Source organism: Arthrobacter sp. 35/47, from assembly GCF_000520475.1.
GTDB classification, from domain to species: Bacteria; Actinomycetota; Actinomycetes; order Actinomycetales; family Micrococcaceae; genus Arthrobacter_D; species Arthrobacter_D subterraneus.
Map to the genome: position 1 here is coordinate 39,341 of NZ_KI914586.1, position 41,335 is coordinate 80,675.

A 41,335-nucleotide genomic window follows, 5' to 3' on the forward strand; every position below is an offset into this window, starting at 1 on the left:
GGGGCCGGCCATACCGGCCGGCGAGGAAGCCGACCGGATTGTCCCGGTGATCGAAGCGGTCAGGGCGGCCTCCGACGTCATCATCTCCGCGGACACGTTCCTTCCGGAAGTGGCGGAGAAGGCCATCCGGGCCGGCGCCAATGTGGTCAACGACACCACCGGGCTGCGCAACCGGGACCTCGCCGCCGTCATTGCAGAGACCGGCGTCCACGTGGTCATCACCCACAGCCTCGCCGAACCGCGGACCGTTCTTGGCCGGCCCACCTACACCGATGTGGTCACCGAGGTGGCGGATTTCCTGGTGCGGCAGGTGGAACTGGCTGTGGCCCTCGGAATCAGGGAGGACCGGATCATCGTGGATCCCGGCCATGACCTGAACAAGAACACCCTGCACTCGCTGGAGATCACGCGCCGGTTTTCCGAGATCGCGCAGCTGGGCTACCCCGCGCTCGCGGCCGTGTCCAATAAGGATTTCATCGGGGAGACGCTGGATCTGCCGAAGAGCGCGCGGGTGGACGGGTCCATCGCGGCTGCCGTCATGTGCGCGCTGGGAGGCGCCCGGATCCTCCGCATGCACAATGTCACGGCGGCGCGCTCGGCGATCACCATGGTGGAAGCAGCGATGGGGTGGCGGGAGCCGGTGTACCTGAAGCACAACATGGGAGAGAGCAACCAGCCATGATCAACTCGGTACTGCCGTCCTCCGCGCCGGACCTCTCCGACGAGGACCTGCTCGCGCTGTACGCCTACCCGGCCGACCGCCCATGGGTGCGGTTCAACTTCGTGACCAGCCTCGACGGGTCGGCAACGTACCACGGCGTGTCCGCACCGCTCGGCAATGACGGCGACCGCAGGTTGTTCGGGCTCATCCGGCGGCTGTGCGACGTCATCCTGGTGGGCGCGGGCACGGTGCGCGCCGAAGGATACGCCGGTCCGCTGGTGAGCGGAGCGGACGCGGAATGGCGCACATCCCGCGGACTCGCCGGGCACCCGGCACTGGCCGTCATCTCAGGCACCCTCGACCTTGATCCGGAAAGCGACCTTTTCCGGCTCTCTCCGGTGCGTCCCCTTATTTTCACGACGACGGCGGCTGACCCACAGCGCGCGCGGAACCTCTCGGAGGTTGCCGACGTCGTCGTCATGGACGGGGAGGGCGTCGGGACGCGCGCGTGTGCGGCAGAACTCCAGGCCCGGGGTCTGGGAAGGATCCTCTGCGAAGGCGGTCCCAGCATCTTCGGCCGTTTCATCGCCGAGGACGCCGCTGACGAACTCTGCCTCTCCCTGAGCCCGCTGCTGACGGGGGGCGGGGGCGGGCACATTGCCGCCGGCGCTGACAGTCCGGCCCTGCGCCGCCTGGCGCTGGAGTCGCTGCTTGAATCCGATTCCGCCCTGTACGGCCGGTGGGTGCGGGCCGTACAGGGCTAGCGGGGAGGAACCACCGACACGTGGTTTCGGACATCGGACACGGCCGCGGTGAGCAGCTCATCAGTCGGGCAGGAAACGATGAACGCCAGGGCGGTCCGCGTGGTGTGGAAGAGCCGCAGCGAAACCACGCTCGCGGGAGTTTCCGCCGCCGCTTCCTGCCGGTAGGTCAGGAATTCGACGGACGCCGTCGAATCCCCCGGCGACTCTCCCCACAACCATGTGCTGCCCGTGAGGTATTCAGGCAGAATGCTCGGGTCCATGTACCGGAACAGGGCCTCGGTGGAGCCGCGGTCGTCGCCGCTGACGAGGAGGGCGCCCTGTCCGGGCGTGTAGCTCAGCGATGCGGTGCACCCGGCGTCGCTGACGTAGACGGACTCGCCCTGGACGAGCAGGCTGGCGGGGCTCCAGCCGGGCGCCCGGGAGAGAGTTTCGGAAAAGGCGACCTTGTCGGCCGGCTCGATGTACCCGCCGCGGTCGAACGTCATGTCGTTACCCACGATCTCCGAGCGCGGCAGCGGCGGCAGCCCAGGCACGGAAGGTGAGGGGCCGGCAGCCGGGGGGCCAGCAACCGGGGAGCTCGCAGTTGAGGAGCCTGGCACGGGCCCGGTCGGCGCCGTCACAGTCGGGTCCTGTCCCCCGGCTCCCGGCGGAACCGGCACTTCGATGCGGCACCCGGTCACCGGGACAGCGAGGGAACCAAGCAGGGCGCAGGTCAGGACCCACCGAACCCGCCATGCCGCCACCGTGTGCTCCCCCATTGTCGAACCGTCCGTCCTGCCCACCTACTGTAGCGAGCGCGCAACCCTGCGCCCGGTCTCACCAGATCACCGGATCACCGCGCCGTGGGCCTCGGCCACCGTCAGAGCCTGGGCAACGTCGACGACGGCGCCGTGGACATTGAATTCAGCGGCATCGATTCCCTCGAGGGTGCTCCCGCGGAGGTCCGCCCCGCGCAGGCGGGCACCGCTCCAGGAGATGCTGGTCAGGCGGCAGTCGCGCAGGGTGGCGTTCCGGAGGTCCGCGTTGCTGAAATCGGCTTCGGTAAAGTTCACCTGCGAAAAGGAACTGCGCTGCAGGTCGGCTCCCGCCAGTGAGACGAAGGACCAGTTGCCGCCCTCCACCCGGACCGGTTTGAGGGATGAGTCGCTGAAGACGCTGCCGGTGAACCTGCACGCCTCAAAGCCGGCATCGAAGAAGTTGCAGTGCTCAAAGCGGCAGTTGTCGAAAGCACTGTTGACATGGCTCGACACGTTGAACCGCACATTACGGAAGACGCAGCCGCTGAAGATACTGCCTTCACTGCGCAGTTCGGTGAAGTCGCAGTCGACGAAACGCAGCCCGCTGAAATCCTCGCGCCCGATATTGGCCGCATACCAGTCCAGCCCACTCCGCACCTCACCGACGCCTGCCATGCCCCGATGCTATCCGCCCATTTGCCGGTGGTGGACACACCGTTTACAGTCAAGCGCGGAACCTGCGAAGAACGTTCCGGACCCCCGCATCGGATGAAAGGCCCTCATGGCAGCCCCCGACCGCACGTACTACGCCGTGCTCGGGGTGGCCAGAAGTGCCACTGCGAAACAGATCAAGGACGCCTACCGCAAGGCTGCCCGGACCGCACACCCTGACCAGGGCGGCAGCGCCGAGCTGTTCCATGAGGTGGCTGTGGCCTATGAGATGCTCTCCGATCCCGAGCGCCGCCGGCGCTACGACCGGACCCTCGGTACCGAGGACCCCCTTCCCGGGGCAGGGCGCCCGGCCTCCGCGGCGCGGCGGCCGGCGCGGGAACCAGCTGCCGAGGCATATTCCCAGCCGCCGCGTTACGAGCCCGCTTACGACGACGACGGCGCCCGCACCGCGCCCATCCCGCCGACCCTGGCCGCCCGGCAGGTCCACGGTACGGCGCGCCGGCCCGGTGTGCTCGCACGGCTGCGGCCGGGGGCGGCCGCGCGTTACGACGGCGAACGCGCCACCGCCCGCCTCGTGGAGACCAGTCTGCTGCCCGGCTTCCCGGCCGCCCGGCTGATCAACGGGCTGGCCTTCGGCGGGGGGACCGACGTCGGGCACGCCGTACTGGCCGGATACCGCATCGCCGTCGTCGACTCCCTGATGGCTCCCCCCGGGAACTATTCGTGGGACGGACACCGGCTGAGGCACCAGGGGCGCCCCGCCGGGGACGTACGCATCGCCGAGACGGTGCGCCGGGTCCAGGACCTGTTTCCCGAGTGCAACGTGCGCGGCTGGCTGGTGCTGCACGGCAGGCAGAACAACCCCTTCGAACCGATCGTGGACTACCCGCCGTCCCTCGACCGTTCCGCTCTTGTTTCCGTTCACGTGGCCAATGCCGGAACCCTGCTCCGTGAGGTGCGGCGGTTCCTCTCTGAGGGGCCGCAGCCAAACACCGTGCAGGTCCCGGTGCTGGGCCGTTTGCTCGATGCAGCCGGACGCTAGGATTGCACAGTGTTCCGCATCCTCTTCTTCACACCCGAGATTCCCGGCAATACCGGCAACGCCATCCGGCTGGCCGCGGTCACCGGCGCGGAACTGCACCTGGTGGAGCCGCTCGGCTTCGACCTGGATGACGCCAAGCTGAGGCGGGCCGGCCTGGACTACCACGACCTCGCGGTCCTGACCGTCCACCCGGACCTCGAGACTGCGCTTCATGCCCTCCGGCCGGAAAGGCTTTTCGCCTATACCGCCGAAGGAACCACCACGTACTCCGACATCCGGTACCGTCCGGGAGACGTGCTGCTGTTCGGACCGGAGTCCGTCGGGCTTCCCGCCGACGTCAAGAACCACGCCGCCGTCACCTCGACGGTGCGCTTGCCGATGCTGCCCTCCCGGCGGTCACTTAATCTTGCCAACTCTGCGTCCATCGTGGTCTACGAGGCCTGGCGCCAGCAGGGGTTCGAAGGCGCCCGCCTTGGCCTGCCTACCGTGAAGGAGCACTCGTGACCGACATTGGCAGCCTGTTCGACGACGGCGCCGAGTATTTCGAGCGCCTGTCGCCCGTTCTCTGGAACACCATGGGCAACGCGGTGGTTGCGGCCGCCGACCTGCACACCGGCGACTCCGTACTCGATGCCTGCTGTGGAAGCGGTGCGAGCACCGTCCCCGCAGCCCAGGAGGTCGGCCCGGAGGGCCGGGTTGACGCCGTCGATCTGTCCGCCGCGCTGCTCACCCTCGCCGGCGCCAAAGCCGCCGCCCTCGGCATCGGCAACGTCCGGTTCGTTCAGGCGGACGCCGCGGTGTGGACGTCGGATCAGCCCTATGACGCGCTGCTGTGCGGCTACGGGCTCTACTTCCTTCCGGATATGACAGCCGGCCTTGCACATCTGGCATCGCAGTTGCGCAGCGGTGGCAAGCTGGCGATGAGCACCTGGCAGGAACACGCGCACCAGCCGTTCGGATCGCTCCTGCGCGAGGTCTGCTTCGAGGAGCAGCCGTCCCTGCGGGACGCGCCGGTTCCGGTTGCCTACCGGCAGATGGAGGACATCTCGACACCGGAAAAGCTGCGCACTTTCCTTGAGGAGGCCGGGTTCGAGGCTGTCGAGGTCCATGAAACCCCGCTGCAGGTGCCGTTGGACGGCGAGCTCGCCTGGACCCTGGTGCTCGGCACCGGGTACCGCTTCCTGCTGCCGGATGATGCCGAGGCCAGGGAACGCATCCGCAGCCGTTTCCTCGACAGGCTGGGCAGCGAGCCGGCCCTCAATGCGGACTCCCTCATTGCGGTGGCCGTGCGTCAATAACGCGGGCCTGCGGGACCCATCCTTCTCCGTCTCCGCCGCGAACAAGAGATGTCAGCGGTTGCGGTGCATCAGGCACCCGATCTTCGGAGAAATGGTGGTGGACCATGGGTGGAGCGTTGCTCGGGCGGACCGTGCAGACCCGCGCCGTGGCCCATCCTGTTCGGGATAGGCAGCCCGGCGCTTTATGCTTGAAACCTATGGATACGCCACGTGTAAGCCGGATAACCCCCACGAGATCAGCTGCTGATCAGGCTGCCGGTGAATCCTCGGATGCCGCAGCTGGACTTGCGGAACTCCTCGCGCGGATCGCACAGAAGGACCAGGGCGCCTTTGCTGAGTTCTACGCGCAGACCTCCCGCCGGGTGTACGGCCTCGCCCGTCGCGTCCTGATCGATCCGGAGCTGAGCGAAGACACCACCCAGGAGGTCTACCTTCAGGTGTGGAATATGGCGGAGCGGTTCAATCCGGACGCGGGCAGTCCCATGGCGTGGCTGATGACGCTGGCCCACCGCCGCGCGGTGGACAGGGTCAGGTCCGAGCAAAGCTCCACCGACCGCGAAGCCAGGTACGGGGCGGCCATGCAGGTCAAGGACCATGACGACGTCGTCGACACCGTCACCCAGCGCTTGGAGGCTGAAGCGGTGGTCCGGTGCCTGGAAACCCTGACGGAGACCCAGCAGGAATCGGTGCGGCTCGCTTACTACGGCGGGCTGACATACCGGGAAGTGGCAGAGAAACTCGATGTGGCGGTCCCGACCATCAAGTCGAGAATCAGGGACGGATTGATCCGATTGAAAACATGTCTGGGGGTGAACTGAGATGCAGGACAAGGATATGAACAAGCAGTTTGCAGATGATCTACGGCAGGACCTGGCCGGTGGCCTGGCCCCCGAGTGGGCTGAGATGTACGCCCTGGATGCTGTGAGCGAAGAGGAGCGCACCACACTCGAGGACTACATCTCAGGCGCCGCTCCCGAGGTTCGCGACGCCTTCAACGCGCGGGTTCGTGCTGCACGGGAAACCCTTGCCACGGCCTATGCCACCTCCGAGGAAGAACCGCCGGCCGGTCTCTTTGCGCGGATCGTTGAGAGCCTTCCGTCCGAAGTTTCGCCGGGAGCAGAGCCGGCTGCCGGTACCGTCGCTGCTCCGGTCGAGGATGAGCTCAGTGCCCGGCGCGGTGCGCGTCGGCCGCAGTCCGCTGCAGGCCGATGGCTTCTTGCCGCAGCGGCCGCGGTGGTCGTCGTCGTCGGCGGTGTGACGGTGGCGCAGAATCTGCAGCCGTCCTCCATCGAGCAGCAGGTCCTGCAGGCGGTGGATGTCCAGCGGGAAGAAGTTGCGATCGGGGACAGCGGCACCGCCGAACTGGCGTTTTCCGCATCCAGGGACGCAGCGGTGGTCACCCTTGACGGTGTCCCGGCTCCTCCCGAAGGGAAGGTGTACCAGATGTGGCGGCTTCCGGCGGACGGTGCAACTCCGGAGTCGCTGGGAACCATGACCGGCGAGGACGTCGCCCACACCGAGCTGGCGATTGAGGGAATCAACGCGTACCGGGGCCTGGCGATCACTGTCGAGCCCGAGGGCGGATCAGAGACCCCTACCCTGCCGATCGTGGTCGAAATTCCCTTTGACGCCTGACTAGAACCCTGCGATGGTGGCCTCGGTGTTCACCGGGACCACCTGGAAGACCTCGGCGCTCGAACCGGCCGGCAGTCCCCCGCGCGCAGCGTTCGCTGCGAGGAACCCACGGACGGCAGCATTCATGCGGTCGAGGTCAGGGTGCTGGCTCGCGTGGAAACGCAGAGCGCGCATCTTGTCTTCCACATGGTCGGAGACATCAACAAAGTGGTTCTCCAGCTGCGTTGGTCCACCGAAGAACCAGAGCCACGGCACCCGGTAGGCGCCGAGGCCGCGGGCCGCCAGCTCAGGAAAGGCGTAGGGATTCTCGACCGCCGGGTAAATGGCACGCGTGACAGCTTCACCGCACGCCAGATGGTCCGGGTGGCTCTTCTGGATTCGCTCCCAGTTACGCTCCGGATGCATGGCCAGGACAATCTGCGGCCGCACGCGCCTGATGAGTTCGACGACGCCGGCCACCACGTCGACCGTCGGTTCCAGGTAGCCGTCCCGGTATCCCAGGAAGTGCACTGAGTCCACACCCAGCAGCCGCGCCGCCGAGCGCTGCTCTTCGCGCCGACGCTCCACGATGTCCGGACGGTGCTCATCCGAGAAACCACCGGCGTCGCCGTCGGTCATGATGCAATATTCAACAGCGACGCCGGCTGCACGCCACTTCGCGACCGTACCGGCGGCTCCGAAATCGATGTCATCGGGGTGGGCCACGAAGCACAGGACACGGCTCACACCCGCCTGGAGATCCTCGGGGATGGAGGCCGTGCTCACGTTCTGCGCTTCCTGATCTCCTCAGTTGCCTGCGGAAGCACTGAGGTCAGGTCTCCCACAATTCCGAAGTCGGCGATCTCGAAGACCGGCGCGTCAGGGTCCTTGTTGATGGCCACGATGATCTTGGCCGTCTGCATTCCGGCCTTCTGCTGGATAGCCCCGGAGATGCCGGCGGAAACGTAGAGCTGCGGCGAGACCGTTTTGCCGGTCTGGCCGATCTGGGCCGAATGGTCGATCCAGCCGGCGTCCGTTGCTGCGCGCGATGCTCCGACAGCGCCGCCGAGCGCATCCGCCAGATCCTCAAGCGGGCCGAAGTCGCCGTCCACGCCCCTGCCGCCCGCCACGACGATGCGGGCCTCATCAAGTGACGGCCGGCCGCTGGGTGCCTTCTCCGACCGGCCGGTGATCCGTGCGGCGGCGGGTGCTGCCACGTCAACCGGGTGGACGGCAGGTGCGGTGCCGCCCTGCGGCGCGGCGGCCTCCACGCTGTTGGCCTTGACCGTAATGATGGGCCGTCCGGTGGTCACTGAGGCGTTCACAGTGTAGGAGCCTGCAAACACCGCCTTGGTGACCGCGAAGCTCTCATCCACCGCGACGGCGTCGGTAATCACTCCCGATGAGAGCCGGATACCGGCCCTGGCCGCGATTTCCTTCGCCTCGAACGTGTTCCCGAGAAGCACCGCCCCAGCGTCGGCAGCCTCAGCCGCCGCGGCGAGGAACGCCGCCTTGCCCGCGACCAGCAGCTCGTCCAGGCCTGCATTCGAGGGCTGGTAGACGGCGCCGACGCCGTAGGCGCCGAGTTCGGCCGCAACCTGGTCTCCCAGCTCCCCCACCAGCGCGACGGCGGGCTCTCCAAGGGTGGCCGCGAGGGTCAGCAGCTCACGGTCGGTCTTATGCAGGTTCTCACCGGGCGTATCGATGTACACGAGGACTTTTGCCATTCAACGGCTCCTTGTAGGTTGTGTCGCTGCGTCCGCGGCCGCTACAGCAGCTTCTGTTCTGCGAGGAAATCGACCAGACGCCGCCCGGCATCGCCTTCATCGGTGATGATGACGCCCTGGGACCGCGCAGGGCGGGGCTGCGCGTCCTCGACCCGGGTCCATGCTCCGGCGTGCCCCACCTCCGACGGGTCCACCCCCACGTCAGCGAGTGAGAGGACACTGATCTGCTTTTTCTTGGCTGCCATGATGCCCTTGAAATTGGGGTACCGGGGCTCATTGATCTGGTCGGTCACCGAGACGATTGCGGGCAGGGTGCTTTCCACTGTCTCCGCCACGTTGTCACTCTCGCGGCGTGCGGTAAGGTGCCACGCACCGCCGTCGTGCCGCAGTTCAAGACTCGACGCAAAGGTTACCTGCGGCAGCTCCAGCAGCTCCGCAAGCTGCGCCGGCACCAGCGAGGTCTCCCCGTCAGTGGAGGCCATGCCGGTGAGCACCAGGTCCACGTCACCCAGATGCCGGATAACGGCGGCGAGCGCGCGCGAGGTGCCGGAGGCGTCAGAGCCGGCCAGTGCGTCGTCGGTGAGGTGGACACCTTCATGGGCGCCGATCTGGAGGGACTTCTTGACTGCGTTCACCGCGCCCGCCCCGCCCATGGTCACTGCCGTCACGCGGTGGCCCGCGCCGTCCCCGCCATGCGCTTCAACGAGCTGCAGCGCCGCCTCAAGGGCGTACTCGTCGAGCTCCGACAGGATGCTCTCCGAACGGTCCGTGGTGCGGTCGTCTCCATTGAGGTGACGATCGAACTGCGTATCCGGTACGTGCTTCACCAACACCGCGATTCTCAGCGCGGGAGTGGTCTCGTCCATGTGCTGCCTTTCCTCCGGCTTCCAGCTGGCCCGCACACAAGCTAACCACACGGGTGTGCCGATTACCGCAGCTATATGACGAAGCAGCGGCCCGCCGGTGCACGGGCCGCTGCTTCGCTGATTCCGGGGTCTGCCTGGTTACGCCGGCGCCTGTCCCACCGTGACATCAAGGGTCAGGGTTTCGCCGCCGCGCACGAGTTCGACCTGGGCGGATTCGCCTTCGGCGAGCATCCGGACGGCCGCGGTCAGGGCCTGCGGGTCTTCGATGGGCAGGTCACCGACGCGGGTGATGATGTCGCCTTCCTGGAACCCGGCTGCCTCAGCCGGGCTGCCCGCCTCCACGGTCTGGACCTGCGCCCCGATGGAGAAGGAGCTGCTGCCCTCCGCGTTGCCGGATGCTGCTGCTCCCACGCTGACACCGAGGAAACCGTGCGAGGCTTCTCCAGTGGCGATGATCTCCTCGGCTACGCGCTGGGCATAGTTGATCGGAATCGAGAAACCCACCCCGATGTTGCCGGCGCTCTCCCCGGTACCTGCGGAAGCGATTGCGACGTTGACACCGATGATCCGCCCCTCTGAATCAACCAGCGCGCCCCCCGAGTTGCCCTGGTTGATGGCGGCGTCCGTCTGGATGACGTTGAGATAGATGGAGCCCTGCCCGCCCGGCTGGGGCGCCTGGGAACCGTCCGGCGGTAGGAAGTTGAAGCCGTCTCCCGGGTCCTGTTCCGGCGCGTCGGACTGTTCCTCGGGAACAGCCGAGGACTGCACGCTGATTGTCCGGTTGAGGGTGGAGATGATCCCGTCGGTGACAGTGCCGCTCAGGCCCAGCGGCGCTCCGATCGCGATGGCGACGTCGCCGACGTTGAGGGCGGAGGAATCTGCGAGGGTTGCCGGCTGAAGGTCCGGCGCATCGATCTTGATCACTGCCAGGTCCGAGAGCGGATCCGTGCCGACCACCTGCGCCTGGAACACCCGGCCGTCATTGGTGCGGACCTCCACAGCGGGATCCGCCACCTGACCGCCGAGGGTGACAACGTGGGTGTTGGTGAGGATGTGCCCCTCTGCATCGAGGATGATCCCGGAGCCCGAGCCGCCTGAGCCGCCTCCGTTCACGGAAATCGTGACGACGCTGGGGGACGCCTTGGCTGCGGCGCCCGTGATCTGGTTCACGCTCTCGGTGTCGTTGACCACCACCGATTGGGGCTGCGCCGCGCCGTTGTTCGACGCGGGGTTGCCCGATTCAAGCAGCGCATCCGTACCGGCCGCGACGCCGCCGCCGACGAGCCCCGCTATCAGCATGCCGGCCAGGAAGGTTCCGGTGCCGATCCGCTTCTTCCCCCCGGACTGCTTCTCACCGGACCCTTCCGTGTGAGAAGGAAGTCCGTAGCCGTAAGAGGTATTGGCCTCGTCGTAGGTGTAGCGATCCGCCTGGTGGTCATCGGCCGCGTAGCCGGAATGCTGGAGCGGGGAAGTAAAAGGCTGCCCCGGATGCTGATCGGTGACCGGCTGACCGGAGTCCGCGGGAGGCGTCGTGGTTCCAGGAGGCGCCGGCGGATTCTGCGGGCGCGGCGGAAGCGGTCCGTTGTATGAACCGGGGTTGTTCTCGGTCATCGGTTGTCCTTTCACTGGTGCTCCCTGAACTATGCCAAAGCAGTCTGTGCCCGCGGATGACGTTCCCTGTACGGCACCTGTGAACCAACCGAAAGCCGTCGCCCTCGTCCATTGTCCCGCATCACCAACGACGCCGGCGCGTGCGCGTGCGTTTCGCTGCTGGCATAGCCCGGTGGACGGCCCCCAAACGGCACCATAGAATCGCAGTCAGGCGGACCCCTGGGGATATATGCCCTTGCGCGACGGTGGTTCGCCGGTTCCCGGAGCGCCCGGCGGACACTGCTGAAGGGTCATGAATGAAGCCAAGCATCACACGCATCGGCTCCGCGGCGGGTGTTGGGGCCCTGGCTCTGATGGTTCCGCTTGCCCTTGCACCCGCCCACGCCGTCGATCCTGTCGACTTCAGCTCCGGGACGACGGTTATCGATCAGGCCGATGTCCTCTCGGAGACTGAGGAGCAGCAGGTCGAGCAGTCAATCGAGCAGCTGCAAAGCGAACACGGATACACGCTCCACGTTGCCTATGTCGACTCCTTCACCAATCCCTCAGATCCCCTCCAATGGGCTATCGCCTCCGCCGAGGCCAGCACGTTCCAGGCTGATGACGCAATCTTTGTGGTCAGCGTCGGTGAAAGCAGGGGCGGCATCCTGGCGGACAGCTCAAGCGAGGTGGACAGTCAGTCCGCCGCCATCTACCAGAGCTTCGCCAGACCGGAGCTGAGCGACGGCGACTGGACGGGCGCCGCGCTGGCAGCCGTCACGGGTGTCGACCAGGTGCTCGACGGCGGCTCTGTCGGTACCGCCGAAACTGCAGCGGATACCGGAGGCGGAGGCTCTTTCCTCTTTCTTGGCGGATTGCTGGTCCTTGCCGGGGTGGGCGGCTACTTCTATCTCCGGTCAAAGCGTGGAAAACCCGCCCCCCAGCAGACCCAGCACGCCTCCGAGATAGAGTTCGGTCCCGGCCGCGGCGCTGACGGGCAGGTACTCGACCCGCTGGCCTCACTCAGCGTGGAGGACCTGCGGCGGCGTGCGGGAACGCTTCTCATCGCCGCAGATGACGCCATCAAGTCAAGTGAACAGGAACTTGGCTTCGCCCAGGCACAGTACGGCGATGACGCCGTCAAGCCGTTCGCCGAGGACATTGCTGTAGCGAAGGCGCACATGAGCGAGTCGTTCAAACTGCAGCAGCAGCTCGATGACCACATTCCGGACACCGAGGAAGACCAGCGGAAGTGGCTCGGGGACATCATTCGCCGGTGTGAGTCAGTGAACGCCAGCCTCCAGGAACACAAGGCTGACTTCGACGCGCTCCGCAAACTCGAACGCAACGCCCCGCAAGCGCTGGCGGACGCCCAGGCGGCGGCCGCCGACGTCGGAACCCGGCTCACCGCGGCGGAGGAAACCCTGCGACAACTGCAGAACCGGTATGCGCCCTCAGCCACCTCGCAGGTCGAGGACAACGTACAGCAGGCACGTGAGCGTCTGCAGTTCGTCGACAATGCCGCCGCCACCTCCCAGAGGCACCTCTCGGACGGAAACACCAGCGCCGCCGTCGTTGCCGTCCGCGCCACCGAGGAGGGCGTGCACCAGACCAAGGTGCTCCTGGACGCCATCGACCGCCGAGCCGCTGAGCTCTCATCCGCTGAACAGGAGATGGAGCGGGCGGTGTCGGACACGGCCCAGGATCTCGCCCAGGCCCAGGCGATGGTCGCGGCAGGGTCCAACCCGGAACTTGCCGGGCCGGTGGCGGGGGCACGCGCGGCGCTGGAGTCGGTCAGGCAGGAAATCTCGTCGGGCCGGATCGACCCGGTGGCCCTTCTGCAACGCGTGGAGAACGCACACACGCAACTGGACGCCGCGATCGGCGGAGTCCGCGACCAGGCGGAACAGACCCGGCGTGCACGCGAAAGCCTGCAGCACACCGTCATGGCAGCCCAGTCACGGATTTCCGGCACCGCGGACTACATCCGCGCCCGCCGCGGCGGTGTGGGCAGCGAAGCGAGGACGCGCCTGGCGGAAGCCGAACGCAATCTCGACTACGCGCTGCGCATCCAGCAGGATGACCCGGTGACCGCCTTCTCCCATGCGCAGCAGGCATTGGCGCTTGCCGAGCAGGCCGGCCAGATCGCCCAGAGTGATGTGGAGGGCTTCGGTGGCAGGATGGGAGGCTTCGGCGGAGGCGGCATGTTCGGCGGCGGCGGCTTCGGGGGCTTCGACGCCGGCGGCGGCGGCTTCGGTGATTTCGGGGGCGGCTTCGGAGATTTCTAGGTGAGCGATCAACAGGCAATGAACTATTCAGGAAGATCGAAAGGTATCCCATGGTAAAGCAATCGATATTCGGACGTATGGCCACGCTGGCGAAGGCCAACATCAACGCGCTGCTCGATCAGGCGGAAGACCCGCAGAAGATGCTCGATCAGATGGTCCGCGATTACTCGAACAGCATCGCCGAAGCGGAAAGCGCCGTGGCGCAGACCATCGGCAATCTGCGCATGCTGCAGGAGGATTACAACGAGGACCGCGAGAACGCGCGCAACTGGGGCAACAAGGCGCTGGCGGCGTCCAGGAAGGCCGACGAGTACCGTGCATCCGGTGACACCGCAGACGCAGAGAAGTTCGACAATCTGGCGAAGGTAGCCATCCAGCGCCAGATCACTGCGGAAAACGAGGCCAAGGGAGCCGAGCCGACCATTGCGTCGCAGACAGAGATTGTCGACAAGCTCAAGGCCGGGCTGAACCAGATGAAGGGCAAGCTCAACGAGCTGACCAGCAAGCGCGATGAGTTGATCGCACGGTCCCGCACCGCTGCAGCGCAGGCCCAGGTGCATGACGCCATGAAGAGCATCGACTTCATGGACCCCACCAGTGAAGTGGGCCGCTTCGAAGAGAAAATCCGCCGCGAGGAAGCCCGGGTCCTCGGTCAGGCCGAACTGGCCAATTCAAGCCTCGATTCCCAGTTCGAGAGCCTTGAGGACCTCGGGGAACAGAGCGAGATCGAGGCACGCCTCGCTGCGCTCAAGTCAGGCAGCGCCGCCTCGAACGCACCCTCCGCCATCGAGCAGGGCGAGGAAAGCCCCAAATACTGATCCTGCCCTCAGACGGTACGACGGCGGTCTTCCACAGGCCGCCGTCGTCCGCTTTTAACGCCGTCGTCTATCAACGCCTCCGGTCGCTTCTCAAAGGGACCGTCCGCTTCAACGGGACCGTCCGCTCTCAAGAACCACGCCGCGCATCAACGCAGCCGGCCGTCGTCCGCGGTGGAACCGGCCGCCGGTAGATTGGCACCATGGCCCTGACTGTAGTGTGGCTCCGCGACGATCTGCGCCTTGCCGACAACCCTGCCCTCCACGCCGCCGCAGAACGCGGTGAGGTAGTGGTCTGTTACGTCCTTGACGAGGTCAGCGAGGGGATCCGGCCGCTCGGCGGTGCAAGCCGCTGGTGGCTCCATCACTCGCTCACCGCGCTTGGCGCGTCACTGAAGGAACGCGGCATGGAGCTGATACTGCGATCCGGTCCTGCGCAGGCTGTGGTGCCCCGTGTGGCTGCAGAGTGTGAAGCGGATGCCGTCTTCTGGAACCGGCGGTACGGACTGGCCGAGCGGACACAGGATGCTGCCCTCAAGGCCTCGCTGGGCGACGGCGGATACGCCGTGCGGAGCTTCCAGGCGAACCTTCTGTTTGAGCCGTGGGAAGTGACCACGGGAAGCGGCACTCCCTATAAGGTTTTCAGTCCGTTCTGGCGCGCGTGCCGGAACCGGCCGGCGCCGCGGGCGCCTCTCGGTGTTCCGGGGTCGCTGAATGGCCCGGTGACGGAGTCTGAGGACCTTGCGTCGTGGCGGCTGCTCCCGTACGCCCCCGACTGGGCAGCCGGCCTGCGGGAAACCTGGGATCCGGGCGAGCACGCTGCGCAATCCCGCCTGCAGCACTTCCTGGCTGAAACCATTGACGGGTACGCCCGTGCACGCGAACTGCCCGACACCGAGGGAACCAGCCGGCTGTCACCGCATCTGCGCTTCGGCGAGATCAGCCCGTTCCAGGTGTGGCAGCTGGCCGGGGCCGATTCCGGGACTGCAGCCGCAGGTGATCTGACGGTTTTCATGCAGGAGCTCGGCTGGCGGGAATTCTGTTGGCAGCTTCTCTATCATCAGCCGGATCTGGCCACCGCGAACTACCGTCCCGAATTCAATGCGTTCCCCTGGCAGCAGCCCGTCGAAGAGGAACTGGACGCCTGGCGTTACGGCCGCACAGGCTTTCCGCTCATCGACGCGGGCATGCGCCAGCTGTGGCATACCGGATGGATGCACAACCGGGTACGCATGGCAGCCGGATCCTTCCTGATCAAGAACATGATGGTGGACTGGAGGGTCGGCGAACAGTGGTTCTGGGACACCCTGGTGGATGCCGACCCTGCAAACAACCCGGCGAACTGGCAGTGGGTGGCCGGTTCAGGCGCCGATGCGGCACCCTACTTCCGGATCTTCAATCCGGTGACGCAGAGCAAAAAGTTCGACGCCGACGGCGGTTACCTTCGCCGGTGGATTCCGGAGCTGCGCTCCGCCGGCAATGTCCATGAGCCGTGGAAGGAAGGCGTCAGCGGCTACCCTGCGCCTCTCCTGGACCTGAAAGCCTCGAGGGATCAGGCCCTGAGCGCGTATCAGGATCTTCGGCAGGCCTAGCTGCCTTCATGGAGCGCCGCTTGAGCACTTCAGGTACTGCGATCCAGAGCACGAGGATGAGGACGGCGAGACTCACCGCGGTAATGGTTCCGGCCGTGCGGTTCAACACGATGTCGAATATCAGTCCGGTTGTTCCGACAAGGACGAGTGCCACCAGCACCATGGTCGCTCGAAGAATCCGGTCGGCATTGCGGACAAGTGATTCCTTGATCCGCAGGCGGAAAAATGTCCGGTGCATGATCACCGTACCCAGCAGCAGGGCCGTGATCAGCGAGGAGAGCACCACCAGCGACAGGTAGATGGTGATCTGGAACGAGTCGAGATCGGTGAAACGGGACTGGAAGGGCAGGGTGAGCAGGAAGCCGGTGAGGATCTGGATACCGGTCTGAAGCACACGCAGTTCCTGCAGCAATTCGAGCCAGTTGCGGTCTACACGCTGCAGCGCTGTTTCCCCGCGTTCCCGGTCTCCGCCCACCGTGCCCTGATCGATCATGGACATAGTGTAGGTGAGTCGGGGAGAAATGGGCCGGAGAACAACAATGGTCCTGGAAGCTGGGCTTCCAGGACCATTGTCCTTTGTTGCGGGGGCAAGATTTGAACTTGCGACCTCTGGGTTATGAGCCCAGCGAGCTACCGAACTGCTCCACCCCGCGGCGTGATTACTACTTTACCCGCCGCGGGGTCGGATCCCAAATCGGGGCCATCTCCCCCTATTGGCCTGCGTCGCCGGACGCTCCGGAGAGCCGCGATTCAGCATCCAGCGCCCGCTGCAGTGCCTGGTCGAGACGCTCCTGCGCTTCACCGTAGGCGGCAAAGTCACCTTCGGCGAGGGCATCCTGGCCCTCCTGGATCGCCGCATTTGCTTCCTCGAGCGCTGCACGAAGGTCAGCCGCGGGATCCCCGGTGCCGGGCTCTGCCGGCGTGGTGGGCTCCTCCGTAGGCTCCGCCGTCGGCTCCTCGCCCGCAGGCGGCGCAGCCGGATCATTCGGAGTCTCCCCGACGTTTTCGCTGTCCCCGGTTTCAGCACCGGAATCGCCCTGGAAGACCTGGTCGAGGGCTTCAGCGAGGGTCGGCGCAAACCCGACCTGTTCACCGAAGCTCACCAGGACACGCCGCAGGACGGGGAAGGAAGAATCACCGGAGGACTGGACGTAGACGGGCTGGACGTAGGCAATACCTCCACCGATGGGCAGCGTCAGCAGGTTGCCGCTGATGACCTCCGAGGCACCCTGGCGCAGCAGGTTAAGCTCCTGGGAAACCTCGGTATCGGAGTTGAACAGGTTGGCGGCCTGGCCCGGTCCCACGGCGGAATCCTGTCCGGAGGAATCGAGCAGGCGCAAGGCACCGTAGGTCTCAGCCTTCACGCCGTCTTCTCCGGTACCGGCATCACCATCCGCCGCGAGGAAGCCGTAAAGGATGTTCCGCGGTTCCTGGCCCTCGGGAACAAACGGGATGAAGGGAGTAGTGAGCGAGAAGCTTGCCGACTCCTGGTCGGGCATCTGCAGGGAGAGGTAAAACGGCGGCTGCTTGACCGCCCGCTCACCGTCCTCCAGAGTGGGATCCACCGGCACCGCCCAGGCCTGGTTGTTGCTGTAGAACGGCTGGGTCTGGGTCACGTGGTACCTCGCCAGCAGTTCACGCTGGACCTTGAACAGATCCTCCGGGTACCGCACGTGAGCCATGAGGTCCGCCGACATCTCACTGTACGGCTGCAGGGAGGAGGGGTAGATCTCCTGCCAGGCCTTCAGGATCGGATCCTCATCGTCCCACGCATACAGGTCTACGGAGCCGTCATAGGCGTCAACCGTGGCCTTGACGGCATTCCGGATGTAGTTGACCCGCTCAGCCGGAAGGGCCGTGGAAACCCCTGTCGCGGTGAGCGAGTCGACCGTGGCCGACTGGAGCTCCTGCTGCGTCGAGTATGGGTAGTCAGCGGTAGTCGTGTACCCGTCGATGATCCACTTGACCCGTCCGTCGACGATCGCCGGGTAGGTGTTGCTGTCCAGCGTGAGGTACGGCGCCACCTTCTCGACCCGGTCAACCGGGTCGCGGTCATACAGGATCTGGGACTGATCGTTCACCTGGTCCGAGAGCAGGAGATCCGTGGACTGGAACTTCAGCGCGTACACCAGCCGGTTGAAGAAGTTCCCGACAACGGGGCCTCCGTCTCCCTGGAAGGTGCTGCGGGCCTCCTGGTCCGACTCCTCCGTCTGGGGCCTGTCGATCTCGAGCGGCGTCGCGCCCTCGGGTGCGCCGACAATCGAATACTCCGGCGACTCTTCCCCGAAGTAGATACGGGGTTCGAACGTGCTCTCGTCGCCCAGCAGGCCCGTGGAGGGGATACCCGACTGGATGAACGCCGGTCGACCGTCCGGCTGGACTGTCGATCCTGCCGCAGCGACGACGCCATAGCCGTGGGTGTAGTACACATGCTCGTTGATCCAGCCGGCAGGCACACCGGCCGTGTTGAGTTCCCGGACTGCAATCACGGTGTCCTCGATCTCGCCGTCGATTTCATAGCGGTCGACGTTCAGGATTTCCGGGAACTGGTAGTACTGGCGGAACTGCTGGAGCTGGCTGAAGGCATCGCTGACGAGGTTCGGATCCAGCAGCCGGATGTTGGCGGTGGTCTCGCCGTCCTCATTCAGGGCCCCCTCCTGGGGAACCTCCTCGACGCCGTAATCGGTGACCTGCACCCCGTCGAGCCCGTAAGCGGCCCGCGTCATCTCCATGTTGCGCTCGATGAACGGCTCCTCGCGGCTGAATTCCGAGGGCACAACCTGGAAGCGCTGGATCACCCAGGGGTAGACGCCGCCGGCAAGGATGGCAGTGATGACGAGCATTGCCGTGCCGATGACGGGCAGGCGCCAGCGGCCGATCACCGCGGAGACGATGAAGAGGACCGCAACGATCACGGCAGCCGCAGCGAGGATTGCCTTGGTGGGAATGACGGCGTTCACATCGGTGTAAAGAGCACCCGCCCATTTGCCGCTGCTGCTGGTGACTGTGGCGTACCGGTCAAGCCAGTAGTTGACCCCCTGCAGGATCAGGAAGAGGGCCGCGAGGACCGCAATATGGGTGCGCGCCGCCCTGCTGGTGAACAGGCCCTTCTCCTCAAGGCGGATGCCGCCGTACAGGTAGTGGGTGAGCACCCCTGCGATACCGCTGATCACGGTGACGCTGACGAGGAAGCCGAGCAGGAAATTCAGGAACGGGAGGGTGAAGACGTAGAAACCAATGTCGAGGCCGAACTCCGGATCGGTCTGTCCGAACGATTCAGAGTTGAAGAACAGGAGCATCCGCTCCCACTGGGAGGAAGCCGCGGTACCCGCAAACGCTCCAAGCACAATGGGAATGCCGAGCATCAGCAGCCGGCGGATCGGTTCAAGCTGAGCCTGGTAGCGGTTCAGGTTGTCCTGCACATTGCTGTCCGGAGCATAGATGGGCCGTGACCTGTAGGCGATCCGCAGGCTGAAGTACACGCTGGCGGCCATGATCAGGAACGCGGCCACGAAGAGGCCGATCCGGGACAGGTTCTCGGTGACGAAGACCTCGAGGAAGCCGAGCTGGTTGTACCAGAGCACGTCTGCGTACACCTGCGAGAAGTATACGAAGCCGATGACGAGCAGCCCGAGAACGATCAGCGTCGGCACCAGCGGTCCGCGCCGCCGGCCTGGGGATGAATATGGTTGGCTCGGCCTGCTGCTGAAAGGCCGGTCTGGTCCGGATGTCACTATTACCTCATCCTTGGGGGTACGGGTGTGCTGGGTGCGCTCAGCGGCGCACGATCCACTGTTGTTTATTCTGCCCTGTGCACGTCCGGGCCACACAATTCAGTTCCGCGTGCGGGTAAGCACCCCTGAATCGTGTCCCAATCGTGTCCATCCTCACCCGGTTACGGCGGTCAGTCCGGTTACGGGCGGTCAGTCCTCACAGGACGGGAGCCGTGCGGCGTCGTCGTTCTCTTCTCCCAGCGTGCGGACTGCGGTGACCGCGTCCCCGAGGGTTTCGACGCGGATGACCCGGAGGCCGTCCGGAATGTGGCCGACCACCTCCTCGCAGTTTGCTGCCGGAGCGAGGAAGACCTCGGCGCCGGCCTCCTGCGCGCCCACGAGTTTCTGGCGGATCCCTCCGATCGGCCCGACGTTGCCGGCCGAGTCGATGGTCCCGGTCCCGGCGAAGTGCTCTCCCCCGGTCAGTGGGCCCTCCGTGAGTGTGTCCACGATACCGAGGGCGAACATCAGGCCGGCTGAGGGTCCGCCGACATTGTTGAGTGCGATGTCGACGTCGAATGGGAACTGGAATTCGGACATGAGGAACACCCCAAGCTGATAGTCGCCGGACTCGCCCTGCACCGGTTCGACAGTTTCCACGACCGTCTCTCCATCCCGGGTCACAGTGATGTCGACGCTGTCCCCCGCTGCCGCATTCAGCGCATCCTTCAGTGGCTGCAGCGCCTCGATTTCCATGCCGTTGATCCGGGCCAGCCGGTCGCCCTCCTCGAGGATGCCTTCCGCTGCTGAGTCGGGCGCGAAGCCGACAACGGAAAGCGTCTCTTCATACTCGATGCCGAGATGGCCGAGCGCCGCGGCAACGGCAGACTCCTGCGAGGAAGTCATGGCCTCCGCGTTCTGCTGTTCGATGTCCGCCTCGGAGATGTCGGGCGGGTAGACCAGTTCGCGGGGAGTGACAGCCTGGGCCGGATCCGCCCAGGCACGAAACGCGTCGAAAATGCTGATTTGTTGCCCTGGCCCGCCGGCAACGAAGACGGTCGTAAGGTCCAGTGCCCCGTCTGTGGGGTACGTCTGGCGCCCTTCGACGGTGATCAGGGGTTCGGCATTGAATTCCCCGATGGTGTTGAAAGTGGGACCGGGTGACTCAACGACGTAGGGCGAAGGCAGCAGCACAGCCGCGGCGCCGAGCCCCAGGGCAAGCAGCCCGGAAACTGACATCACCGTGAAGCGAGGGTCCCGTTTGGCGGCCTCGTGTTCTGGCCGGTTCATATCCTGGGAGAGCGGCTGGGTCAACGGTGTCACCTTCGGGATCGGGGAGCCCGGAACACCCGCCGCCTGGCGGGACGCAAGGGCGTCACACCCCAAGGGTACAAGCCGATCCGGCTGCCGCAGCGCGCCGGCGGCCGCTGCTTTGCCTAGAGCGAACTCCCGCCGGGGGTGCGGGACATCCCGGGGTGCTGCCGGTAACGTTTGAGATCCTGACCGCCACTTGCCAGTGGAGGATTCCAGCCGCCCGGAGAGCTTCCCCTTTCTGCGGGGCAGTCCCGCGGCTCCAGGATTTTCGAGCAGGATTCGACCAAAGGACCGGTGGTATCGATGAGTTCCAATCCGTCGAATAACGACGACGACACTCCCAAGGACCCCCTCTCCGAGATGCTCGAGCGCCTCATGGGCGGAAACATGCAGGGCATGGACCCCCAGGAGATCGCGAAGGCAGCAGGCCTCCCGAGCGATCCCCAGGCCATGGCGATGATGATGCAGCAGGTGCAAGCCATGTTCTCGGCGCAGTCCGAAGGTCCGGTTAACTGGACCCTCGCCCATGACCAGGCACGGCGGGCTGCGTCAGCCGGCGGTGATCCCTCGGTGAGCAGCACGCAGCAGCGCGAGGTGGACGAGGCGCTGCGCCTTGCGGAAATGTGGCTGGATCCCGTGACCGATTTTCCAGCCACGGCGCTGCTCGGCAAGGCGTGGTCCCACGCAGAGTGGGTCGAGGCAACCATGCCCACCTGGAAGCGGCTGACCGAGCCCGTCGCCACCAGCATCGCCCTGGCACTCTCCAACGCCATCACCGAGCAGATGCCCGAGGAAATGAAAACCATGATGGGCGGCGCCGCCTCCATGCTGCAGAACATGGGCGGCGCAATGTTCGGCATGCAGCTCGGGCAGGCGGTGGGTGCGCTGTCGCGCGACGTCGTGAGTTCAACCGACATCGGCATCCCGCTCGCAGAAAACAGCATGGCGCTCCTGCCTGCCAACGTGGCAGCGTTCGGGGAGGGGCTCGACATCTCCGACTATGACGTGCGGCTGTTCCTCGCCGTCCGTGAGGCCGCGCACGTGCGGCTCTTCACCCAGGTGCCGTGGTTGACGGGCCACCTGCTGGGGGCGATTGAAAGCTATGCGCGAGGCATCCACATCGACATGTCCAAAATCGAGGAGGTTGCACGGGATATAGATCCGTCCAACCCGGAGTCCCTGCAGAGTGCACTCTCGGAGGGCGTGTTCATGCCGGAACGCACCCCCGCGCAGGAGGCAGCCCTGGCCCGTCTGGAAACCACGCTGGCGCTGGTCGAGGGTTGGGTGGATGAGCTGACCGCAGCAGCCACGGCGAAACTCGAATCCTCGGGAGCGCTCCGCGAAATGGTCCGCCGCCGCCGCGCCACCGGGGGTCCTGCAGAGAATGCGTTCGCTTCCCTGGTCGGCCTGGAACTTCGGCCGCGCAGGCTGCGCGACGCTGCGGTCCTGTGGGAGCAGCTGCGCCAGGAGCGCGGGATCGCGGGGCGCGACGCCATCTGGCAGCACCCGGACCTGCTTCCCACGCCGGAGGATCTCGATGACCCGGCCGGTTTCAGCGCCAGGCGCCAGCTGGCCGAGTCGGATGACGCAGATGTGGATGCCGCCCTGGCGAAGCTCCTCGACGGCGGGTTCGAGGAACGCCCCTCCGGGGAGGAACCGGCCGGCGCTGACGAGCAGGATCCGGAGGAAGGTCCGGACGGTTCCGGCGAAGGCAGCGGCCCCCGGTGAGCGTGAGCGTCTAGCGCCCGCTGAGGCCGTGGTCTGCGGCGTACGCGGCACCGAGCAGGAACGCCTTGGCGGTTTCGGTCTGCGGGTAGCCCTTCAGCAGCGCCCAGAACGCCTCGTTGTGCGAGGGTTCTATCAGGTGCGCCATCTCGTGCAGTATCACGTAGTCGATCACCCAGTCGGGCATTCCCTGCAGTTTGTGGGACAACCGGATGGAGCGGGAGACGGGCGTCGCCGATCCCCAGCGGGAATTCTGGTTGGTCACCCAGCGGATGCTCGACGGAAGACCCCGCCCCTGCAGAAACTGCGCGGACAGCGCTTCAGCCCGTTCGCTCAATCCGGACTCGGAATGGGCGGGCCGCGCCGACTTCGCGTGCAGCCTGGCCACCATTCGTTCCACCCACTGCTTTTCCTGTCTGGCGGAGAAGGAAGCCGGGATGGACACCACCGCCACGCCGTCGCGCAGGTCAACGCTCACAGTCCGGCGGCGTCGCGCGGACCTGCGCACTTCCACCGGATAGGGTCCGGGCTGCGGGGCGCCCTCAGTATTCACCGGCGTGCTCCTTCCCCGCTCAAGCGCTTAGTGGCCCTGCGCGAGCACATTGAGCACCGACTCTCCATAGCGGTCCAGTTTGGCCGGCCCTACCCCCGCCAGCTGTGCCAGTTTCTCCAGTGAGTCTGGACGCGCTTCCGCGATGGCCACGAGCGTGGCGTCCGTGAAGACGACAAAAGCCGGAACCTCCGTCTCCCGGGCTGCCTGCAGACGCCAGTTCCGCAGCGCCTCAAAGGTCTCTTCACTGTAGTTGGCAGGGCAGTCCCCGCAGCGTCCGATTTTGCGTTCGGCACCCGTGCCCAGGACTTTTCCGCAGGTACGGCAGTGTGCGGGCGCCGAAACTTTCCGCTCCTTCCGCACGGTGGGCTGCCGGAAGGAGCGGGGGCCGCTGGATTCCGGGCGAAGACCGTCGAGGAACCGGGAGGGCTTGCGTGATGCGCGTCCCCCGGGAGTACGGGAGGTGGACCAGGAAAGGGCCAGATGCTTGCGGGCACGGGTAATGCCGACGTAGAGGAGCCGGCGCTCCTCATCCACGGCGTCAGGAGTGTCCGCGAACGAAATCGGCATGAGCCCCTCGCTCAGTCCCACCAGGAACACGGCGTCCCATTCGAGGCCCTTGGCGGAATGCAATGACGCCAGGGTGACGCCCTGGACCGTGGGCGCATGCTGGGCTGAAGCGCGTTCCTCCAGCTCCGCGACGAAGTCCTGCAGGGTGAAGCCCTGCCCTGAACGGGCCTGGTGCAGCTCATCAGCGAGCGAAACCAACGCAGCGAGCGACTCCCACTTTTCCCGGACGGCACCGGAGCTCTGCGGAGCCTCCCGCGTGTACCCGAGGGAGGCAAGGACGTCACGAACCAGTTGGGGAACGTCTTCGTTCGTGGCTGCGCGTGCGGCGGCACGGAGCTGAAGCAGGCTCTCGCGGACCTCGCGCCGGGCGAAGAACCGTTCGGCTCCGCGCAGCTGGTATCCGATCCCGGCGGCCGCCAGGGCCTGCTCATAGGCCTCCGACTGCCCGTTGGTCCGGTACAGGATGGCGATCTCGCTCGCGGGCACACCCTCGGCGATCAGGGTTCCGATGCGCCGGGCGACATCAGCCGCCTCGGCCTCGTCATCGCTGCATTCGGTGAAGCTTGGCGCCGGCCCGGGCTGTCTCTGCGCAATAAGCTGAAGCGGCGTGGCCCAGCTTCCGGTTCCCCCGCGGCGTTCTGCCTCGTCCGTGCGGGCAGCAAGCAGGGAGTTCGCAAGGTGGACGACCTGCGGTGTGGAGCGGTAGTCCCTCACCAGTTTGATGACCTGCGCGTTGGAATACCTCCCCGTAAATTTAAGGAGGTGGGCGCTGGTGGCTCCGGTGAACGAGTAGATGGTCTGGCTGGCATCCCCAACAACGCAGAGCTCTTCCCGCTCCCCCAGCCAGAGATCCAGGAGCCGCTGCTGGAGCGGTGACACATCCTGGTATTCGTCAACGACGAAGTGCCGGTACTGGGAGCGGACGGTCGCTGCAACCTTGGCGTCTTCCTGAAGTATCCCCACCGTAATGAGCAGAACGTCCTCGAAGTCGATGACGTTGCGGTCCACCTTGAGATCCTCATAGGCGCTGAAGAGGCGGGCCACCGTGGTGGCGTCCATGCCGGCCGGTTCCACCCGCCCGCGGGCAGCCTCGACATACGTGTCCGGCGTGAGCATTGAAACCTTTGCCCACTCGACCTCGGCAGCGAGGTCGCGGATGGTTGCCCGGTCAGTACTGAGCCTGAGCCGGCGTGCAGCCTCCGCGAGAAGCTGCGCCTTGTGGTCCACAAGCGCGGGAAGCGTTCCTCCCACAGCCTGTGGCCAGAAATACTGCAGTTGGCGGAGCGCCGCCGCATGGAAGGTGCGCGCCTGCACACCATGAGCCCCGAGATCCCGAAGCCTGGTCCGCATTTCCGCGGCGGCCCTCGCCGTGAAGGTCACGGCCAGGACCTGCTGCGGCTTGTAGACACCCGTATGCACTCCGTAGGCAATCCGGTGCGTGATTGCGCGCGTCTTTCCGGTCCCGGCTCCTGCCAGCACACACAGCGGGCCGGTGAGCTGGGACGCTACGGCCCGCTGCTCGTCATCCAGTCCGGCAAGGATCCGTTCTTCGACCGTCCCCTCCACTATGGCCTCCCGGCCGACGGCTCTTCATCCAGGGGACCGCCGTACCAGTGTTCGATGAGCGCGCGGGCGATGGAAGCGCCGGACGCGACAGAGATCCGATCTTCTTTCAGGCCGGTGAAGAGGTCCTCCCTGGTGAACCAGCGCACCTCCCGGATTTCGACGCCGTCGGGCACGGGAAGCGCATGGGAGGCTTTAGCTGTGAATCCGAGCATCAGCGACGCGGGGAACGGCCAGGGCTGTGAGCCGAGGTAGGTGGGAGAGTGAACCACAATTCCGGATTCCTCCTCCACTTCACGGACCACCGCCGCCTCCAGTGACTCGCCGGGTTCGACGAAGCCGGCAAGCGTTGAGAAGCGGTTCTCCGGCCACGCGGCAGAGGACCCCAGAAGCAGCCGGTCTTCCTCGTCCGTGACCGTCACGATGATTGCCGGGTCGGTGCGCGGAAAGTGCAGGCTCTCATCCGCCGGGCACCGCCGAACCCAGCCGCCGTCGATGGGACTGGTGGGTTCTCCGCAGCGGGGGCAGTGGGTGTGGGTGGCATGCCAGTTCGAGATGGCCATGGCTTCCACGAAAAGGCCTGCCTCCAGCGCCGATAATCCTGCGGCGGCTTCCCGGAGTCCGACCCACGACGCCTCTGCTGCCAACCCTTCCTGGATGTCCTCGTGCTCCACCAGCACGATGTGCGTACCGGTGGGCAGATGCTCCGTTGCTTCCGCCGTACTGCCGAGGTAGACGGGGTTTTCCGGCCGCGCAACATCTGCCACGGAGCTCAGCATCAGCCTGCCGTTCCGGAGGGGCGAGCGCTTCCGCGCGAGATGAAGAACGCGGGTGGCCGGCTGCTCCCACAGCCGGTCAAACAGCCCGGGCGAAGCGCGGAAGGTGGAGCCCCGATCAGCCGTGCCGCGTGCCAGCGGTAGGGAACCGAGTGGAGGGAGGCTGGCAATTCCGACTGCTTGCATGCCGACGGCTTGGGTCATATTTCTACGGTACGGTCCCGCACCCCCAAATGGATATTCGACGGGGGTTTCTGGAGGAATAGTGCGCGCGGGCGGCGACTCGCCGCCGAGGACAATGGGGCCGGTGACCTCCCGCCCTTACGGTGGATGGTGTGAAACGCTCACCAATGGAACTTGCGGCCCTTGCCAGTGCGGCCGTGCCGGGTCTCGCCCCGACCGGCGTATCCACCGCACCCGATGACCCGGCCGATTTCGAGTCCGCACTGCTCATCGACGATTCCGGCAAGCAGTGGCGGGTCCGTGCGCCGCGCCACACCGAGGCGAGCATGAGGCTGGAAACGGAACTGCAGGTGCTGCGAGCGTTCACGCCGGGTGTACGCGCAGAGCTTCCCTTCCTTGTCCCCCATGTTGCAGGCACGGTCCGCATCGGCGACCTGCGCACCTTTGTCTATTCGCACATCGAGGGATCCACCCGCTCGCTCGACGAACTGGCCGCCGGAGGGCGGGAGCTGGCAAGGGAAATCGGACGAGCGATAGGGGCTGTGCATGAACTGCCCAGGACGCTCGTCAGTGAAGCCGACCTGCCGGTGTATGAGGCCAATGAAGTCCGCCAGCGGCGGCTCAACGAACTCGACCAGGCCGCCACCACGGGCAGGATCCCGTCCGAGCTCCTGCGGCGGTGGGAGCATGCACTGGAGGACGTCTCGCTCTGGCGGTTCAACCCCACGGTGGTGCACGGGGATATCCACGAGGACAACCTGCTGCTTACCGCGGGACGGGTCTGCGCTGTGACCGGGTGGACCGATCTCTCGGTGGGAGATCCTGCAGATGACTTCGCCTGGCTTGCAGCTACGCAGGACGCAGACTTCGCCGACGAGGTGCACGAGGCTTATATCGCGGCGCGTTCCGATGCGGCCGACGACCATCTGCTGCGCAGGGCCGCCCTGGCGGCCGAGTTTGCCCTCGCCCAGTGGATGGTGCGCGGTCTCGCGTTGGGTGATGACGGGATGGTCGATGAGGCTGAGGAGATGATGCAGTCGCTCGCTGCTGACCTTGCAGCGGAAGAAGCGGCGCTGGCTGCCGAGGCGGAGACCGAAGACACCACCCCCGGCGAGGGGTATGGAAACCGTGCCTGGGATGATGAGGAGACCGGCAGGGACGGCGCGGCCTCCCCCTCCGGCAACGCCGACGGCGACGCTTCCGAGCGCGACGCTTCCGACGGAGATGCTTCCCACGGAGATGCTTCCCACGGAGCGGCGGGCGAACCGCCGGTGAGGACCCTCCAGGGGCGGGAAAACCTGGAGACCTCTGCGCTGCCCGTGGTGCCCCGCGGCTGACGCTGATTTCTGCTTCCGGCCGGCAGGTTCCACTGCTCCCGACCGTCAGGTTCCACTGCTCCTGGCCGGCGGGTTCGACTGCTCCGGCCGTCAGGTTCCACTGCTCCTGGCCAGCAGGTTCGACTGCTCCGGCCGTCAGGTTCCGCTGCTCCTAGCCGGCAGGCCCGACTCCCGTCGCCGCGCGGATTATCTCCTCAAGCGTCTTGCTGTCCGCGAGATCGTGCGGCCGCACCAGCAGATCTTCGCCCACGTAGTAGAAGGCGGCCCGCACAGCCTCCAGTGGAACATTCATGAGGCGCGACCATGCGAGCCGGTATACCGCCAGCTGCATGGCTTTCGCGTCCCGGTCCGCGGCTGCGGGCGGCCTCCCCGTCTTCCAGTCAATGAGATCCCATGCGCCGTCGTCGTCCCGGAAGACAGCATCGATCCGGCCGCGGACAACCACCGGTCCAACGCGGGTCTCCACCGGGACCTCAATGCCATGGGGCAAGCGCTGAGCCCATACCGACTGCCGGAACGTAGCGGTGAGCTGTTCAAGCTTCAGTCCATCGTCCACGAAAGCGTCAGCTGCCCCGGGGAACTCCCCCAGGTCCAGCATGCCTGTCGTGCCATAGAACTCCTCGATCCACGCGTGGAATGCCGTGCCCCGACGGGCTGCTGATCCGGGACGGCGCGGGACCGGCCGCCGCAGTCGCCGTGCCACGGCCGCGCTGTCCTCGGTGAGCTCCACCATCAGGGATGCGGAGATGTGGGTGGGGAGCTCAACAGGTGGAGCAGTAAACCGTGCCTGCTGGCGCGCGAGGGCTTTGCTGACCTCCTCGTCCCAGCGCCCGGCCGCGCCGGTGCCCGTGCGGCCCGCCGTACTCACGGCGCCCGCCCGCTGATCATCCGCCGCTGCGCGGACAGCCTCCGCCGCCTGCTCCATGGAACTGCGGCGCGCACCCAGCGGGTCAGTAGGCCACAGTGCCCGGTCGCTCTGGGCACGTGCCGGATTCTCCTCCCCCACTGCGTCATCGCCAACCCAGGCGAGTTCCCGGTATCCGGGTGCCCCGGACTCGGCCAGTTCCCGCAGCTGTTCGAGGTAGCGCGACGGAGCTGTAGGCCGTGAGCGCCCTCCACCCCACGCAGAGGATGAGCACACCAGTACGTGGCGTGCCCGGGTCAGCGCAACATACGCGAGGCGCCGCTCCTCCCGCTCGGTGTGGGTCAGTGCGTCCTCTGCGAACAGGCTCTCGCTGTCGAGCCAGGACTTCTGGTCCGGCTGGTCCCAGTCCCACTGAGGAAGTTCGGCTGCGTCCCCGCGCAATGGCCACGGCACGGAGGCATCACCGGAACTCCACCGGGAACCGGTTCCGCTGGGAAAGGAGCCCTCATTCATTCCCGGCACCAGCACAACGTCCCATTCCAGCCCCTTGGCCGCATGGACTGTCAGCAACTGGACCGCCTCCCTGCTGGTCTCAAGGGCCGTAACGGGCAGCCCGTCCTCCTCGGCATCGGCGGCCTCCAGCCAGGCCAGGAAAGCGGGCAGGTCGACGCGGTCGGAGGTCGAAACGAAGCCGCTCACGGCATCAGCGAAGGCGTCAAGGTTGCGCCTGGCCTCATGCACGCTCACACCCGGTTTTGCCGCAAGCTCAATATCCAGCAGCAGCGTCTGCTCGATTTCGCCGATCAGGGTGTGCAGGTCATCCCCGACCGACTGGCGCAGCACCCGCAGTTCGTCGCGTAACAGGACGAGCCGTTGCCTCGCAGTGTCTGAAAGGCTGCGCCCGCTGCCGGAGATCCATCCTGCGGGCGGCAGGTGATCGACGGCGTCGACCAGGCTCGCCGGTTCCGCGTCCTCGGTGGGCGCCGTCGCCTCGGCATGCCCACCTTCCCCGGGCTCGTTGCCGCCGCCGGCCCCGCCTTCCCCGGGCTCGTTGCCGCCGCCGGCCCCGGCTTCAGATTCCGGCTGGTCTCCGGTGCCGGTCCGAAGCGCATTCATCCTGACGTCACGATCGAAAGCCAGCTGTCGCGCCCAATCACCCAGCGCCATCAGGTCTGCAGTGCCGAGACGCCAGCGGGCACCGGCAAGCAGCCGGAGCATCGCGTCGGAGCGTTCCGGATCACCAAGAACCCGCAGCACCGACAGGATTTCGATGATCTCCGGGGTGCGCAGCAGCCCGCCCAGCCCGACGATCTGGACCGGTATTCCCGCCGACTGCAGCTCCCGGCGGAGCGGCTCGAACTGCTTCCGTCCGCGGCAGAGCACTGCAATGGTGGGGCGCAGGGGCTGGCCGTCGTCGTCCGTGTCGAAGTACCGGCGCCGCTGTGCCTCGATGATCCGGGTCAGTGCCCCTGCCTCGTGGGCAAGCGGATTGTCCGGCGCGGAGGGATCCCGTGGGTCAGCCGCGCTCTCGCTCAGGTACCGCGCAAGGTACACCTCGCCAACCGGTGCTTTAGGGCGTGGGAGCAGGGCGGGGACCTGCAGCTGGTCGCCGCGGGTGAGCCAGGGCGGCGGAACGTTGAGTGAGTCGGCCACCGCGTTGGCTGCCAGCAGAATGCTTGTGGAGTTCCGCCAGGCGACGGAAAGGTTCACCATGGGGGCAGGCTGAAGACCCGTGCCGTTGCGGACGGGGAAACGCGATCTGAAGGTGCTGAGCTGTCCCGCCGATGCCCCGCGGAAACCGTAGATTGACTGGTGGGGGTCGCCCACCGCGGTAACAGACCTGCTGTCGCCGAACAGCTGTGAGAACAGCGTCATCTGGGCGTGGGAGGTGTCCTGGAACTCGTCAAGGAGTACTACTGTGTACTTCTGCCGTTCAACATCGACGGCCTGCGGAACCTCGCCGGCTATCTGCGCGGCAAGGGACACGAGGTCACCGTAGTCGAGGTGACCCGACTGGAACTTGGCGGATGCGTAACGCTCCACCAGTTCGGTCACGGTGACGCGGGTTCGGAGTTTGTCCAACAGCGACCCAACCCGCTGGGTGGGAGGTTTGGATTTTCCGGACTGATAGGGGCGGGCGCTGATTGAGTCGATCTGTTCCTGCAGCACTGATCTCACCGTTGCGGGATCCACGAGGTGCTCGGCGCATTCCGAGGCCATGGTGAGTACCGCTCTGATCAGTGTCCCCTTGGCTGCAGAGAGGTGTTCCCAGGGCCCCTGGTGGGACTCGACAATCCGGCCCGCCAGCTGCCAGGACTGAGCGGTGCCCAGCATGACGGCGTCACGTTCCACTCCGATGCGCAGCCCGTAGTCCTGCACTATGCCGTTTGCGTAGGCGTGATAGGTGGAAATGGTGGGTTCCAGCAGGTCCTCTCCGCTGCCCGACGCACTTTCCGCCTGCGTCCGGTACAACAACTGCAGCTGCTGCCGGATGCGGGCGGCCAGCTCTCCGGCCGCCTTGCGCGTGAACGTGACCCCGAGGATCTGTTCAGGACGAACCAGTTTGTTGGCAACCAGCCACACCACGCGGTCAGCCATGGTTTTGGTCTTGCCGGATCCAGCCCCCGCAATAACCAGCAGCGGCTGCAGCGGCGCTTCGATGATGCGGGTCTGCTCCGGCGTGGGGAACAGAATCTCTGAACCGGCGTCACCGGCCAGCATGCGGGTCAGGGCCCTTGCGGAGAGCTGGCCGGTTCCATCGGCTGCCGCTGCGCCTGCCTGGGTTGTCTCCACACTCATTCGGTCACCTGCCTTCCTTCGACACAGAGCGGACAGATCTCGGGGAGCCGGCAGCCCCCTCCGCCATGGCTGGACCGCCCCGGGTCATGGACCGCCTCGAAAGCAGCAGCGGCCATGAGACTTGCGGCCTGCCCGATCATTTCGTGTGCCCAGGACTCCTCAGGGCCAAGCGGCGGCTGGTTCTGCACCTTGGGAGACTTTGCGCTGGTGCCCAGCTGCACGAGGGCCGCTCCCCCGCTACCCGGGGCAGCAGGTGAACCTCCGGCTGAATCGCCGTCCACCTCGCTGAGCCCCCCGGCGGTCGCAGCCACCTGGTAGGCGGCAAGCTGGGGGTGTGCCGGAACATCCGCGTCCCGTGGAGCGTTCCTGCCGGTCTTGAGGTCGACGATAAAGAGGCAGCCGTCGTGGGTGATTTCCACCCGGTCCACCTGTCCCCGGAGCCGGGCCGTCCGCGCTCCACCGTCCGTCATGACCGGCAGATCCACACTGAAGCTCACCTCGGTGCTGGCCAGGACCCTGCCGGCCTTCCTCATTTCCACCAGATATCCGCCCAGCTTCCGCACCATCTCTCCGGCCCGGCGCAGGTCCGCTTTGGACTCCCAGGTATCTTTCATGCCGAGGCTGGGCCAGCGCCTGACCAGCTCCGCGACGTACTGGTTCCCGGTGCCGTCCGGAATGTCTTGTGCTATGGAGTGGACCAGCGTCCCCAGCGACCGGGCGAAGTCGGTGGGACGCTCTCCGCCTGCCGCGGAGACAAACCAGTTGAGCGGCGAAGCCAATACTGCCTCGACTTTCGACGGCGAGACAGGGATGGCAGCCTCGGGAGGGACCACCGGTCCGGTCGATGACAGTCCAGCCAGGCCCCACCACTGATCGGGATCGGCACCCGGCACCCGCGGTTCGTGCAGCACCATTGTGCCGAGATGACGGACCGCCTCCGCTGCAGCCCCTGCATTGCGCCCGGGCTGCTGCGCATACCTGCGCAGTTCCGCCACCAGCGCCCGCAGCGTCAGCGGCCGCTTGACCTCCGTGCGTGGACGCTCATACCTGCCCGGAGGGAGTGGATCAAGGATGTCGAGGAAGGATGAGGGCTGCTGGTCCTCGGATGACACCGCGATACACACCAGCTCCTCGGAGGCACGGCTGACCGCAGCGGAAAAGGTGCGCAGCTCATCAGCCCGGGTCAGCTGCATGAGGGACAGCGGATCACGGTGGTGCCGGAACTGACTCCCATGCTCGAGCAGAGCGACGAGGTCCCCCGAACCGAGCAGCTCACCCCGGATCCGGAGATTCGGCCAGGTGCCCTCCTGTACGCCGGCCACCAGTACCACGGGCCACTCACGCCCTGCCGCAGCAGCCGGCGTCAGGATTTCGACGGCGGCTCCCTTCTGCGCCCGGGCGGCGAGGGTGTCCATCGGGAGCTCCTGGCTGAGCAGGTATTCCAGGAAGCCCGCCGCCGGAGCGCCCGGCATCTGGTCGACGTACCGCTCCGCCGTCTGGAACAGGGCGACGACGGCGTCCAGGTCACGGTCAGCGCGTGCCGACGGGGGCCCCTGCCGGAGCGCGGCTTCCTCCCACCGCGGTGAGAGCCCGGAGGCTGACCAGACTGCCCACAGAACCGTCTCGGGAGTGCTTGCGTCATCCTCGATCGCTTCCCGTCCGGCGTTCAGCATCAGGGAAAGCCGCCGGACCGGCCGGAGTTGCGGCCTGTAGTCATCGACGGTCTTCCCGCTGAACAGATCGACGATCAGCTGATCGGAGTCCCTGACTCCACCGGCGAGCCGTTCCTCCTGCCTGAGCAACTGGCGCAGGCGCCTGATCTCAAGCGGGCCCGCACCCCCCACCCTGGAGGTCATGATCGACACAGCCAGTTCGGCGTCCAGCTCCCTGACCCCGGTGACGACGGCGAGAATGTCCAGCAGCGGCCGCACGGCGGGTTCGTCGCGGATTGCACGTTCAGCCGGCGGCACACTGACCGGGATGTCCTGGCCGGCAAGATACCGCTGGAGCTCCGCCACCTGTGCACCGGTCCGGGTGATGACCGCGATGTCACTGAAACTTCGACCCTGTTCCACATGGGCTTCGAGTATCCGCTGCGCAACGTAGCGCTGCTCGTGATAGCCGGAGTCCACCACGTGGACCGATAATTCCGCACCTGCCGGCCGGCTGGGCCCGCATTCACCCTGACTGGAACCTCCGGAGAGCTCACCCTGACCGGAACCTCCGCCAGGTTCCGCCAGCCTGCGGTAGCCCACTGGTGTTCCGCTCACCGGTGTCCTCGCCGCCACGGACACCCACCCCGTCGCAAGCCTCCCGGTCAGACGGTGTGATCCGGTGAGCTGGGCCATGCGAACCTGGCCGAGTTCTTCGGGCAGGCGTCCAGCGAGGTCGGGGCGTGCGCCGCGGAAACCCTGGACCGCGGTGTCCGGGCAGGCCGTGATGAAGGCGTCCTTTCCTTCCGCAAGGACACCGCACAGAGCATGCATGGCGGTGTTGGACTCCTGGTAGTCGTCGATCAGGATCAGCTCATATCTGCTTCTCTCCTCTGCGCAGAAACCGGGGTCGGTCTCGAGAATGCCCCGGGCGGCAGTCAGAATACCGGCGGGGTCGAATGCCTCGGGCATGCGGAGATCCAGCACATCCCGGTACTGGCTGTAGAGCGCTGCCGCGGCCACCCAGTCGGGGCGGTCGAACCTGAGGCCCAGATCGGTCAGGTCATCCGCATGGAGGCTGTACTCACTGACGCGGTCGAAGAGTTCGCGGACCTCCTGCCGGAAGCCCCTGGTCCCGAGGGCGAGGCGCAGACCGTCCGGCCAACGGGACTCGAGCAGACCGAGCCTGCGGTGTCCGTCCAGAAGCTCCCTGATGATCAGATCCTGTTCCGCACCGGAGAGAAGCCGCGGGGACCGTGCCAGCTCGGGCAGCAGTCCAGCTACGCGTGCCCTCCGGATGAGGTCGAAGGCGTAGGACGACCAGGTCCGGGCCGGCGGAGCGCTCAGGCTGCGCTCGAGGCGGGCAGTGATGGAATCGCGGAGACGCGCCGCCGCCAGCCTGGTGGGTGCCACGATGAGCATGCGGTCCGGTCCCGTATCACCGTTCAGGATCCGCCTGACCGCCAGCTCAACGAGAACCTGTGTCTTGCCGCTTCCCGGTCCGCCGAGCACAAGCACCGGGCCGGAGCCTGCCCCGAGCGACACGATCTCCGCTTGTTCCGCACTCAGCACAGGGCGCTGCGGGCCTTCTGCCATGCCGGAGGACAGGCGCAGGCCGGCGTAGGGAGACGCAGGGGCAACAGCCGGGGAACGGTTCATGGTCCTACCCCATCATCTGCCTCTGACAGTCCCGCCGGGGAGAAGGAATTACCCGCGGTCCCAGCCGCCAGTGCCGCGCGGATACGCTGCAGGTCCCGCTGCTGGGCAGGATTCGGGTTCCACCGGGAGACGCGGAGGTCGACGCGCGTGCCGTCGGCGCCCGCGGAACGACCGGCGGTTCGCAGGGCGGTTGACTCCTCGCGGTAGTGCCCGACGGCGGTGGACTCAAGTCCCTGCGGCAGCCTGCCGTCCGCGCGAAGCACACGCCACCACGGCACGTCCGCGCTTCCTTTGGACATCACCGCGCCCACCTGGCGTGGACCGCCCCGCTCGAGAATTTCAGCGATGTCGCCGTACGTGAGCACCTTTCCCGCCGGAATGAGGTTGACGATGCTCAGGACCGCCTCCTCATAGTCCAGAACCCGCTCGCGCACCACCCAAGACTAGCGAAGGGAACCCGGCCGCCGCGCCGCGCCCGGATCCGGCAATAGGGAAAAATGTCACAGCCGGCCGATAGCGTCCTGACCATGAACAGCTGGCACATACATCCCAGGGCAGCCTTTGATCTCGAGACAACGGGCCGGGACCCGCTCACCGCACGGATTGTCACCGCCTCCATCATCCTGGTTGACGGTCGCGGTGGAATTCTGGAACATCACGAGTGGCTTGCTGACCCGGGGGTGGACATCCCCGCGGAAGCAACGGCTGTCCACGGAATTGCGACCGGCACCGCCAGGACGCACGGTGCCCCTGCGGCACAGGTGGTGCACCAGATCGCCGGGGTTCTCGGCGGGTACTTCCGCGGAAAGATCCCTGTACTGGCTTTCAACGCCCGTTATGATTTCACAGTCCTCGCACAGGAGGGCCTCCGGCACGGCGTGCTCACTCCCAACCCATTTCCCGTTCTCGATCCCTATGTGATGGACAAGCACGCGGACCGGTACCGTCCGGGAAAGCGCACGCTTACTGCCATGTGCGGGCACTACGGCGTTCTCCTGGAGAATGCGCACACTTCCGCCGCGGACGTGATGGCAACCCTCGGAGTCGCTGCAGTGCTGGCCGAGCGGTTTCAGCAGCTCCGCCGTCCGGCACCTGAGCTGCACGAACATCAGGTGACCTGGGCCCTTCGCCAGGCTCAGAGCTTTGAGGCGTACCTCCGCCGCCAGGACCCCGACGCGGTAGTGGAAGGCAGCTGGCCCGCAATCGCTTCCTGATGTGCGGCCGGGATCATCCATCAGTCCGAAAAGCAGCGGCAGCCACCCCTCGGAATCGCAGATTCTTCGACACAGGGGCCTGAAAGGGCCGAGCCAGGGCCCTGTACGTGATTCCGGGCACTAAACTTCAGTCGAATCTTTCGCCCGTGCCACACTTAATGGGCATCATGACGCGCCCGTCGCACCGGTTTCCCGGGCGGCTGGGACCCACGGATATCCCGGGCAGCGCGTCCAAAGATACTTCTTTCCTGCTCGCCTGAGCAGCGGAGTTCGCAGAGATCCTGCAACCCCGGACAGCCTGAGGACCAAATGATCACAGTCACGAACCTGCGCAAGACCTACCGTCAGGGTGAACGTACCGTCACAGCCCTCGACGACGTCACCCTTTCGGTACCCAAGGGGTCGATCCACGGCATTGTCGGGCACTCCGGCGCCGGCAAGTCCACCCTTGTCCGCTGCCTCACCCTCCTGGACCGTCCCACCTCGGGCGCCGTCGTCATCGACGGCCGGGAGCTGACCGCCGTTCGGGACTCGGAGGTGCGCACTGCGCGGCGCCGCATCGGCATGGTGTTCCAGCACGCCAATCTCATGGACTCACGCACGGCAGCGCAGAACGTTGCGCATCCGCTCGAACTGGTGAAGACCCCGAAGACTGACGTCAACCGCAAGGTGGCAGAGCTGCTCTCGCTGGTGGGCCTGACCGAATTCGCCGATGCCTACCCTTCGCAGCTCTCCGGCGGACAGAAACAGCGGGTAGGCATCGCGCGGGCTCTGGCATCCGATCCCGATGTACTCCTATGCGATGAACCGACGTCAGCATTGGACCCCGCCACCACCGAAGACATTCTCACCCTCATCCGCAGCCTCACGCATACGCTGAATCTGACGGTCCTGGTCATCACCCACGAAATGCACGTCGTGAAGCGCATCTGCGACTCCGTGTCCCTGCTGGAGCGCGGCCGGATCATTGAACACGGACCCCTCCGCGAGGTGGTCAGCCAGCGGGGTGGATCCCTCGGGAGATCGCTGATGCCGCTGCCCGCCGGCACCGTCGGCGAGGGTCTGCCCGAGCTGGAACTGCTCCTGGTCGGAGATACCGCGTCAGCGCCCGTCCTGTCCGAGCTGACCCGTCGCTTCGATGCCAACGTCAACGTGATTGCCGGAACCGTCGAGACTCTCGGCGGGTCACGGTTCGGCCGGCTCCGTGTCGAAGTCGATTCCCCCCGTCCGCTGAGTGAAATCACCGCCTACCTTGAAGGCGCCGGCGTCCATGTGGAGGTGGCAGCATGAGCCTGTTCGACGACCTGTTCCAGAATCCCGGAATCACCGAGGCCCTGCCTGAGGAGTTCCTCGCAACCCTTCAGATGATCGGGATATCGGGTTTCTTCACCCTGCTGGTCGGTCTCCCGCTGGGGATCTTCCTCCATGCCAGCAGCCCGGGCGGGCTGCGGCCGATGCCTGTCACCAACCGGATCGTGAGCGACGTCGTCGTGAATATCACGAGATCCATCCCCTTCGCCATCCTCATGGTGTCGCTGATCCCACTCGCCCGCCTGCTGACCGGTTCATCGATCGGGCCCGTGGCCGCCTCGGTTTCGCTCAGCATCGGTGCCATCCCCTTTTTCGCCCGCCTCGTGGAGACGAGCCTGCGTGATGTCTCATCAGGCAAGATCGATGCTGCCCTGGTCATGGGTTCAACCCGGCTGCAGGTCATCACCAAGGTCCTGATCCCGGAGGCACTGCCTTCCCTCATCTCAGCCTTCACCACCACGCTCGTCACCCTCGTGGGCTATTCGGCAATGGCCGGAATCATCGGCGGCGGCGGACTGGGCAGGCTCGCCTACAACTACGGCCTGCAGCGGTTCGACACCATGGTCATGGTGGTGATCATCGTGATCATCGTCGCCATCGTGCAGGTCATCCAGATCGTCGGCGACCGGCTCGCACAGCGTGTGGACCACCGCACTGCCGCCACCGCGGGAGCCGGCCGCAGCAGGCGCGTCCGTCGGCAGGCAGCAGCGAACGACGTCGTCGGCGTCTAAAAATTCTTCCCCCGCCTTCAGTCGGGGCCACAACAGCCGGTAGCAGCCAGCTGTCACTTCCCCGGTGCCCCTGATCCGTTCAGGGCCCGGTTCTACGAAAGGAACGCACGATTTCCATGCGTAAGCAGTTCTCGCTGGCAGCAGCCGGCCTGGCCACTCTTCTCACCCTCTCCGCCTGCGGGGCAGGCGACAGCGCTCCCGCCGCCGTCGAGACCCTCGATCCGGCGAGCCCCGCAACGGTTTCCGTGGGTGCCAGCCCCGTGCCCCACGCACAGATTCTGGAGTTTGTCCGCGACAACCTCACCGAGGGCACCGGGATTGAGCTCGAGATCCAGGAGTTCGACGATTACACCACCCCCAATATCGCGCTGAGCGAGGGCGACCTGGACGCCAACTACTTCCAGCACCTGCCCTACTTCGAGAGCCAGGTCGAGAACCAGGGGTACGAATTCGCCCACGGTGAGGGCGTGCACATCGAGCCCTACGCAGCCTTCTCGGAGAAGCACGACGACGCCTCGGCCATCCCCGAGGGCGGTCGCGTGGCGATCACCAACGACCCGTCGAACCAGGCGCGTGCGCTCACCCTCCTGCAGGAAGCAGGCCTGCTCGAGAACATCGAAGCGGACGCTTCGGTGCTGTCCCTGACCGATGAGCAGAACCCGTTGGGTCTTGAGTTCGTCGAGAACCAGCCGGAGCTGCTGCTCAATGATCTGCAGGACCCCACGGTGGACCTAGCGATCATCAATGGCAACTACATCCTCGACGCCGGTCTCAGCACGGACGATGCCCTGGTGGTTGAGTCCGTCGAGGGCAACCCGTACGCCAACTTCCTCGCCTGGAACACCTCGTCCGAGGGTGATGCACGCATCGCCAAGCTCGAGGAACTGCTGCACTCCCCTGAGGTCAAGCAGTACATCGAGGAGACCTGGCCCAACGGCGACGTCTCCCCCGCGTTCTAGGACCGGCGGACTCCGAAGAAACCGCGGCGGACCACGAGAAACCGCGGACGCAGACCGCACTCACACCGGAACGGCCGGCAGACCCACGGGTCCTGCCGGCCGTTCCTGTGTTCCCGGTAGAACCCGAAGGAACGCTCAGACGCCCGGTGGCGTTGCCCCCGCCGATGCAGCGGCCCGCGCGGCGGCAGGCAGCGCGGCCAGGATGTGTTCCATCGCGGCGTCGTCGTGCGCGGAGGAAAGGAACCACGCTTCGAAGACCGACGGCGGCAGATAGACACCCGAGTCCAGCATCGAGTGGAAGAAGGGCGCATAGCGGAACGTTTCCTGTGCCTGGGCATCCGCGTAGTTCGAAACGCCCCGTTCGGAGGTTCCGAAGGCGATGCTGAAGAGGTTCCCGGCGCGCTGAACGGAATGATCGACGCCCGCCCGGTCCAATTCCTCCGACACCGCTGCAGAGAGCTCCAGCGAACGCGCATCGATGAAGCGGTACACCTCGTCCGTGGCATGGGTCAGCTGGGCCACGCCCGCCGCCATGGCCAGCGGATTACCGGAGAGCGTGCCCGCCTGGTAGACGGGGCCCAGCGGCGCCAGATACTCCATGACGTCCGCCCGTCCGCCGAGCGCAGCTGCGGGAAGACCGCCGCCGATCACCTTGCCGAAGGTCAGCAGGTCCGGCGCCCAGCCTTCACCCTTACCGGTCAGTCCCCAGTAACCGCCCGGACCCACCCGGAACCCGGTCAGCACCTCGTCCACGATCAGCAGCGCGCCGTGGTCCGAGGTGATCCGGGACAGCCCCGCGTTGAATCCTGGGGCGGGCTCCACCACCCCCATATTCGCGGGAGCTGCTTCGGTGATGACCGCCGCGATCGAGGAGCCGTGCTCGGCGAAGGCCGCTTCCACTGCCTCAAGATCGTTGTACGGGAGCACCAGGGTTTCTGCGGCCGTGGCGTCGGTGACGCCGGCGGAACCGGGCAGGGCGAGCGTCGCCACGCCTGACCCGGCGGCGGCGAGCAGTCCGTCGAGGTGCCCGTGGTAGCAGCCTGCGAACTTCACAATCAGGTTCCGGCCCGTGTAGCCGCGGGCAAGGCGCACCGCCGTCATGGTCGCCTCGGTGCCGGTGGAAACCATCCGAAGGCGTTCGACGGCGGAAACCCGGTCCTGCACCAGCTGCGCCAGTTCCGCTTCAGCCGGGGTGGACGCTCCGAAGGAGAGACCGCGATCAGCTGCCTGGTGCACGGCATCGAGAACCGCCGGATGTGCGTGTCCCAGCAGTGCCGGCCCCCACGAGCACACTAGGTCGACGTACCGGCGTCCGTCGGCGTCGGTCACATACGGTCCCTGCGCCGAAACCACGAACCGGGGAGTGCCGCCCACGGAGCCGAAGGCCCGTACCGGCGAATTGACGCCGCCGGGCATGAGGGTCTGTGCGCGGGCAAAAAGGTCCTCGGACCGTGTCATTTAGTTGCTCTCCTTCAGCCAGGTGGCCAGTTCAGTTGCCCAGTACGTGAGGATGATCTGCGCACCGGCACGTTTGATACCCAGTACCGACTCCTCGATGGCACGGCGGCGGTCGATCCAGCCGTTCGCGGCGGCGGCCTCGATCATGGCGTACTCCCCCGAGATCTGGTACGCGGCCACCGGGACAGGCGACATCGCGGCGACGTCCGCCACGATGTCGAGGTAGCTCATTGCCGGCTTGACCATTACCAGATCCGCACCTTCCTCCAGATCCAGCTGGACCTCAAGGAGTGCTTCCCGGCGGTTGGCGGCGTCCATCTGGTAGGTCCGGCGGTCTCCGGTCAGCTGGGAGTCCACAGCCTCGCGGAAGGGTCCGTAGAACGCGGAGGCGTACTTCGCCGCGTAGGCCAGGACGGCGGTCTCCTGGTGGCCGGCGTCGTCCAGGGCTCGGCGGATCACCGCCACCTGGCCGTCCATCATGCCGGATGGACCGAGCATGTGGGCACCGGCGTCGGCCTGGGCCACGGCCATCTGCGCGTAAAGGCCCAGGGTGGCGTCATTGTCCACCGACCCGTCATCAGCCACCACGCCGCAGTGTCCGTGGTCGGTGAATTCGTCGAGGCACACATCGCTCATCACGACGAGCGCATCCCCCACTTCGGCGCGCACGTCCGCGATCGCCCGGTTGAGGACCCCGTCGGGATCGATTCCGGCGCTGCCGGTCGCGTCGCGGTGCGCAGGAATGCCGAACAGCATGATGCCGCCGACGCCCAGTTCAGCGGCTTCCGCTGCCGCCCGCCGCAGCGTATCCGTGCTGTGCTGGACGACTCCGGGCATCGAGCTGATGGACACCGGCTCGCTCAGTCCCTCACGGATGAACGCGGGCAGGATCAGCTCTGCGGCGTTGACCCGGTTCTCCGCGGTCAGCCTGCGGATCGCCGGAGTTGAGCGCAGCCGGCGGGGCCGGTGCTGGGGAAAGCTCATGTGTTAGTTCCTCTTCCGATGATTGACGACGGCGGTGCGCACCGCATCGGCGATGCCTGACGGGCTGGGGGACGCGGCCGTTGCGTCGATCCTCATCCCGAGTGCGGACGCTTCCCGCGCGGTCCGCCGCCCGATGGCGACAGTCGCTACGGACTCAGGCAGCGCTCCCATCATGGCATGCAGGCGGACCGCGATGCTGGGCGAGGTGACGACGACGGCGTCAACCCTCCCCTGCCGGATGGCCGCCGACAGTTCCTTCCGCCCGCACGTCCCTGCGGGTGTTCCGGGAACGTCCCCGCCTACCCG

Annotated in this window: 34 protein-coding genes and 1 tRNA gene; 16 read left to right on the forward strand and 19 right to left on the reverse strand. The window is 66.3% G+C overall.

All coding sequences use genetic code 11. The annotated features are described in order from the left end of the window. Window positions 1-682 (forward strand): dihydropteroate synthase (gene folP, locus X803_RS17680; RefSeq protein ID WP_051470435.1); only part of this gene is annotated, 682 nt, incomplete at its 5' end. Then, window positions 679-1,425, forward strand: coding sequence for a pyrimidine reductase family protein (locus X803_RS17685; protein ID WP_035777893.1), 747 nt, complete (start codon window positions 679-681; stop codon window positions 1,423-1,425). The genes folP and X803_RS17685, both read left to right, overlap by 4 nt. Here the strand turns inward: X803_RS17685 and X803_RS17690 are convergent. Both X803_RS17690 and X803_RS0104115 read right to left on the reverse strand, forming a co-directional pair. Continuing rightward, window positions 1,422-1,910: a hypothetical protein gene (locus tag X803_RS17690; protein ID WP_051470436.1), complete on the reverse strand. Its 489-nt coding sequence runs from the start codon at window positions 1,908-1,910 to the stop codon at window positions 1,422-1,424. The two genes, X803_RS17685 and X803_RS17690, sit on opposite strands and share 4 nt — an antisense overlap. 339 nt (window positions 1,911-2,249) lie before the next feature. Then, on the reverse strand, window positions 2,250-2,837 hold the full coding sequence (locus tag X803_RS0104115; protein ID WP_026544152.1) for a pentapeptide repeat-containing protein: 588 nt from the start codon (window positions 2,835-2,837) through the stop codon (window positions 2,250-2,252). Between the two features lie 106 nt (window positions 2,838-2,943). Between X803_RS0104115 and X803_RS0104120 the strand changes: the two genes are divergently transcribed. From X803_RS0104120 to X803_RS0104140, 5 genes are all read left to right on the forward strand, one after another. Beyond that, complete coding sequence (locus X803_RS0104120; RefSeq protein ID WP_026544153.1) at window positions 2,944-3,876, forward strand: J domain-containing protein; 933 nt, start codon at window positions 2,944-2,946, stop codon at window positions 3,874-3,876. 9 nt (window positions 3,877-3,885) lie between these two features. Further along, complete coding sequence (locus X803_RS0104125; RefSeq protein WP_026544154.1) at window positions 3,886-4,380, forward strand: tRNA (cytidine(34)-2'-O)-methyltransferase; 495 nt, start codon at window positions 3,886-3,888, stop codon at window positions 4,378-4,380. After that, window positions 4,377-5,174, forward strand: a complete 798-nt coding sequence (locus tag X803_RS17695; RefSeq protein WP_035777894.1) for a class I SAM-dependent methyltransferase — start codon at window positions 4,377-4,379, stop codon at window positions 5,172-5,174. The genes X803_RS0104125 and X803_RS17695 overlap by 4 nt, the downstream gene beginning before the upstream one ends. Before the next feature lie 197 nt (window positions 5,175-5,371). Next, complete coding sequence (gene sigK, locus X803_RS0104135) at window positions 5,372-5,992, forward strand: ECF RNA polymerase sigma factor SigK (protein WP_026544155.1); 621 nt, start codon at window positions 5,372-5,374, stop codon at window positions 5,990-5,992. A 16-nt stretch (window positions 5,993-6,008) separates the two neighbouring features. Then, window positions 6,009-6,809: an anti-sigma factor gene (locus X803_RS0104140; RefSeq protein WP_253907388.1), complete on the forward strand. Its 801-nt coding sequence runs from the start codon at window positions 6,009-6,011 to the stop codon at window positions 6,807-6,809. On the opposite strand, the gene X803_RS0104145 is transcribed toward X803_RS0104140, so the two are convergent. From X803_RS0104145 to X803_RS17700, 4 genes are all read right to left on the reverse strand, one after another. Next, window positions 6,810-7,574, reverse strand: a complete 765-nt coding sequence (locus tag X803_RS0104145; protein WP_051470437.1) for a PIG-L deacetylase family protein — start codon at window positions 7,572-7,574, stop codon at window positions 6,810-6,812. It lies immediately after the preceding gene. After that, window positions 7,571-8,515: an electron transfer flavoprotein subunit alpha/FixB family protein gene (locus X803_RS0104150; RefSeq protein ID WP_026544158.1), complete on the reverse strand. Its 945-nt coding sequence runs from the start codon at window positions 8,513-8,515 to the stop codon at window positions 7,571-7,573. Before X803_RS0104150 ends, X803_RS0104145 begins: the two co-directional genes overlap by 4 nt. Before the next feature lie 41 nt (window positions 8,516-8,556). After that, window positions 8,557-9,381 (reverse strand): electron transfer flavoprotein subunit beta/FixA family protein, encoded by an 825-nt coding sequence (locus tag X803_RS0104155; RefSeq protein WP_026544159.1) that lies wholly within the window; start codon window positions 9,379-9,381, stop codon window positions 8,557-8,559. Between the two features lie 138 nt (window positions 9,382-9,519). Further along, window positions 9,520-10,992: a S1C family serine protease gene (locus X803_RS17700; protein WP_035777895.1), complete on the reverse strand. Its 1,473-nt coding sequence runs from the start codon at window positions 10,990-10,992 to the stop codon at window positions 9,520-9,522. Between the two features lie 296 nt (window positions 10,993-11,288). Here X803_RS17700 and X803_RS22920 point away from each other — a divergent pair, with 296 nt between their 5' ends. The 3 genes from X803_RS22920 (at window position 11,289) to X803_RS0104175 (ending at window position 15,666) form a co-directional block, all read left to right on the forward strand. Beyond that, the gene (locus X803_RS22920; protein ID WP_026544160.1) at window positions 11,289-13,259 is read left to right on the forward strand and encodes a TPM domain-containing protein; all 1,971 of its coding nucleotides are present in this window, start codon (window positions 11,289-11,291) and stop codon (window positions 13,257-13,259) included. A gap of 50 nt (window positions 13,260-13,309) precedes the next feature. Continuing rightward, window positions 13,310-14,077: a PspA/IM30 family protein gene (locus tag X803_RS0104170; protein WP_026544161.1), complete on the forward strand. Its 768-nt coding sequence runs from the start codon at window positions 13,310-13,312 to the stop codon at window positions 14,075-14,077. Between the two features lie 200 nt (window positions 14,078-14,277). Further along, window positions 14,278-15,666 (forward strand): cryptochrome/photolyase family protein, encoded by a 1,389-nt coding sequence (locus X803_RS0104175; RefSeq protein ID WP_026544162.1) that lies wholly within the window; start codon window positions 14,278-14,280, stop codon window positions 15,664-15,666. Here the strand turns inward: X803_RS0104175 and X803_RS17705 are convergent. The 4 genes from X803_RS17705 to X803_RS0104195 form a co-directional block, all read right to left on the reverse strand. Beyond that, on the reverse strand, window positions 15,581-16,159 hold the full coding sequence (locus tag X803_RS17705) for a DUF6328 family protein (protein WP_139186208.1): 579 nt from the start codon (window positions 16,157-16,159) through the stop codon (window positions 15,581-15,583). The two genes, X803_RS0104175 and X803_RS17705, sit on opposite strands and share 86 nt — an antisense overlap. 86 nt (window positions 16,160-16,245) lie before the next feature. Then, window positions 16,246-16,319: transfer RNA gene (locus X803_RS0104185), tRNA-Met, on the reverse strand. Window positions 16,320-16,376: 57 nt separating this feature from the next. After that, entirely contained in the window at window positions 16,377-19,322 is a 2,946-nt protein-coding gene (locus tag X803_RS0104190; RefSeq protein ID WP_051470459.1) for a UPF0182 family membrane protein, read from the reverse strand. Between the two features lie 267 nt (window positions 19,323-19,589). Further along, window positions 19,590-20,693 carry a YlbL family protein gene (locus X803_RS0104195; RefSeq protein WP_245702634.1) on the reverse strand — a complete coding sequence of 368 codons (1,104 nt, stop codon included), beginning with the start codon at window positions 20,691-20,693 and terminating at the stop codon, window positions 19,590-19,592. A gap of 303 nt (window positions 20,694-20,996) precedes the next feature. Here X803_RS0104195 and X803_RS0104200 point away from each other — a divergent pair, with 303 nt between their 5' ends. Then, window positions 20,997-22,421 carry a zinc-dependent metalloprotease gene (locus X803_RS0104200; RefSeq protein WP_035777896.1) on the forward strand — a complete coding sequence of 475 codons (1,425 nt, stop codon included), beginning with the start codon at window positions 20,997-20,999 and terminating at the stop codon, window positions 22,419-22,421. A 10-nt stretch (window positions 22,422-22,431) separates the two neighbouring features. Here X803_RS0104200 and X803_RS0104205 read toward each other — a convergent pair whose 3' ends face one another. The 3 genes from X803_RS0104205 to nudC are packed head-to-tail and all read right to left on the reverse strand — an operon-like array spanning window position 22,432 to window position 26,081. After that, window positions 22,432-22,971 carry a M48 metallopeptidase family protein gene (locus X803_RS0104205; protein WP_051470438.1) on the reverse strand — a complete coding sequence of 180 codons (540 nt, stop codon included), beginning with the start codon at window positions 22,969-22,971 and terminating at the stop codon, window positions 22,432-22,434. Window positions 22,972-22,998: 27 nt separating this feature from the next. Beyond that, the gene (locus X803_RS0104215) at window positions 22,999-25,104 is read right to left on the reverse strand and encodes an ATP-dependent DNA helicase UvrD2 (RefSeq protein WP_026544167.1); all 2,106 of its coding nucleotides are present in this window, start codon (window positions 25,102-25,104) and stop codon (window positions 22,999-23,001) included. Beyond that, on the reverse strand, window positions 25,104-26,081 hold the full coding sequence (nudC, locus tag X803_RS0104220) for an NAD(+) diphosphatase (protein ID WP_253907389.1): 978 nt from the start codon (window positions 26,079-26,081) through the stop codon (window positions 25,104-25,106). The genes X803_RS0104215 and nudC overlap by 1 nt, the downstream gene beginning before the upstream one ends. 131 nt (window positions 26,082-26,212) lie before the next feature. Here nudC and X803_RS17710 point away from each other — a divergent pair, with 131 nt between their 5' ends. Then, the gene (locus tag X803_RS17710) at window positions 26,213-27,397 is read left to right on the forward strand and encodes a macrolide 2'-phosphotransferase (RefSeq protein WP_084033367.1); all 1,185 of its coding nucleotides are present in this window, start codon (window positions 26,213-26,215) and stop codon (window positions 27,395-27,397) included. A 151-nt stretch (window positions 27,398-27,548) separates the two neighbouring features. On the opposite strand, the gene X803_RS17715 is transcribed toward X803_RS17710, so the two are convergent. Genes X803_RS17715 through X803_RS17720 form a run of 3 tightly spaced genes read right to left on the reverse strand, consistent with a single transcriptional unit; the run spans window position 27,549 to window position 34,806 of the window. Beyond that, entirely contained in the window at window positions 27,549-31,061 is a 3,513-nt protein-coding gene (locus X803_RS17715; RefSeq protein WP_051470440.1) for an ATP-dependent helicase, read from the reverse strand. Further along, window positions 31,058-34,372 (reverse strand): ATP-dependent helicase, encoded by a 3,315-nt coding sequence (locus tag X803_RS0104235; protein ID WP_026544169.1) that lies wholly within the window; start codon window positions 34,370-34,372, stop codon window positions 31,058-31,060. The genes X803_RS17715 and X803_RS0104235 overlap by 4 nt, the downstream gene beginning before the upstream one ends. Further along, window positions 34,369-34,806: an MGMT family protein gene (locus tag X803_RS17720; protein ID WP_216699025.1), complete on the reverse strand. Its 438-nt coding sequence runs from the start codon at window positions 34,804-34,806 to the stop codon at window positions 34,369-34,371. The genes X803_RS0104235 and X803_RS17720 overlap by 4 nt, the downstream gene beginning before the upstream one ends. Window positions 34,807-34,899: 93 nt before the next feature. Here X803_RS17720 and X803_RS0104245 point away from each other — a divergent pair, with 93 nt between their 5' ends. The 4 genes from X803_RS0104245 (at window position 34,900) to X803_RS0104260 (ending at window position 38,587) form a co-directional block, all read left to right on the forward strand. Beyond that, window positions 34,900-35,586, forward strand: coding sequence for a 3'-5' exonuclease (locus X803_RS0104245; RefSeq protein WP_026544170.1), 687 nt, complete (start codon window positions 34,900-34,902; stop codon window positions 35,584-35,586). Window positions 35,587-35,895: 309 nt separating this feature from the next. Further along, window positions 35,896-36,876: a methionine ABC transporter ATP-binding protein gene (locus tag X803_RS0104250; RefSeq protein WP_026544171.1), complete on the forward strand. Its 981-nt coding sequence runs from the start codon at window positions 35,896-35,898 to the stop codon at window positions 36,874-36,876. Then, window positions 36,873-37,628 (forward strand): methionine ABC transporter permease, encoded by a 756-nt coding sequence (locus X803_RS17725; protein ID WP_035777897.1) that lies wholly within the window; start codon window positions 36,873-36,875, stop codon window positions 37,626-37,628. The genes X803_RS0104250 and X803_RS17725 overlap by 4 nt, the downstream gene beginning before the upstream one ends. 116 nt (window positions 37,629-37,744) lie before the next feature. Continuing rightward, complete coding sequence (locus X803_RS0104260) at window positions 37,745-38,587, forward strand: MetQ/NlpA family ABC transporter substrate-binding protein (protein WP_026544172.1); 843 nt, start codon at window positions 37,745-37,747, stop codon at window positions 38,585-38,587. Between the two features lie 135 nt (window positions 38,588-38,722). Here X803_RS0104260 and hemL read toward each other — a convergent pair whose 3' ends face one another. The 3 genes from hemL to X803_RS22080 form a co-directional block, all read right to left on the reverse strand. Beyond that, window positions 38,723-40,045 carry a glutamate-1-semialdehyde 2,1-aminomutase gene (hemL, locus tag X803_RS0104265; protein ID WP_026544173.1) on the reverse strand — a complete coding sequence of 441 codons (1,323 nt, stop codon included), beginning with the start codon at window positions 40,043-40,045 and terminating at the stop codon, window positions 38,723-38,725. Further along, window positions 40,046-41,029, reverse strand: a complete 984-nt coding sequence (hemB, locus tag X803_RS0104270; RefSeq protein WP_026544174.1) for a porphobilinogen synthase — start codon at window positions 41,027-41,029, stop codon at window positions 40,046-40,048. 3 nt (window positions 41,030-41,032) lie between these two features. Then, window positions 41,033-41,335, reverse strand: a 303-nt coding sequence (locus X803_RS22080; RefSeq protein ID WP_035777899.1) for a uroporphyrinogen-III synthase, incomplete at its 5' end; no start/stop codon positions are given.

Excerpts from the sequence above, each read along its gene's own strand:
- X803_RS17685 (WP_035777893.1), top strand. The coding sequence starts at position 679 with ATGATCAACTCGGTACTGCCGTCCTCCGCGCCGGACCTCTCCGACGAG.
- X803_RS17690 (WP_051470436.1), bottom strand. The coding sequence starts at position 1,910 with ATGACGTTCGACCGCGGCGGGTACATCGAGCCGGCCGACAAGGTCGCC.
- X803_RS0104115 (WP_026544152.1), bottom strand. The coding sequence starts at position 2,837 with ATGGCAGGCGTCGGTGAGGTGCGGAGTGGGCTGGACTGGTATGCGGCC.
- X803_RS0104120 (WP_026544153.1), top strand. The coding sequence starts at position 2,944 with ATGGCAGCCCCCGACCGCACGTACTACGCCGTGCTCGGGGTGGCCAGA.
- sigK (WP_026544155.1), top strand. The coding sequence starts at position 5,372 with ATGGATACGCCACGTGTAAGCCGGATAACCCCCACGAGATCAGCTGCT.
- X803_RS0104140 (WP_253907388.1), top strand. The coding sequence starts at position 6,009 with ATGAACAAGCAGTTTGCAGATGATCTACGGCAGGACCTGGCCGGTGGC.
- X803_RS0104150 (WP_026544158.1), bottom strand. The coding sequence starts at position 8,515 with ATGGCAAAAGTCCTCGTGTACATCGATACGCCCGGTGAGAACCTGCAT.
- X803_RS0104155 (WP_026544159.1), bottom strand. The coding sequence starts at position 9,381 with ATGGACGAGACCACTCCCGCGCTGAGAATCGCGGTGTTGGTGAAGCAC.
- X803_RS17700 (WP_035777895.1), bottom strand. The coding sequence starts at position 10,992 with ATGACCGAGAACAACCCCGGTTCATACAACGGACCGCTTCCGCCGCGC.
- X803_RS22920 (WP_026544160.1), top strand. The coding sequence starts at position 11,289 with ATGAAGCCAAGCATCACACGCATCGGCTCCGCGGCGGGTGTTGGGGCC.
- X803_RS0104170 (WP_026544161.1), top strand. The coding sequence starts at position 13,310 with ATGGTAAAGCAATCGATATTCGGACGTATGGCCACGCTGGCGAAGGCC.
- X803_RS0104175 (WP_026544162.1), top strand. The coding sequence starts at position 14,278 with ATGGCCCTGACTGTAGTGTGGCTCCGCGACGATCTGCGCCTTGCCGAC.
- X803_RS17705 (WP_139186208.1), bottom strand. The coding sequence starts at position 16,159 with ATGATCGATCAGGGCACGGTGGGCGGAGACCGGGAACGCGGGGAAACA.
- X803_RS0104200 (WP_035777896.1), top strand. The coding sequence starts at position 20,997 with ATGAGTTCCAATCCGTCGAATAACGACGACGACACTCCCAAGGACCCC.
- nudC (WP_253907389.1), bottom strand. The coding sequence starts at position 26,081 with ATGACCCAAGCCGTCGGCATGCAAGCAGTCGGAATTGCCAGCCTCCCT.
- X803_RS17715 (WP_051470440.1), bottom strand. The coding sequence starts at position 31,061 with ATGAGTGTGGAGACAACCCAGGCAGGCGCAGCGGCAGCCGATGGAACC.
- X803_RS0104235 (WP_026544169.1), bottom strand. The coding sequence starts at position 34,372 with ATGAACCGTTCCCCGGCTGTTGCCCCTGCGTCTCCCTACGCCGGCCTG.
- X803_RS0104245 (WP_026544170.1), top strand. The coding sequence starts at position 34,900 with ATGAACAGCTGGCACATACATCCCAGGGCAGCCTTTGATCTCGAGACA.
- X803_RS0104250 (WP_026544171.1), top strand. The coding sequence starts at position 35,896 with ATGATCACAGTCACGAACCTGCGCAAGACCTACCGTCAGGGTGAACGT.
- X803_RS17725 (WP_035777897.1), top strand. The coding sequence starts at position 36,873 with ATGAGCCTGTTCGACGACCTGTTCCAGAATCCCGGAATCACCGAGGCC.
- X803_RS0104260 (WP_026544172.1), top strand. The coding sequence starts at position 37,745 with ATGCGTAAGCAGTTCTCGCTGGCAGCAGCCGGCCTGGCCACTCTTCTC.
- hemL (WP_026544173.1), bottom strand. The coding sequence starts at position 40,045 with ATGACACGGTCCGAGGACCTTTTTGCCCGCGCACAGACCCTCATGCCC.
- hemB (WP_026544174.1), bottom strand. The coding sequence starts at position 41,029 with ATGAGCTTTCCCCAGCACCGGCCCCGCCGGCTGCGCTCAACTCCGGCG.